Here is a 52,630-nt window from a genome sequence, read left to right on the forward strand (position 1 = left end):
AGGTCGTATGAAATCAATTCACTATGTTGCTACAGTTATTTCAGTGTACCGCAAAGTGATTGACGCTTATTGTGCTGACCCTGAAAATTTTAAAATTAAACGTGAATGGCTAGAAGAACTAGACAAATGTGCTAACCGTGATACTGCTGAAGCATTCTTCCATGATGCCCCTGGCCACGAGGAGCAAATGTTTGGTGTACATGGCCGTAAAACGACTTATGAGTTTGCTGGTTTAATTTTAGAGCATGACCCTGAAACGAAAATTGTGACAATGCAACAACGGAACTATTTTAAACCTGGCGATGAGGTAGAATTCTTTGGACCGGAAATCGAAAATTTCCGTTTTACAATGGGTGAAATTTGGGATGAGGATGGCAATAGCTTAGATGCTGCACGTCACCCATTACAAATTGTTAAATTTAAATGCGATACACCATTAAAACCACATAACATGATGCGAAAGGAGAATAATTAATGGTAGCAAAGCGTCCAGTCGTCATCGGAATTGCTGGTGGTTCATGTTCGGGAAAAACGAGTGTGACCCGTGCTATTTATGATGTTTTCCGCGATCATTCAGTAGTAGTAATTGAACAAGATTTTTATTATAAAGACCAAAGTCATTTAACGTTTGAGGAACGTTTAGGTACAAACTATGACCATCCGTTAGCGTTTGATAACGATTTGTTAATTGAGCATATAAAAAAATTATTGGTCCGTCAATCAATTAAAAAGCCAGTATATGATTATGTACAGCATACAAGGGCAAAAGAAGTTATTCATGTAGAGCCTGTAGATGTTATTATACTAGAAGGTATTTTAGTGTTAGAAGATGCAGATTTACGTGATTTAATGGACATTAAATTATTTGTAGATACGGACTCAGATTTACGTATTATTCGTCGTATAATGCGTGATATAAAAGAGCGCGGACGTACAACAGATTCTGTAATCGACCAATATTTATCGGCAGTGCGTCCAATGCATAATCTATTTATTGAACCGACGAAACGTTATGCTGATATTATTATTCCAGAAGGCGGGGATAATGAGGTTGCGATTGATTTAATGGTAACTAAGATTAAAACTATCCTTGAAACTGACAACGTATTGTAATAAGATAGAGTGGTATTGACAATATTTACATGCATATCTGTACATATTTCAGAAAGGCATGCATACTATTAGGTCAAAGAGTAATTTGAAACCGTTTAAAAATAATAAAATTCGATTAAGTGCATCCACTAGGCCACTTAATCGAGTTTTATGTTTTTATATTGACGAAAACAAGGAGTGAAGAACTTTGGCAAATGAAAAACAGTACCCAATGACAGCTGAAGGTAAAAGAAAATTAGAAGAAGAATTAGTAAAATTAGAAACGGAAACACGTAAGGAAATCGTAGAACGTATAAAAATCGCTCGTGATTTCGGGGATCTTTCTGAAAATGCTGAGTATGATTCTGCAAAAGAAGAACAAGCCTTTTTAGAAGGTCGAATTTCTACATTAAAATCTATGATTCGTAACGCAGTTATTATTTCTGAGGACGAAACAGACAACAGTGTAGTATCACTAGGGAAAACGGTTACATTTGTAGAAGTTATTAATGGGAAACCATCAACAGATGAGGAATCGTATACAATTGTTGGTTCGGCTGAGGCAGATCCAATGGAATTCCGTATTTCAAATGAATCACCAATTGCTAAAGGCTTACTAGGCCGTGCTGAGGGCGAAGAAGTTGTCGTACAAACACCTGGTGGTGAAATGAAAGTTAAAATTATTTCAATAAAATAATTTTGGTACAAGCAGTTAGCTTATCTTTAAGGAGAGCTAGCTGCTTTTATCTTCTGCATTGTCTGTGTGAAAGCGAGAACAATAACAATAACAATAACAATAACAATAACAACAATATACGCCAAGGGGAAATTGATCTTGATTTAAACATCTATGTAAGTATTTAAATCAAGGGAAAAAACTATGGGGAAATAAGTCGAGATATTTATATTTTTCTCTCTGAAAAAATATATGAGCACAATTATTTTGCAAGTACTGTTGAACTTGATAGAATATTGGCTAGAGAGGGGGAGACTTCATGAGTGAACGAAAAACTCGAAGCAGTCGTCATTTGCAGCCATCTCGTAATAAAAAGCTAGATAAACTATTGAATGTTTTAATTGGTATTGTCGTGATATTAATTATTATAACAGCAACATTTGTGTTTAAATGGCAGGATGATGCAGGAAAAGCTGAGAAAGACGAGCCAATACAGGAGCAGAAGAACGATAAAAAAGATGTGAAGGAAGAGCCTTCTAAAGAGCAAAAAAATGATGAATCAGCTCAGGAGGAAAAACCAGCAAAGGAAGAGCCAACAGAAGAATCTCAACCATCTGAACAGGACTCTACTACTGAAACTACTTCAGACAACCCAATTGTTGACAAGGTCATAACAAATAAAAATTGGGAACCTACACCTACAACACAAACAGGTCAGCATGTGTCTTCTTACGATGAAAAATCCGTAGACTGGGCTGAAAAGGTAGCAACAGTTGCGGCCGTTACAGGCATCGAAAAGGACAATATGATTATCTGGCGTATGGGGAACAATGGTAGCGCTAATTCGGCTATTGCAACAGTTTCAACGAATGATAAGACAAAAATGTATCGTGTTAGCATGGAATGGGTTGACAACGAAGGCTGGACACCAGTAAAAATTGAACAACTAAATACATTAAACGGCGCCTATTGACGAAAATAATTCGTTTTATTATTTTTAATAGAGTTGAATATAGAAGGGAAGTAACAGAGAAATGAAAATTGCAGTAATCGGCGCAATGGAAGAGGAAGTAGAGCTTTTACGAGCATCATTAGAGCAAGCAAAAAGCACAACAATCGCAGGCAGTGAGTATACAACAGGAACTTATAAAGGGAAAGAGGTAGTTTTGCTAAAAAGTGGTATTGGTAAAGTGAATGCCGCAATGTCAACTACTATACTATTACATGAATTCAAGCCTGACGTAGTCATTAATACGGGCTCTGCCGGAGGCTATGATGAAACTCTTGAAGTTGGCGCAGTCGTTATTTCAGATGAAGTTCGTCATCATGATGTAGATGTAACGATTTTCGGTTATGAAATGGGTCAGATGGCAGGTATGCCAGCAGCTTATAAATCGGATGAAAAACTTATGAAAGTTGCTGAAGAGGCCGTAAAGGCTGTTGGAGAGCACCAATATGGTATTGGTTTAATTTGCTCAGGTGATGCCTTTATGAATGATCTTGTTCGTGTAGAAGCTGCCCGTCGTCATTTCCCGCAAATGAAGGCAGTGGAGATGGAAGCAGCTGCAGTTGCACAAGTATGTTATCAATTTGGTACTCCATTTGTTGTTATTCGTGCTTTATCAGATATTGCTGGAAAAGAATCGAATCTTAGCTTCGATGAGTTTTTACCAGTAGCTGCAAAGCATTCAACACAAATCGTACTAAAAGCTATCGAATCATTATAGAGTCTAATAATTTAGTGAAATAAACTACACAAAATAGTCAAAATGAGTGGCTTTTAGTGTGAGAAAAATCACAGTTTACAGGTTTCACTAATGCTAAACTGTTGTTAAATAAATCTCTTCATATCTAGATGGGAGGCATTCATAATGCTATTTTTAACAGCAGGTGCAGTTATTATAACAATGTTACTCGGTACACTTATTTCAGTAGAACTATCAGAGTCTGCAGAATAAAAAAATCTCTTGCGATTTTCAATCGCAAGAGATTTTTTTTATTTCATTAGTTACCCAAACTTTCTAAGAATTAGCTTATTACTAAAAGCTAGAGGTGATGTTTGGTAAAAAACGTATGCTTTGTATATAAGTGATTGGAGTGGAAGCTGGGCGACTCTTTAGGGATTAACGTCACAGATAAGGCCTTGGATCGCGCAGGTAGGGGAACAAAGTCTAAAACATCTTGTCTTGTGACAACGCCTCTGTGATTAACCTCCTGTTGTTATTGCTGCCGCTTCGCTTTCGCACAATAACATCCTATTACCCCAAGTGGCTCATCAGACGCCCCCGAGAGAGCATTCAGTTGGAACGGAAATCAACTTTACGTTATGGTGATTTGCCAAAGGGGTACTTTTGTAACAAAAAATACAAGATTAATTGCAGAATAAAGTAATAAGATTGTTGAAATTTTATAAGTATCAATTTACAATATATTACTCAATTATCTTTTGATCTCGTTTATATAATTGATAGAGTTTAATAAGTGCTCGCTTTTCAATGCGAGATACATAACTACGAGAAATATTTAAACGTGCAGCGATTTCTTTTTGTGTAAGTGCATCTTGCTGGTTTAGACCATAGCGGAGTGTAACGATTTCGAGTTCACGTTCGTCAAGCATATGCAAATAATGATATAGTTGTGCAACATGCTCTTTATGTTCAAGTTTTTCTGTTGCACTTTCTTCATCGCATTGTAAGAGATCTCGGATTTGTAGTGCATTACCATCTTTATCTGTACCGATTGGCTCAAATAAGCTAACATCTTTTTGCACTTTTTTCTGTGTACGCAGATGCATTAAAATTTCATTTTCGATACAACGGGCGGCATAAGTGGCAAGACGGGTTTTTTTGTCAGGAGTATAACTTTCAACGGCTTTCATCAGACCAATAGTACCAATGGAAATATAATCATCAAGTTGTTCATGCTTTGGGTGGAATTTTTTCACAACGTGTGCGACGAGCCTCATATTGCGTTCAATTAGATCAAGACGCGCTTGCTCATCACCGCCTAAAAATCGTTCAATACAAGCAGCTTCCTCTTCTTTTGAAAAGGGTTTATGGAATGTTTGCCCCTTTAAATAGCCAAGTAACGCTGGGATCTCAAGCCATAACTGCAACATAGATGTAAAAATTCCGCTCATTGAATGATTTCATCCTTTCCCCATTTTTCGACAGTATATGTTATAAAACTGTGTTAAATGAAAAAAAGTGCAACAGCAAATGCGCTGTTACACTTTTTTTAACGAGATTGTACTAATCATTAGTAATGCTAGTATTGGGAATAGGAAAAGATAAAATGCCGGGTGGAACGTATTAGATGCAAAATACGTTAAAGTTAAGATCGTACCTGCAGCTGTAATTGGTAACCCTGTAAAATAGCCGTTTGCTTCAGTAATATTGAAACGAGCCAATCTCATCGCACCGCAGATGATGTATAGTACTGTCATCGTCATGCCGACGAAACCAAAGTCGTCGACTAAGACAACTTCATACATTAATAATGCAGGCGCCACACCAAATGATATAATATCACTCATAGAATCTAATTGTTTACCTAGATCAGACACTTGTCCGAGTGCTCTAGCTACCTTTCCATCATAACGATCAAGAAGGGCTGCAATAAAGATAAACAAGACACTGTAGCTATAGTATTCGTGTAGTGTAGCCATTATGGCCGCGCCGCCGAAGGACATATTACTGATTGTGATAAAGTTTGCTGCTTGCGATTTCATTTTCTTAACCGTGGTATCCACCAACTTGTGATAAAAAAACAAGGGGGATCACTCCTTTGCACTTAAGATATTGTACCATTATACTTCGAATGCGAAAAAATTGACAGTCTAAATTAATCGATAGGGGTTTTGTTTTATGAAAGAAAAACTATATCAACACTTGATTGAATTAACAAATGGCAAGCAATCCTCCCATCTTTTGCAATCTATTGCAAAAGCAAAGTGGAGTAAACGAATTATTCCTAGTTATATGAAAGTATACGACATTAATCTTGAAGAAGTTTCAAAACAACAACAACAATTTTCAAGTTTACATGATTTTTTTACAAGAGAGCTTTTAAAAGATGCACGTCCAATTGAACAAAATCCCACTACTTATGTAAGTCCAGTGGATGCCAAAGTGGAATCCTTCGGACGTATCGAATGGGATATGACATTTCATGTAAAGGGTAAGCCTTATGCTTTACATGATTTACTCGGCAATGTAGAACGTGCTTCACAATATGCAGATGGACATTTTATCGTGTTTTACTTGAGTCCTGCAGATTATCACCGTATTCATAGCCCGATTGATGGGGAAGTGCTAAGACAATATACACTTGGTCAAAAATCTTTTCCTGTTAACCAGCTCGGTCTTACATACGGTAAAAAACCTATTTCACACAATTATCGTTCAGTAACAGAGCTTAAAGTGGCGAATGATCAGCAAATAGCGTTTATTAAAGTTGGTGCTACCTTTGTAAACTCTATTATGCTCACTAATACAACAACAAAGTGGCATAAGGGTGAAGAAGTCGGATATTTTTCATTCGGCTCAACAGTAGTTATGCTGTTTGAAAAGGATGCTATAGAATTTACGGAAAATGTTGTACAAGGAAGCCCAATTCGAATGGGTGAAGCCTTCGCAAATATGCTATAATGGTCGAATAATACGTTTAGATTAGGGGTCGCTATTTTGTATAATTTTTTATTACCAGATGAATTTGTCACGAGTATTTATGAAATTACACCGGAAAAGCTTCAAGACTTAGGTATTAAAGGGATTATTACGGATTTAGATAATACGCTTGTGGAATGGGACCGTGCAGATGCAACGGAAGAGCTTATTATTTGGCTGCGCATTATGAAAGAATCAGGCATTCGTGTAATTATTGCGTCGAATAACAAAGAGGCGCGTGTTAAGCAATTTGCTGAGCCATTAGGTATTCCTTATATTCATAAGGCGAGAAAGCCACTTCGTAATGCCTTTTATAGTGCAATTGTTCAATTAGGGCTACGACCACAGGAGGTAGTAATGGTAGGAGACCAGCTACTAACAGATGTAATGGGCGCAAATCGCTTAGGTTTGCATACGGTACTAGTAAAACCAGTTGCACAATCAGATGGGCTCGTAACAAAATTCAACCGATTTATTGAACGTCGTGTGTTCAATAATTTAAAACGAAAAGGAATCAGTACTTGGGAGGAAAAAGAATGAACGAAATGCCAAATTGTATTGGCTGTGGTACAACAATTCAAACAGAAGATAAAACAGCAGTTGGGTATGCACCCCCATCATCATTAGAAAAAGACGTGGTCATTTGCCAACGTTGCTTCCGTTTGAAAAATTATAATGAAATTCAACCAGTGTCATTAACAGATGACGACTTTTTACGCATATTAAATGGTCTTGGAACACAGCAAGGCTTAATCGTAAAAATTGTTGATATATTTGACTTCAATGGGAGCTGGCTACCAGGACTTCACCGCTTCGTAGGTAAAAATCCTGTGTTATTAATCGCGAACAAAGCCGATTTATTACCGAAATCTGTGAAACCGAAAAAAGTGATTAATTGGCTAAAACGTGAAGCAAAGGCTCTGGGTCTACAACCTGTAGATGTACTTTTAGTGAGTGCCCATAAAGGTATAGGGATGGCCGAAGCAATGGAAGCCATTGATGAGTACCGTAATGGACAAAATGTGTACGTTGTAGGTTGTACAAATGTTGGGAAATCCACGTTCATTAATCGCATTATCAAGCAGGCTACAGGTGAAGGTGAGATTATTACAACTTCTCATTTCCCAGGTACCACTTTAGATATGATTGAAATTCCATTAGATGATGGTAGTGCATTATATGATACACCGGGAATTATTAATCACCATCAGATGGCACACCATATTGACGCTAGCGAATTAAAATATATTATGCCTAAAAAAGAAATAAAGCCAAAAGTGTATCAACAAAATGCTGGACAAACATTATTTATTGGCGCTCTTGCTCGTTTTGACTTTATTCAAGGAGAACGTTCGGCATTTACGGTACACGTGGCAAATGACTTGCCAATACACCGAACAAAGCTTGAGAAGGCAGATACATTGTATGCAGAGCATAAGGGTGAATTGCTGGCACCTCCAACTGCTGAATTTATAGAACAGCTACCGCCATTAGTGCGTCATGAGTTCTCTATTAAAGAAGCGAAAACAGATGTTGTCTTCTCTGGTCTTGGATGGATTACTGTGCAGCATGCCAATGTAGTTGTTGCAGCTTATGCTCCAAAGGGTGTACAAGTTTCAATTCGCCCATCACTAATTTAGGAGTATAAGTAGAGAAGAGGGATTAGGAAATGAAGAAATGGTTTGCGGTTATGGGTGATCCGATTGAGCATTCAAAATCCCCAGCGATGCATAATGCTTGGTTCGAGGAAATGTCGATAGATGCAACGTATATTCCAGTGCATGTATCTTCTGAAAATTTGGAGTCAGCGGTTGCTGGCCTGAAAACATTAGGTGCTAGTGGCTGGAATATTACAATCCCACATAAAACAGCGATCATTCCTTATTTAGATGAGCTAGATGAGTTGGCAAAAAAAATGGGAGCTGTCAATACGGTTGTCCGAACAAAAGAAGGAAGATTAAAGGGATACAATACAGACGGTGTTGGTTTTGTACGTTCGCTAGAAGAAGCGGTTGGTAAGTCACATAAAGACAAGCCAGTTCTTCTAATTGGTGCGGGCGGTGCTGCTCGTGGTATTGCTTTTGCCATGCAACAGCAAGGTTATACGAATTTAACCATTGCAAACCGTACAGTGGCAAATGCCCAAGCAATTGTCGATGAAATGGGTGTAGGTCATGCCATTTCTTTAGCGGAGGCTGAGGAATTATTAGCTGATTTCGGCATTTTAGTGCAAATGACATCGGCTGGACTTGCTACGGGTAATTTTTTAATGCCATTTTCATTAGAACGACTTGCAAAAGGCGCAATTGTGGCCGATATTGTGTATAATCCATTAATGACGCCTTTTTTAAAAGCGGCTGAGGAAAAAGGAGCAACCGTCGTTACGGGTCTTGGAATGTTCGTTCATCAAGGGGCTATTGCTTTTGAGCATTGGCTTGGTGAATACCCAAATACAAATTCAATGATTGCGCAATTAAAGGCGCAATTAGGAGGAAATTAATTTTTATGTTAACAGGTAAACAAAAACGTTTTTTACGTGCTGAAGCACACCATTTAACACCGATTTTCCAAGTAGGAAAAGGCGGCGTTAATGACGAAATGACAAAGCAAATCCGTGAAGCATTAGAAGTACGAGAGTTGATCAAGGTACGTATTTTAGATAACTGTGAAGACGATAAACATGAAGTTGCAGAAGCACTTGCTAAAGGTGCTCATGCAGAGCTTGTGCAATTAATTGGACTGACAGTTGTTTTATATAAAGAGTCACGCAATCATAAAAAGATTGCATTACCAAAAGCAACGAAATAAGGTGAGACGATGAAAAAGATCGGTTTACTGGGAGGTACATTTAATCCACCACATAATGGACATTTAATGATGGCTAATGAAGTACTGCATGCATTAGATCTAGATGAAGTTCGCTTTATGCCTAATGCGTTGCCACCACATAAGTTCGCACGTCATGATGCTAGCGATAAGGGACGCCTTGAAATGGTAAAGCGTGCAATAAGTCCATATCCGTATTTTTCTGTGGAGTCGTATGAGGTGGAGAAGGGTGGCGTATCCTATTCATATAAGACACTTTCTGCGATGTGTATAAGAGAGCCTAATGTGAAGTTTTACTTTATCATTGGAGGCGACATGATTGATTCGCTTCATACATGGTACTGTATTGATGAATTAGTGAAGCTTGTGCAATTTGTAGGAGTAAAGCGTCCAGGAACAGTGGCCACTACAGAGTATCCTATAATAATGGTGGAAGCTCCCCAAATCGATTTATCGTCCACACTGATTCGTGAACGACTTGCCACTGGAGGAACGGTTACTTTTTTACTGCCTGAAGCGGTAGAGACGTTCATACGAGAGGAAGGTCTATATGGAACGCGAACAGTACTTAGCGGCGATTAAGCCACGCATGCCTGAGAAGCGCTATATTCATACCATTGGTGTAATGGAAACAGCCATCGAGCTAGCAACATTATATGGCGAGGATGAAAAAAAGGCTGAGATCGCTGCCATCCTTCACGATATTGCGAAATATGCAGATATCGAATGGATGGAGAAAATCGTCTGTGATGAAAAATTAGATGCTCGCCTTATTGGCTGGGGTAGTGAATTACTGCATGGTCCAGTAGGTGCATATATTGCAGAAAGCGAATTTGGCATTACGGATGAGGATATGTTAAATGCTATTCGTTTTCATACTACAGGACGCGTGAGCATGAGCCGTCTAGAAAAAATTATTTTTGTTGCAGATATGATAGAACCTAATCGTAAATTTGATGGTGTTGATCGTCTGCGAAAAAAAGCAAAGAAAAATTTGGATAAAGCGATGAGTGCTTGTGTGCGCCATACATTGGCATTTTTAATTGACACAAAACAACCAATTTATCCATTATCAATAGAATGTTACAACGATATGATGAAAAGAGAGGACAGTGAAGGATGACTTCAACTTTATTACAAGCAGCTTACAAAGCAATTGACGACAAACATGGTGAGGATATTGTCGTTTTAAATATGGAAGGTATTTCACTTTTAGCAGATTACTTTATTATTGCTCATGGTAATTCTGACCGCCAAGTGCAAGCAATCGCACGTGAATTACAAGAGGTAGCAGTAAAAGAGGGCTATGAAATTCGTCGTGTAGAAGGCTTCGATGGAGCACGCTGGGTTCTCGTAGATCTTGGAGATGTTGTAGCGCATGTATTCCATAAAGATGAACGTGCTTATTATAATTTAGAACGTCTATGGGGCGATGCACCGCAACTAGACATGCCAGAGGCTTAAGTGTGAGTAGCTACGAACGATTTGCACACGTGTATGACGAGCTGCAAACCGATATCCCGTACAATCTTTATGTGGATTGGGTTTTGCAGCATGCACCGAGCAGTCAATTCCCAAATCTTTTAGATATCGGCTGTGGTACAGGTGTGCTTGGCCTGCTGTTTGCGCAGGCAGGTTACAAAGTGAGTGGAATTGACTTGTCTGAAAATATGCTCTCGATTGCCGCAGAGCGCTTTGCTGATGCAGGATTACATGTTCCTCTCTATTGTCTGTCGATGGATGAATTAGAGGGCTTTGAGGCGCTTGACGTTGTAACGATAGCTATTGATTCGCTGAATTATGTAGTGGAAGAAAAAGCAGTTTATTCAACATTAGAACGTATTTATGGTGCTTTACGAGATGGAGGCCAGCTGTTTTTTGACATACATTCATTATTTAAAATGAATGATATATTTTTAGACGGACCGTTTACGTATGACGATGGTGATATTAGCTATGTATGGCATACGGAACCTGGCGATTTCGAACATTCCGTTGTCCACCAAATGACGTTTTATGTGCGTGATGCTGTGAGTGATCTGTATGAACGTTTCGACGAAGAGCATAACCAACGTACATTCTCAATTGAGCAATATATGGCATGGCTTCTGGAAATTGGCTTTAACCATGTAGAAGTAACAGCAGATTATACAGATGAAAGCCCTGAATATGAAAGTGAACGCATTTTTATCCGTGCGGTAAAATAGTAAAACAGCTCGCTGGTAAACTTACTAGTGAGCTGTTTTTGTTTTTAGTTGTCGAAGAACACTTAGACTCTCAAAAAATATAATGATGATTTTATCCATAATTTTAGCTAATTACCATAAGGAGCAGTTGGAACTGCAATCAAATCTACGTTATGGCGGTGGGCTTTTATTCTTAGCCTTTCTATAAATAATTTATCTTTTCAACACTTGAATGATATTGTAAGATGAAATAGACTCCATATGATTACCTTTTGCAAAGGAAAGGATGTTATTGGATGATCCAATCTTTTTGGCAAAAGTACAAAAAAAGTATGTTGCTCCCCGGCATACTAGTAATCAGTGGACTTTGTTACTTCTTTTTTTCGAGATCTGACTCTTCACCTCCCCAAGAAGAGCTCATCGAAACAATCCAACCTATTGAACAACCTAGTATGAAAGAATCTGTTGATGAAGCGGTCATACAGCAGGTATTTGTTGATATAAAGGGTGCTATTATGTATCCAGGTGTCTATGAGCTACAGACTGACCAGCGAATTATAGATGCAGTACAGCTTGCAGGAGGCTATACGCAGAATGCTGATACGCAACTCATTAATCATGCACAAAAAGTTGAGGATGAGATGGTTATTTACATTCCTATAAAAGGTGAAAAGCCTAACGAAATTACTTCTAATATTTTGACGATGCCTACTAGCGGAGCATCACAAGGTGACAACGGTGTAAAAGATCAAAAAGTTAATTTAAATAAAGCAGATGAAGCTAAGCTTTCGACATTATCAGGTATTGGTCCATCTAAGGCGAAAAGCATTATTTCGTATCGTGAGGAGAATGGTGGCTTTAAAACAATTGAGGACTTAAAAAAAGTGAGTGGTATTGGCGAAAAAACGTTTGAGAGACTGAAGGATTTCATTACCGTTAAGTGATGGCAGGAAATTTTGAGATATTGACGTTTCTTTTCAAAAAGGGCTACACTATAGTATAAAAAGAGCAAAACGAACAGCTTTTAAATTTATGGAGGTAGTCATATGGAGCGAATTACTTGGGATCAATTTTTCATGGCGCAAAGCCATTTACTCGCATTACGTAGTACATGTACAAGGCTTGCAGTAGGAGCAACTGTCGTTAGAGATAAACGAATTATAGCAGGTGGTTATAACGGTTCAATTACAGGTGATGAACATTGTATTGAAAAAGGCTGCTATGTTGTGGAGAACCATTGTGTGCGTACAGTGCATGCCGAGATGAATGCACTGCTACAATGTGCTAAATATGGTACGCCTACAAAAGGTGCAGACTTATATGTTACGCATTTCCCGTGTCTACCATGTACGAAATCTATTATTCAAGCAGGTATTGAACGGATGTATTACGCTACTGATTATAAAAATAACCCTTATGCACAAGAACTATTTGAAAAAGCAGGTGTAGAGGTTGTACACGTTCCGTTTGATGAACGTAAAATCGACTTTTTAAGCGACGAAAAATTAGCCTTGTACATAGACATGCTAAACGAGCTTCGTGAGAGTGGTATGCCTGCAGAAAAATTGCTCCCATATGAACAGAAGGTGAGTACATTATTTGGCAAAAAGCTTTAAAGCATAAATGGATTTACGTAGCACTAGCTGTACTTGTTGCTTCAATAGCGGCACACAAGTCAGCTTGGCTACTCACTATTCTTCTATTTTTCGCGTTATGGCTTAAATGGAAAGGTGAAAGGCGTTTAATTTCAGCGCTTGTTATAGCCTTTGGATTTCTTTCTTATTTCTTCATCGTAACATTTCAACTGACGGAATCTTCCCCTCTACCGTCAACATTCTCAATAACTTGGTCGAGTGAATATAAAATAAATGGTCATAAACTTAGAGGCTTTGTCAAAACTGAAACAGGTGAGAAGCTGTATGTCGTCTATACATTTTCATCAGAAGAAGAGAAAAGCTTGTTTGAAATTACTTCATTGACAGGCAGGGCCTATCTAGTTCAAGGAGAACTTGTAGCACCTCTTCCACCTGCACACGTGTATGCGTTTTCTATGGAAAACTATTTAATCAGTAAAGGTGCCAGAGGAATATTTGAAGTTTCAAGATGGACCTTTATTGAAGAGAAAAAATCCATACGTTCGTTTCTTGCTAAACAGAGACACTCTATGAAAAAACATATTGAAACAACATTCCCTGATTCACTAGTTGCAGAGGGACAAGCACTTCTAATAGGATTACAGGATCAAGTGGATCATGAGCTTCAAAGAGCCTACCAAAAGCTTGGTATCACTCATATATTTGCTATTTCTGGTTTGCATGTGGCACTTGTCTCATGGTTGTTTTTTGAAGGACTTCTACGTATAGGCGTACGGAAGGAAATGGCGACCTTAGTTTTACTCATCATCTTACCTATCTATGGGGTGATTGCGGGTGGTGCTCCTTCCGTATGGCGCGCAGTATCTGTTGTAGAATTAATCATGCTGATGCGTTACGCTAGGTGGCAAATATCGAATGACGATGCCCTAGCAATTAGCTTTCTTTGCTTTGTCCTACTTGAACCAGGTGTCATTTATCAGATTGGCTTTCAATTGTCCTATTTAGCAACGGTTAGTTTAGTCTATTCAGGTGTCATTTTAAGACGATCCATGAACTGGTTGATTCGTTCATTTTTTATAACATTAGTGTGCCAGCTACTTGTTTATCCATTATTACTCCATCATTTTTATGAAATTTCTATTTCTTCATTTTTAGCAAATATTATTTTCGTACCACTGTTTTCCTTTGTTATTTTGCCCTTAAATATTGCCATGTTTATAATAACGATTATATCGATGCCAGTAGCAAAAGCTTTGTTTGCTGGATACGAGCCGGTCCGTGTTTGGCTTACAAAGTTTATTTTATATCTTCAGGAATTGCCGTTTCAGCTGTGGTCGCCTGGGAAGCCTGCTATATGGCTTATTTGCGTAGCATTGATCAGCGTATTAGCGGGATTCTATTTTATAGAGATAAAACATTATGGTAAATTTGCAGTTGTCATTTTTATTCCTGCATTGTGTATTCATTTATCACCGATGTTGTCTAACGAAACGAAGCTGACATTTTTAAATGTTGGTCAAGGTGATTGTACAGTAATAGAATTACCGTTTAGAAGGGCTGTGTATGTTATTGATTCAGGCGGTTTACTACGCTTTGAGCAGGAAGTATGGAAGACTTCAGAAAGCCCATATGAGGTTGGGAGACAAGTTGTTGTACCGTTTTTGAAAGGAAAAGGGATACGAGACATTGCTATTTTTATCGCCACTCATGCGGATGCCGATCACGTAGAGGGAGCTGAAGAGATTTTGCAAGAGATTACTATGCATGAAATTCATCTCACTCCTGGTTCGATGGATAAGCCTGTAATGCGGGATTTACTGATGGAAGCCAAAAAGCAAAAAGTTCCTGTGAAAGAAAAAATGCAGGGAGCTGCGTGGCGCATAGGAAAAACTAGTTTTTATTATTTATGGCCCCGTGACACCTTTTATGAGGGGAATGATGATTCAATTGTATTATATATGCAGCAGGGGTCATTTCGAGCGTTGTTAACGGGTGACTTAGAGGAACATGGGGAACAGGAGCTTATTCATCTTTATAACAATCAATTAGCGAATATGACAGTGTTGAAGGCTGGACACCATGGCAGTAAAACATCGAGTATTGAGCCTTTTGTAGAGCTGTTACAGCCTGAATTAACCATTTTCAGCGCGGGGCTCAATAACCGCTATCGTCATCCACATGCTGAGATAGTGGAGCGTTTTACAAGTCGAAATTTAGCTACTTTAACAACTGGAATAGATGGGACGATTGAAGTAAGAATTCGTGGCAATAGTTGGTCTATGCAAAAGGGAAAAGACCTTGTCCAATGAGCAAGGTCTTTTTTTCTAAGTACATTACATTCAATTATTTAGAGGCTACTTCTACTACTATCGCGATGAGAAAAATAAGTGCGAACATTCCGAATGATACACCGAAGCCAACTCCTGAATCAGTTGCATCGTTACGGCGACATTGTATGTTTTTTCCTTCAAATGGATTCATTGTTATCCCTCCAATTCTGTTATTTATTATAAGACATCGTTTTCATAAAAGCTATATCGAAACGGAGAATTTACCATGTGGCAAAGAATCGACACAATTCGGTCAAAGTCACAAAGGAATTTCAAATCATGTATACTAGTAGTATTGCTAGATGGAGGGAAAATTATGATTTCAACGATTTGGAATAATATTAAAAAAGGAGAGCTCTCACCAGTGTATTTACTCGTTGGTGAGGAAGGCTATTTTATAGATGAAACAGTTAAACGATTGAAAGAAGCGATAGGACCCGAAGAAGAGATAGAGATGTCAACATTTGATTTGGAAGAAACGCCAGTGGATGCCGTTATGGATGAAGCTGATACAATTCCTTTTTTCTCTGAGCGAAAGCTTATCATTGCTAAAAACGCATCCTTTTTAAAGGCAACTGAAAAAGGAAAAGAAAAAATTGACCATGATATGAAACGCTTAGAAACATGGCTTGCTAATCCTTCTGATTTTTCAGTAACAGTTTTTATCGCACCTTATGAAAAATTGGATGAACGTAAAAAAGTGACAAAGATGATGAAGGAGCATGCGTTATTAGTCCAAGCCGAAACGCCAAAAGAGCAGGACTTAGCTGTGTGGATACAGAGTAGAGTTAAAGCAGAGGGCAACAGCATTACACAAAATGCGATTGAGCAGCTTGTCGCAATGGTTGGATCGAATATGCTACAGTTGCAAATGGAAATTGAAAAGCTAACCCTTTATATAGGAGATGGCGGTGAAATAACTGCTACGCTAGTCGAGGATTTAGTGGCAAAAACGTTAGAGCAGGATGCCTTTAAAATGTTAAATGCTTATTTTGCAAACGATTCTGTAGGAGCATTGTCTATTTATCATGATTTACTACGTCAAAAGCAAGAGCCTATTATGCTTGTTGGTTTGCTAGCATCAAATGTACGTACGATGTCCAATGTGTTTTATTTATTAAAAAAGGGCTATCATCCACAGCAAATCGCAAAAAATTTAAAAATACATCCTTATCGTGTTAAGTTGATGGTTGAGCAGCGTAATCGTCCATCAGAGGAAAGCTTATTGAAGGCGTTATATCAGTTAGCAGAGGTCGATTTACAACTGAAATCAACAGGAGGCAATCGTGAGCGTTATTTAGAACTCTTTTTACTGCGTCAGCTTTAAGAATTGTGTAGTAAGATTTATGAGCTGTCCGAAGCACTAGGGGCAGCTTTTTATCAAGATGTAATTAATTTTCTTGTAAATTAAAAAGATCAGCTACTCTTAATAGAGTAAACTGATCTTTTATAACAATTACGCTTTTTTAGCAAGGCGAGACTTTTTACGAGCCGCCGCGTTTTTGTGGATAAGTCCTTTTGAAGCTGCTTTATCTAAAGATTTGTAAGCTGCTTGTAAAAGTTCTTGTGCGTTTTCAGCTTTAGCAGCAACAGCGTTCTCAGCTTTTTTCACTGTAGTACGCATTGCAGATTTAGCTTGAGTGTTAGCAGCGTTAGCTTTTTCGTTAACTTTTACGCGTTTAATCGCAGATTTAATGTTTGGCATATGTTTCACCTCCTAAAATAGGTACGAGATGATATCTTCTCATTGATTTCTTGTGTCAATACAACAAAAATCATTTTAACAAACGCTAGGACAAATTGCAATAGATAAATGCAAAGAATATTTACTTGACAGTTTGAACAAACTACAGTTGAGGTGAACTGTATGCAAAATTTTAATTGGCAACGCACGGATTTAATTGATGAGTCTGAAGAGGTTGTTTTACATCAAACGAAAGAGCAAAAAGATACACTTAAAGAGTCGAGTGGTATTCAAATTGAAGATCAGACTGCTGGTCGGGTAAAAATCACTGATGTGCTCGTTGATGCCGAAGGTGAGAAGCAAATCGGGAAGAAAAAAGGGAAGTACATTACTCTTTCTGTCCCTACTTTGACGTTAGAAGATCAGGATGGCTTTGAGCAGCTTGAGAAAGAATTGCTTGTGAATTTCAAAAAAATGCATAAATCCATGTCATGGAAAGAAGATGACAAAATTTTAATTATTGGTTTAGGGAATCGGACAATTACACCAGATGCTATAGGACCGTATCTTATTGATCATTTGCATAGTTTAGATGTAATAGATGAAAAATTCGTCATGTATGCGCCTGGTGTAACGGGGCAAACAGGATACGAGACTGGTGAATTTGTAGCGGCGTTGGCAGAGCGTCTTAAACCTAAATTAATTATTGTTGTAGACGCACTTGCAACGAGAGCTAGTGATCGCTTATGTAAAACAATTCAATTAACGGATACAGGGATACATCCTGGTTCAGGTGTAGGAAATCACCGTAAGGAAATTTCATATGAGATGCTTGGCATTCCTGTTACTGCAATTGGTATCCCAACAGTAGTTGATGCACCTGTATTAATTGCGGATGCTGTAGAAGTAATGCTACGTTCTATAGCTGCACGGGTGGCAGAGCGGAGTAAACCTTCATCAAAATTGTCATTGTCGTCTTGGCAACCAGATATAAATAAAGAACTAGATATGTCTTTAGTACAGCCGATTTTTGGCGAATGGGCTACATGGTCTAAAGAAGAGCGTCAGCAATTATTTGCTGAGACTTTCGCAGGCTCGCATACACAGCTGATGGTTACGCCAAAGGAAGCTGATTATTGGGTAGACAAGTATGCAAAACTCGTGTCATCTATGCTTATGAAATGGGCTAATAATCTATAATTTTTTTCGTTCTAAAAGACACATCCCCTCCATACGATAAGGGGAGGAGGGTGTGACTTTGCTAAAAAAACTACAGTGGTCATTTGGTTTATTATTGTTCTTCTTCGTATTACCTGTCATTGCTGGGCAACTTCCGTTCAACAAGCAAGCATCGACTCCGATTAAAGAACCAGAGGATAAACAAGTCGTGTATGCCGCTACTAATTTAGCTGAACAAAGTGCACTGGAGCAGACAAAAAAGGAAACAAAAGAAGAAACAAAAGAAGAAACAAAAGAAGAAACAAAAGAAGAAACAAAAGAAGAAACAAAAGATAATCAAACACAAGATCAAACACAAGATCAAACAAAAAACCCATTTAAAGTATTGTTATTATTTACGCATTCACAGGAATCATATCAACCAATAGTGAAAGCTGCTAGCGGGAAAGCCGCCGTTTATGATGAAAAAACGAATATTTATCAATTAAAAGATACTATTTCTAAGCATTTTAGTACGAGTGGTATACAAACCGACGTTTTAGATGTGGATGTTATGAAGGAACTAAAACTTAAGGGGAAAACTTTTCCGTATTCTTACAACTTTGTACGTCCTTATTTAGCAAAACGTTTACAAGAGCAATCGTACGATTTAGTTATTGATTTGCATCGAGATTCTGCCAAGAGAGATGCGACAACTTTAACATATAATAATGAGTCCTATGCACGGATTGCGATTGTTATTGGTGCAGAGCATAAGAATTATAGATGGAATACTGCTTATGCAGAAAGTCTATCTGCTGCTATGAATGGAATTGTGCCAAAAATTTCTAGAGGTGTTATATCAAAAAGTGGTGACAATGTAGATGGACGTTATAATCAAGATTTAACAAAAGAAATGATATTAATCGAACTAGGTGGAATTGACAATACAGAAGTAGAATTGAATCGTACGATTGCTGTAATAGGAAAAGCTATATCAAAATCCTTCATTACAGGAAAACAAGAATAAAAAATAAATAGATTATTAAAATTTATTGGCGAAAAGCAGTCTTCTTTTTGCCAATTTTTTATTGATATATTGCACTTAATTACATTTTGGACAAAGTATGAAAATTGAATGATTGTTAGTAAAAAATACCAGGGATTTATTTAAGAAAAAATAGTAATTAAGCCTTTTAATTATTCATTTCTTGCCTTATAATTTTCGAGTCAGCACATAAAGATTTGACGATGAGTTGTAAAAGTGAAGCGGCATATGCAATAGGCGAAATACGCTTTTAAAGCATCTACCATTTTGGAGATGCTTTTTTGATGGATAAAATATGAATAAGATTAACCTTTATTTTATAAGGATGAAGGACATATACATATGAGAAGTTATTTTAATGTTGTTTATGTGATAAAAAAAGTAAACTTTTATAAATACTCATCCGTCATTTATATAAGTGAATGCACCGAATCAGTAGGTAAAAGGGGACGATATTGACTTAATACTAATTTCACACTATAAGTTTGTAGATTATCGGAAGAAGAGGAAGGAATTTTATGTCAGGCAAGACAGTCAATCATCGTTATATCCCTGGAATAGATGGGATTCGAGCTTTAGCAGTACTAGCTGTGATAGCTTATCATTTTAACTTCAAATGGGCCAGTGGAGGGTTCCTAGGAGTTGATATCTTTTTTGTTTTATCGGGTTACTTAATAACTTCTACTATTTTACCTTTAAAAGGAAACCGATTAAAAGTAGGTCTAGGAGAATTTTGGATTGGGCGATTTCGACGCCTACTGCCTGCTGCGTATTTAATGATTATTACTTCATTCGCTTGGGCTACCTTATTTCATAAGGAACTTCTCCATACATTGCGCGGAGATGCAATATCCTCTATTTTTTATTCAAGTAATTGGTGGTTCATTTTTCATAAGCTCTCGTATTTTGATAGTTTTGGATCCCCTTCACCTATAAAAAATTTATGGTCTTTAGCAATTGAAGAACAATTTTATCTTATTTGGCCAATTCTGTTAATGCTCGGGCTTTATCTTGTAAAAAAACAGAGTAAATTAGCCATTTTTATCTTTATCGGTGCATTATGTTCCGCTGTGTTAATGGGTATACTGTATGAGCCAGGAGCTGATCCTAGTCGTATATATTACGGGACAGATACACGTTCCTTTGAATTACTTATAGGCTGCTGGCTAGCTCTCGTTTGGCCGATGAAAAGACTATCTTCTCAAAAACTATCTACTGACCATGTCAATAAACTAAATGCCATAAGTTTGGTTGCTTTTAGTATTTTCATATTAAGTATTATTTTTGTAAATGAATATCAAACTTTCTTATATAGAGGGGGCATGTTCCTATTTTGTTTGAATGCAGCTATATTAATAGCGTGTGTTTGTCATCCAATTAGCATATTAGGAAAATTACTTTCTTTGAAGCCTCTACGTTGGATCGGTTCAAGATCATATGGAATTTATCTATGGCATTATCCAATCATGGTGTTGGGTACTCCAGTCCACGAAATAGGTAATCCTGCATACTGGCGAGTTGCTTTACAGCTAGTTCTTATATTGATTATTGCAGAATTATCGTATCGTTTTATTGAAATGCCAATAAGGAAAGAAGGATTCCGCTCCTATTATCGACAATATCTTGTAGTTAATAAAGATAAATGGGGCAGCTTTTCGTTTACTAGAAAAATTTCTACTGTGCTTGTTTCACTATTCCTTCTAGTATTTTTTACTGGAATGACAGGCGTTATAGGAAAAGAACAAACGGAATCTAAAGAATCTAAGCCAACAGAAATTAAAATAAATGGTGAAGAGCAACCTTCTAAGCATAATGATTCCGTAGCGGAAAAAGGAACAACGGGAAGTAATTCATCAAATGTTGAGAATGAAAAAACTGAAACTAGCCCTCAATCGGACAAAGAAGAACCTAAGCAAGGAGAAAATGATGCAACTGCTAATCCTAATGAATCCTATAATGGTATATTAGCTATTGGAGATTCTTTAATGATAGATATTGCTACTAGCTTACATAATATCTATCCTAACATTACAATTGATGCAAAAATTGGTCGGCAAGTTTCACAAGCTGTCCAATTGGCACCGAATTATGCTAGTTTTAATGAGCCAAATAAAGCGGTTATTATTCAACTTGGCACAAATGGTTTCTTTACGAATGATCAGATCGATTCACTACTTAAAGCTTTCTCCAATGCCGATATTTATTTAGTGAATACTCGAGTACCTCGATCATGGGAAAGTAATGTAAACTCTTCATTGCAACAAAAAGCTCAAGAGCATGATAATATTACATTGATTGATTGGCATTCGGTTGCTATCAACCATCCAGAATTTTTTGCTCCAGACGGTGTGCATTTAGAACAAAAAGGTGTTAAAACGTTAACAAACCTTATTCAACAAACAATAAATATTTAACTTCTTTCAGCGGGTGTCCAAACATCTGTACCTGTCGCTACGTTTTCGGTACAAAAACATCCGCTGAAATAGAGGAACTCAGTCTAGGACGCCATGTCCTGTGGCAGCGAAGCGTCAGCGGCAATGTTTTCTGCGCGAAAGCGAAGCGTCAGCGGCAATTATGCCGAGGTCAAATTGATTTTAGTAATAGCCAGTGTGCACCATTTCTAGGTGTAGCTGGCTATTTTTTATGAAAGGTATAGGAAATTATTTTTAGCAACTTATTATCTTTTTTGCATTGTTTTGCAGAGGAAACGGCACACTATTTAGAATAACCATTGATTTAACAGCATTTATACTGTTCTGTTGTTGTGGTTTGTATAAGGTTCATAGTATAATTCATTATAGTTTAATTAGGAGTGGAAAAGATGAACCGAGAAGCACGTTTAAAAAGACAAGAGAATATACGAAATTTCTCTATTATTGCACATATTGACCACGGGAAATCAACGCTAGCTGACCGTATTTTAGAGCAAACGAAATCACTAACATCTCGTGAAATGAAAGCACAGCTACTCGACTCAATGGATTTAGAGCGTGAGCGAGGCATTACGATTAAATTAAATGCAGTCCAATTAAAGTATGAAGCTAAAGATGGTGAAGTGTATATATTCCATTTAATCGACACACCAGGACACGTCGATTTCACATATGAAGTATCACGTAGTCTAGCTGCTTGTGAGGGTGCAATTTTAGTTGTCGATGCAGCACAAGGTATTGAAGCACAAACACTAGCAAATGTATACTTAGCGCTTGATAACGACCTAGAAATTTTACCTGTTATCAATAAAATTGATTTACCAGCAGCAGATCCAGAACGTGTACGTCAAGAAGTTGAAGACGTAATCGGGTTAGATGCTTCTGAAGCGGTTTTAGCTTCTGCTAAAGCCGGTATCGGGATTGAAGATATTTTAGAACAAATTGTAGAGAAAGTGCCTGCACCGACTGGTGATCCGGAAGCACCGTTACAAGCCCTTATTTTTGACTCTGTTTACGATGCTTACAAAGGTGTTATTATTTCCATTCGAATCATGAATGGTACAGTAAAACCTGGCGATAAAATTCGTATGATGGCTACTGGAGCAGAATTTGAAGTTATTGAAGTTGGTATACACACACCGAAAGTTGTACCACAAGCTGAATTAACAGTCGGTGATGTAGGTTATTTAACAGCGTCTATTAAAAATGTAGGTGATACTCGTGTGGGGGATACAGTTACATTTGCTAATCGCCCAGCAGATGGGCCATTAGCAGGTTATCGTCGTTTAAATCCAATGGTATACTGCGGATTATATCCAATCGATACAGCGAAATATAATGATTTACGTGAAGCGTTAGAAAAATTAGAACTTAATGACTCTGCACTTCAATATGAGCCAGAGACATCACAAGCATTAGGATTTGGTTTCCGCTGTGGCTTCTTAGGGCTTTTACACATGGAAATCATTCAAGAGCGTATTGAGCGTGAGTTTAACATTGATCTAATCACAACAGCGCCTTCTGTAATTTACAATGTTCAAATGACGGATGGCTCTACAGTGAAGGTTGACAACCCTTCATTTATGCCAGATCCTCAAAAAATTGATTATGTGGAAGAACCATATGTAAAAGCTACAATTATGGTACCAAACGATTATGTAGGAGCTGTTATGGAGCTTTGTCAATTAAAGCGCGGTAATTTTATGACAATGGATTATATTGATACAACACGTGTCAGCATTATTTATGAAATGCCGTTATCAGAAATCGTTTATGACTTCTTTGATTATTTAAAATCAAATACGAAGGGCTATGCTTCATTTGACTATGAACTCATTGGTTATCAGACTTCAAAACTAGTGAAGATGGATATCTTATTAAATGGTGAGCAAGTCGATGCACTAAGCTTCATCGTACACCGTGACTTTGCATACGAGCGCGGTAAAGTCATCGTTGAAAAATTAAAAGAATTAATCCCACGTCAACAATTTGAAGTGCCAATTCAAGCAGCAGTTGGCCAAAAAATTGTGGCACGCTCAACAATTAAAGCTATGCGTAAAAACGTATTAGCGAAATGTTACGGTGGGGATATTTCTCGTAAACGAAAACTTCTTGATAAACAAAAAGAAGGTAAAAAACGTATGAAACAAGTAGGTTCAGTCGAAGTACCACAAGAAGCATTCATGGCTGTTCTGAAGATGGATGATTCGAAGTAACGTTGATATAACAGCGTTTATAAGGATTTGAATTGAGTGTTTTTATATTAATATGGTGGAAGTTGCCACCGATTTGCCACCGCTTTTAAATTGTGCCAGCATTTTATAAATCTTTTGCGATGGAATCAAAAATATCGGCAGCATCTCTTGCCATCTTTTGAGTTAAATGGACATAGCGGTCTTCAGTAGTTGCTGATCTGCTGTGTCCTAATCTTTTTTGTACAGTTTTAATAGGTGTACCATTCTCTATTTATGTTGTTGCATGTGTGTGACGTAAGGAATGATAATTGAAACTAATATTTAATTTTATTCTATTCTAGTATTATATTTGATGACACTTGGCGTACAATGTTCACGATTTTCTTTTTATCATACATAATCATGTTCTGAATCCTTTTTATAAAACTCACTGCACTTTTAACGATTTTCAAGTTGTCTTTTATAGTGCTCTTAAAATTTTGGTTAGAGCATTACCAAAGGGAATAGTTCGATAATCAGCCTTTGATTTTGGAGGTCTAGATTGCCAATTTATTTTTCGTTTTTCATCTTCGATACCGACTAGTTGCTGCTCAATTTCCAACGTCATTTCCTCGAAATTTATATGTTTCCATTCAAGCCCACAAATTTCGCCTACACGCACCCCACAATGTAAGCCAATATGAAATGGTAAATAAAAAGGGTGATCCTCATTTATAACACTATTAATACGTCTTAGGTTTTCTTTTGATTGAATTTTTAATTCTTCACGAGATACTAGTTGTTTTGAATACATTGAACCTATTGAAGAGGAAGAAGCGAATGTGGTGATGCAAAATAATGGCGCGGAAAAAGGTGAAACGGTGCACGACATGTCTAAAATGGTGAACGCACCTGTTAAAAAACAAAAATATGAGCAGATGAGCTTATTTTAAGATAACAGTGATGAGCACATGAAAGATTTTTTGTTCAGTAGAAAAGGTTAGATTTTCCATTTATGTATACTATTTATCTAGCTTGTTGGATATATTTCTTAGAATTTCGTTTTGTTCCTCCAGCAAGCTAATGAACTTAATTAAAAACCAAATTACAAAGGCTAATGGGGCAAGAAAAAACAATAATGACATAATTCTTACAAACCTCCTTTTGGGTAATTGTACCACAAAAGTGAAGTGTTTTAGAAAAAAGGGGGAATCAATCGTGGCAGAAAGAAATTACTCATTTGAAAAGGTGTATTAAGATGACTCAAAAATAAGTGATGGTGCTGAAATTTTAGCTGCTAATAATGCCAAAGAGCGAATATGTATTATTTCACTGGTTATAGGAATGATATACAAACAGATGATATTTGTAGACATAGTGGAATCAACTAAAAGAGTTAGTTGACGCTGACTTTGAAACAAAACATAAAATTTATGATAAGGATAGTAATGAAAGTGTTGAGCAAAGTCGTTAGATATTGCTAACGAATGTTTTGAGAGTAAACCGAGTATTGGTAACATCAAACTACTGAACGCTATGAGGATTATATGAAATATAAGATTTGGAGGACCGTTATGAGATTTATTGGTTTAATACTGGGCTTTTGTATGTCTAAACGTCCTACACTTGATTTCGTAATAGACTCATTGAAACAAGCACTCCCAATTATTCAAGAACATGCCCTATCACGGGTAGGTTTTCTACTTTTATCCTTTATGAGCTCTACATAATGCATAGAATTTTTTTTAATGTATTTGTATGTTTACACTGCGTGATTAAAAAGATAAATTAATAAACCATTGTAAGAAACGAGTAGTTAAAGATTTTACTTTATATTTACCTAGGTGAGCAAGATGTGATTCATTATTACATCTTCATAATTGTACTACTTTTCGGTTCGAGTTTAAGGTCAACATATTCCTCTATCCAAAAACTTAAGTTCTGTAATCTTGTGGTATAAAACACGGTTCCAGCATTTTCGTACACTAAAATCTTTCTTCGTAATTGTTTCTGCTTTTGACTATTATTTTCTTGAAATTCTTCAATCAAAAAAGGTAACTAAACATAAAACTAGATTAACTATGGTGAGTATCTAGCATTTTGATGTACATGCTAAAAAAATCCCTTTTTTAAAATAAGAAGAAACTAGTATACACGTCTATACATAGAATTAATCGCTACATATTCTAGCAATATAGAGAGCGCTCTCTAATACTAAAAAAATGAAAAGAGGGAATTTTTTGAGTGATCAATTAGATTTTCAAGTTAATCAAGTCGAACCTTGTCCAGTAACATCAACAGAACAAATACCATTAACTACTGAGGTTACTCCAGTAGTTGCTACACCGTTAGTGACGCCAACTGTTAAAGTTCCGGTTGTACTTGCAGAACCAACACTTCAAATTGCTGTGGAGGCGGATATTACGCTTACTCCTGCAGCAACTGAAATCAAAAGAGTGAAAAAAAATGTATTCCTAAATCAAGTGAAACTAGTACCTGTTGCTTTTGCACGTATTGGCACAACTGACTTTTTTGCGGTAACAAGAGCTAAATTATTTGTAGCAGGAAATATTCGCAAAAATATAGAATATGCTACAGCAGCATGTAACGCGGCACTCCAAGATAGAATTGCCGATGTTCCGTTTTCAGGTTTTACAGACCTTACTTTCCCACAAACACTTGGAGGCCCTACTCCGATTTTAGGAATTTCCGAGTTTGCCGAAGCGAACTTCCTTAATGAAACTACGCAAATGGATGCTCGATTGGATAAAGCATTCTTCCAAAATCTAGTTAAATACAATGAACAACCATTTGGCGAGTTAGTAGCTGCAAACTTCTTTGAACTTGATTTTTCACCGGTTATGGCAGAACCAGAGGGCACTTTCGACACATTACGTGAAAAAATCGTGCTAGAGCTTACTGTAAAAGTACTGCAAGTTCAACAAATTCGCCTTGGAGCAGGCACTAGTGTTATAACTCCTGTTCTTACAGGGCTTACTCCTCCAGTTAGTCCTTAATAATCTCTAGTTTATAGAGGAGCAGAACAAATAAAAAACGCAGTTCACTGCAACAAAATGCAATCGAAAAAACAACCCTATAAATTTAATGGGTACTAATAAAAATCAAATATTTGAGTTGGCAGTTGAAAATGCGGCTGGATCTGATTTTCAACTGCCTTTTTGTAATTTAATAACGGAGATGTAATAGCTGGTGTGTAATTTAGGGAAGGCTAGAGGGTTGCAAAAGGGCATTTTTCAACAGTTTTCCGAAAAAAACTTACAGAACGCACAATAAAAAGATTTCTTCATCAATTATTAGAACAATTGATTTAAAAAGCCTTACATAGATGTATCGATTTCAACTACCATTTATACGCAACAATGTTGATTGAAAGTGGACAACCTATAAAAACTGTCCAAAAAAAGATTAGGACAAAGCAGATAGCAACTACTGAAGACCGCTATGTCCATTTAACTCACAAGATGGCAAGAGATGCTGCCGATATTTTTGATTCCATTGCAAAAGATTTATAAATTGCTAGCACAATTTTAAAACGGTGGCAATCACCACCATACTAGAAACGAAGTCAAATGAGCTCATTGTCTTATTTTTGACTCCGCAATATATATTTAATATCACTGTAAAGGCTTAAGTAACGGGTGAGTAATAAAAATCTGAAATGATTTATTTGAGTCATTCTACTTGTGAAATTTTTAAACTGTATTCCCTCTTAAAAGTTTCAATAAATTTAACAGCACTTTTTGAAATGTAACGGTCCTTCAACCAGATAACGGCCGAATCTGATTGAATACTAAGTTCTTCAAGCTCCAATATTTTCAGGCCATTCATAGAAAAAGAACGTAAGACAGACCTTGGAAGTAAAGAAGCACCTACACCTTCTCTTACTAGGGACATTATCATATCAGCGTCTGAACATTGACAGACAATATTTGGTTCATAGTGATATTTTCTACAAGCTTCTATAACCAATTCGTATTGACCAACACCCTTAACACGTTGTAGCAACATTAGTGGCATACTTGAAAGTTCTTCTAGTCTTATTGTATTTTCATAATTCCACGTCTCAGGGATAACGGCTACAAAATGATCTGGAGGTAATGGTAGTGAAGATAAGTCATCTAATTCTGATTCAAAAGGTAACCGGACTATAGCAACCTCAATATGCCTATTCCTTAAATCTTGTAATAATCGATAGGTATCCCCTTCGTATAAACGAAATGTAACGTTTGAATACTTTTCTCGGAAAAAACGAATGCGTTCAGGTAGGTAAGAAAAGCATGTTTTTACAGATCCAATTGATAAAGTACCCTTAAGACCTTCTCCCACTTCTTTCACTTCCATAATTGTTTCATCAATCTGACTTAAAAGATTGGTAGCTCTCTTATACAAAACTTTTCCTGCTGCTGTTAGTTCTATATTCTTTCCATTTCGTACGATCAAAAGAGTACTAAGTTCTTCCTCCAGCGCTTTTAGCTGTTGACTAAGGGGGGGTTGGGCCATATGTAATTTCTTTGCTGCTCTAGTGATTTGCCCTTCTTCAACAATAGTGGCAAAGTATCGCAATTGTCTTATATCCATGAAACTCCTCCTTAGAAAGCATATTTATTTTATATACGTTACAAACATTTTAAATATTTTAAATATTTCAAACTTAATGATACATTATTTTTGAAAACGATTCCATGAAAAGGTAGAAAAGGAGAAGATAAAATGTCTAGAATTCGAAAAGCTAAAGAAAGTATAAAAGGTTCGATAGCACCAGTTATTACACCATTCAAGGAAGATGAAAGCTTAGATTTACAGACATTTAAAAGTTTAATTAACTGGCAAATAGAAAGTGGGAGCCATGGTATTTCGGTAACCGGGACTTCTGGGGAACCTAGTTCTCTAACAATCGAAGAAAGAGAGCTTGTGATGGAAACAGCAAGTAAAACGATTAACGGACGAGTTCCATTTATACCAGCAACGGGATCTGTTAATCATAATGAAGCGCTTCGACTAACAAAGGCTGCTCAAGAAATGGGAGCAGATGCTGCGATGGTCATTGTTCCATACTATAACAAGCCTTCCCAGCAGGCATTATATAAACACTATAAAGCTATTGCCGATACCGTGGATATTCCCATTATTATCTATAACATTCCTGGAAGAACAGGGGTCAATATGGAAGTAACAACAATGGCTCGACTCGTTGAAGATTGCCCGAACATTATTGGTGCCAAAGAGTCAAATAAAGATTTTGAACATGTCAATCGAGTGCTGTTGAATTGTGGTAGAGATTTCAGTCTATTCTCGGGAATTGAACTTCTTTGCTACCCAATGTTAACAATCGGTGGAAAAGGTTCTATTAGCGCCACAGCAAACGTTGCGCCAGCGAAAGTAGCAGAAATGCACAATGCTTGGGAGGAAGGCGACGCTGAAAAAGCTTTAAATCTTCATTATGAATTGATGACATTAAATGATGTGTTATTCAAAGAAACTAACCCTGGACCAGTAAAAGCAGCGCTGGGCATGATGGGTAAAATTACGCCAGTTTTACGTAAGCCAATGGATTTACCATCTGAGGCACTTCAAAACGAAATTCGTGAAGTTTTAAATCAATATGGTATTTTATCAAATGCGATTGTCACTAAATAATCATTCAAAATCTAAAAAATTCTCTTACTCCTCGTGACAGGAGTAAGAGAAGAATGGGGAGTGTAATAACATGCAAGTTCAAGTATCTGAGACTCAAAAAAATCACGAACACAAGCAAGTAGCAAATGTAAAACTCTATATTAATGGACAGTTTGTCGACAGTCAATCAGGTGCTACTTTTGAAAATAAAAATCCATTTACCAATGAAATAAACAACTATATCGCTGAGGGGCGTGAAGCGGATATAAATCAAGCTGTTCTTTCAGCAAAAGAAGCGTTTGTGAATGGTCCGTGGGGCAAGATGAAATTGAAAGAAAGAATGAAATATATTAATAGAATTGCAGATATCATCGATGAGGAGATTGAAGAAATTGCTTTCTTAGAATCATTAGACACAGGTTTGCCAATTAGCCAAACAAGAAATCAAACCGCACGTGCTGCAGAGAATTTCCGTTTCTACGCACGAATGGTTGAGACAAAATTGCATGGCGAATCTTATCCAATGGATGATGAATTCATTAATTATACAGTTTATAAACCATTAGGTGTTATAGGGTTAATTACTCCATGGAATGCCCCATTCATGTTAGAGACTTGGAAAGTAGCGCCTGCATTAGCAACTGGAAATACGGTTGTCCTAAAACCAGCTGAACTTTCACCATTGACTGCAAATAAATTAGCTGAAATTATTCAAAAAGCTCAAGTTCCGGATGGCGTCTTTAATATCGTGCATGGCTTTGGAGAAACAGCAGGGGCCGCACTTGTTGCTCACCCAGATGTGAAAGCGGTTTCATTTACAGGTGAAACGACTACAGGCTCCACTATTATTAAAAACGCTGCGGATACTTTAAAGAAAACATCGATGGAGCTTGGTGGGAAATCACCTTTAATTGTCTTTGATGATGCAGATCTTGAACGAGCTCTAGATGCAGCTATATGGGGGATTTTCTCATTTAATGGGGAACGTTGTACATCCAATTCTCGCGTATTCTTGCATAAAAATATTAAAGATCAATTTGTTGGAAAATTAAAAGCACGTGTCGCTAACATTAAAATCGGTGACCCAATGGATTCAGCAACTGAGCTTGGTCCGCTAATTGAAAAAGGTCACTACAACAAAGTAAAAAAATATATAGAAATCGCTAAACAAGAAGGTTGTGAAGTAGTTCAGGGAGTGGTTCCGGAAAAGGTAAAGGCAGGTAATTTTGTACCACCGACACTTTTATTGAATGCAAAAAATGACATGAGAGTATGTCAGGAAGAAATTTTTGGTCCCGTTATGGCCGTAATCGAATTTGAAACAGATGAAGAAGTACTTCATATGGCAAATGACGTATCTTACGGACTAGCTGGTTTTGTATGGACAAAAGATTTAAAACGAGCACATCGTATGGCGGATGCTATTGAAGCAGGTATGCTTTGGATTAACGCTCAAAACGTACGAGATCTTCGAATTCCATTTGGCGGTATGAAAGATAGTGGAATTGGAAGAGAGGGTGGTCATTACGCAATGTTTGAATTCTATACAGAACCAAAGGTAATCCATGTTGCTATAGGTGACCATCATATTCCGCAATTTGGGAAGTAAACAACTATTTTTTTAGGGGGAAACAATAATGCCAGCAAAAACAGGAGAGCAATATATTGAAAGAGTTGATCATGCACAGGCAAATATATGGATTGATGGCAAACGAGTAGAAGGGAAGATTTCTGAACATCCAGCTTTTAAAGGAGTTATGAAAACTCAGGCAGAACTTTACGATTTGCAACATGATCCAGACAAAAAGGATTACATGACATATGAATCTCCGACAACTCGTGAACGGGTAGGTACATCTTTTATTCAGCCAAAAACAAAAGAAGATTTGGTGACACGTCGCAAAATGATGCAAGAATGGGCGAAATATAATGGTGGCATGATGGGGCGTTCCCCTGATTACATTAATGTCGGGATGATGGCGTATGGTTCAGCTGCAGAAATGTTTGGGAAACAGGACTCCATCTATGCCGAAAATATGACCAACTACTACGAGTATTGCCGTGAAAATGATTTATCTTTAACACATACGTTGATTCAGCCTCAAGTCAATAGGGGAGTTAACTCAGCACAGCTTCCAGATCCGTATATTGCAGCAAGGATTAAAGAGAAAACATCTGAAGGGGTCGTTATTAAAGGGGCAAGATTACTTGCTACTCAAGGTGGTATTACCGATGAAATCATGGTATTCCCATCTACTTTGTTAAAACAATCAGCTGAAGAAAATCCATATGCGTTTGCATTTTCTATTCCTAATAACACACCGGGCTTGAAATTTATTTGTCGAGAATCTTTTGATTATGGTAAGTCTCATTTCGACCATCCGTTAGGATCTCGCTTTGAAGAAATGGATACCATTGTTGTGTTTGATGATGTTGTCGTTCCGTGGAATCGAGTCTTTGCCCTTGGTGATGTTAATGTGTGCAACCAGGCCTACAATGAAAGTAATGCAGTTGTTCATATGACACATCAAGTTGTAGCAAAAAATATCGCGAAAACAGAGTTTGTACTTGGTATTCTTCAATTAATGGCAGAGACAATTAATATTGGCCAATACCAACATATACAGGAGAAAATCTCTGAGGTAATTATTGCACTTGAAACGATGAAAGCATATGTCGTTGCTGCCGAAGCAAATGCAAAAGTGGATAGATGGGGAACTATGACACCAGATTTTGCACCGTTAAATGCAGCACGTCATTACTTCCCAAAAATTTACCCTCGCTTTACAGAAATTATGCAATTAATGGGTGCAAGTGGCTTAATGGCGATTCCTTCAGAATCAGACTTCAATTCTGAAATTCGTCCGGATCTTGATAAGTATTTACAATCAGCCACTGGAGATGCCTATGATCGTGTGAAACTTTATCGTTTGGCATGGGATGTGTGTATAAGTTCATTCGGTACACGACAAACACTTTATGAGCGCTTCTTCTTTGGTGATCCAATTAGAATGGCAAGTACGCTTTATAACGGGTATGACAAACAGGAATATGTTGATCGTGTGAAGGAATTTTTGAATCGATCAGAAGCTTTAGTTAAAAATAACTAATTAATCGACTAAGGGAGATGAGGAGTATGGATTTCAATATTATTCGTATTGCCAGAACGGTTATAAACGTGCAGGATTTAGACCGTTCAAAAGATTTTTATGTAAAAGCGCTCGGCATGATTGAAACGGAAACAAAGGATGACTGTGTTTATTTGAGAGGGCTTGAAGAACACACACACCACAGCTTGGTTCTTAAAAAGTCCGAGACGTTAGGGGTACACGCACTCGGTTACAAAGTAGAAAAAGAAGAAGATCTTGACCGTCTAGCTGGATTGTTTCAAGCAAAAGGCTTAAAAACAAAGTGGCTTAAGGAAGGTACTCAGCATGCTCTTGGACGTGCACTGCATGTACATGATATTTCAGGGATGCCCCTTGAATTTTTCTGCAAGATTGAAAAAGTAGAGCGCTTACTTCAGCGCTACGATTTATACAGCGGTGCCCGCATTCAGCGGATTGACCACGTAAACTGTGCTGTACCGGATGTAGAAAAAGCTTACAACTTCTTTATCAACGAGTTAGGTTTTGCATGTTCTGAATATACAACGATAGAAGATGGAAGTATCTGGGCTGCGTGGCTCCACCGCAAACAGACTGTGCATGATCAAGCCTTTATGAACGGAGATGGTCCGCGTCTTCATCACTTTGCTTACTGGCTACCTGATCCACTTGCTCTAATTCACTGCTGCGATGTTTTAGCTTCTCTTGGCTATTCACAGAACATTGAAAGAGGGCCAGCACGCCACGGCTTATCCAATGCGTTCTTCTTGTATTTAAGAGATCCAGATGGATACCGCATTGAGCTGTATAACGGAGATTACTTAACAAGTGACAATGACTTCGAGCCAATTCGATGGGATTTAAACGACCCACGTCGTCAAACATTGTGGGGTGCAAAAGCACCGGACAGTTGGTTTAATGAAACATCTCCGTTTTTAGATATTGAAACCAATGAACAAATTCAATCCAAGGCACCAAACCTTGCACAGCGCAAACCAGAACTTGTTATTTAAATAAAAAGAATGGAGGAATTTTAATGGATGATCGTACATTTCGAGATGCGATGGGTAAATTTGCAACCGGCGTAACAGTTATTACAACGGACATTGATGGAGAGCCTCATGGCATGACAGCAAATGCCTTCATGTCAGTGTCGCTAAACCCAAAACTCGTACTAATATCGATTAAAGAAAATGCAAAAATGCTCGATAAAATTAACCGCTCCGGTAAATTTGCAGTAAATATTTTATCGGAAGACCAGCAAGAAGTTTCTATGTTATTCGCTGGTCAAATCAAAGAAAAGCGTGAACCTGAATTTGACCGCCTAAACGAAATCTCGGTAGTAAAGGATGCGCTAGCAAATATTGTGTGCAATGTATATGGAAAGCAAGTAGCTGGTGACCATACGCTGTTCCTTGGAGAAGTAGAAAATATTGCCCTTCGTGAAGGAAATCCTCTGACATTCTTTGCAGGAAAATATGGCCAGATCATTGCACCGCAACTAACTTAACATAAAAGGGGAGGGCAAACGATGCAGACAATTACTATCAAAAGTTCAATTGATAAATCAACGTTCACTGAAATGGAAGCTTGTGTTTTGGCTCTCGGTTTTTTTTGATGGCGTTCACATCGGTCATCAAAAAATTCTTGAAACAGCAAAACAAATTGCTTTGCAAAAACAATGCGCCTTTGGTGTTATGACGTTTTATCCGCACCCAAAAGATATACTCTTTCCTCATATGGAGCCAATGACTTATTTAACTCCGCTTCCTTTGAAAGAAGATCGATTTGAAAAGCTGGGTGTTGAGAAGTTATTTGTTGTTGAGTTTAGCCCTGAGTTTGCCCGTCTTTCTCCTAACGATTTTGTTGAACAATACATTATTGGACTTGGATGTATACATGTTGTAGCCGGCTTTGATTATCATTATGGCTATAAAGGACTCGGTAATATGAAAACGTTAACAGAGTATAATCCCGGAAGTTTGGACGTAACGACTGTTCCAAAAATCCAACATTCTAATGAAAAAATTAGTTCAACAGCAATCCGAAAATTGCTTGATGAAGGTCATGTGCAAATGATTCCTATGTACCTTGGTGATTTTTATGAAATTAATGGGGAAATGAATCAAAGTTCTCTTTTTCACAAAAAACATCAGTTTCTTAACTTAATAGTAAAAAAGAGATACCGAATGCCTAAACCTGGTATTTACCATATTCAAGTTGAAATAGATGGTAATAATTATGATGGAACTTGCCACCAAATATCTAGTAATGAGCATCACGCTTCATTGTTAATACAATTAAAAGATTGTTCTGTATTCCCATACAAGAAGCGGATGAAGGTAAAGTGGCTAGATTATAAATATGGCAAGCAGAATGAGTCATACGGCATGAATGAATACATGAAAAAAGATGAGCTAGTGATCTAATTAATAGTAGGCTATAACAGAAAGGAGTAGACTATGAATTTAAAAGTACAAGTAAGAAAGAAAAACTTATACATTGATGGTCAATGGCAAGAAGCCACTGAACAGGCAGCTCTAACATCTCCATATTCTGGAGATGTTATTGCATATATTCCTAAGGCTAATGAAAAAGAAGTGAATGAGGCAATTGAAGCTGCAGTTCGTGCAAAAACAGTAATGGCGAAAATGCCAGCTCACGAACGTGCAGCTATTTTGGAACGTTTGGTAGCTTTGTTAGAGAAGCGTTTAGATGAAGCGGCAGAAATTATCGCTTTAGAGGCAGCTAAACCAATTGCTACTGCAATCGAAGAAGTGAAACGGACAATACAAACGTATAAGTTTGCAGCTGAAGAAGCAAAGCGAATTCATGGAGAAACGCTTCCATTGGATGCTGCACCAGGTGGAGAAAAACGAGTAGCATATACGGTGCGTGAACCTATTGGGGTTATTGGAGCGATTACTCCATTTAATTTTCCGATGAATTTAGTTGCCCATAAAGTAGGTCCTGCCATTGCCGCAGGAAATACAATTGTATTAAAGCCAGCAAGTCAAACGCCACTATCTTCTTTCTTTTTAGCAGAGTTGTTACAGGAGGCTGGTTTGCCGAATGGAGCTCTTAATGTTATTACTGGAAGCGGAAGAGTCGTGGGGGATAAAATCGTGACCGATGATAGAATTGCAGCCATTACATTTACGGGAAGCCCAGCTGTTGGGATTGGTATTCGAAACAAAGCAGGACTGAAGCGTGTGACATTAGAACTGGGTTCAAATGCAGCCGTTATTATTGATAAAGGGATCGATATAGATTCAATTATTAATCGTTGTGTGAAGGGAGCCTTTTCTTTCCAAGGTCAAGTATGTATATCATTACAACGAATTTATATTCATGAAAGTTTATACGAAACATTTGTGCAAAAATTCGTTGAAGCAACTCAACAACTCAAAATTGGTGACCCTTTAGATCCACGTACAGATGTTTCAGCGCTTATTTCAAAAGAAGATGTGGAACGTACTTTAGATTGGATTCATGAGGCGACACAACATGGTGCAGAGGTAGCAACTGGGGGAATCGCCAAAGGAAATATTCTATTGCCAACGGTCATATTAAATGCAGCGTCTTCTTTAAAAGTTTCGTGTCAAGAAGTGTTTGCTCCAATTGTTATCATCAATAAAGTTCAAGCAGTAGAGGAAGCAATTGAGCAAGTAAATGATTCGCGATATGGTCTTCAAGCGGGGATTTACACGGATAATGTTCATACAGCGTTAACTGCAGCTGAAAACCTTCATGTTGGAGGCGTAATGATTAATGATATTCCAACGTTTCGTGTAGATAACATGCCTTATGGAGGTGTGAAGGAAAGTGGAATGGGAAGAGAAGGAATAAAATATGCTGTAGAAGAAATGACAGAGCTAAAACTAGTGGTTTTTAATAGAAATTAAAAATCAAAGAATTAGAAGCATTTAAGAACCCTATTGAATTATTAGGAAAGAGGTGCTATCAATTTGGAGCTAGTAAAAGAACAGAATAGTGTAAAAAAAGACATTGAACAACAAGATAACAAACAAATAGATTATGACAAAATTTCCACTTCAGAGGATTTTAAACAACTACTTTTAGATAAGAAAAAGTTTATTATTTCATACACAATTTTTTATTTGGCTTATTCACTAGCTTTACCATTCCTAGCCTTGTTTACAAATATATTAAACGTTCAAGTAATAGGAGACATTACGTTGGCGTGGATTTACGGTATTTCAATTATCTTTATGTCATTTGGGGTATGCAGTGTTTATGTAAAGAAGTCTGCTGAATTTGACGAAAAAGTAAAGCAAATCCTAGTAAAAGAGGGGCTGTAGACATATGGGATGGGATATTATTCTTCTTTTTGTACTCATGTCAATAGGGGTACTTTTCATTACGTACTATGCTTCCAAAAAAACAAAAACGGCAGGTTCTTTTTATACAGCTGGAGGTGGTCTGACTGCTAGGCAAAATGGACTTGCTTTAGCTGGAGACTTTATGTCTGCATCTACCTTTTTAGGGTTAATTGGAGCCTTTTCTTTAACGGGATATGACGGATTTTTCCTCATGTATGGTGCCCTAGTTTCGTTTCTTGTCATTTTATTTTTAGTTGCAGAGCCATTAAGAAATCTTGGGAAATATACGTTAGGTGATATGATTACTGCTCGATTTAGATTTAAACAAGTACGAGGTGTAACTGCCTTCAATACAATAATCATTTCAGTTTTTTATATGCTTGCACAGCTCGTTGCTGCGGGAGCTTTATTCAAATTATTATTAGGTATTCCGTATAATATTTCAGTCCTTATTGTTGGTGTTGCTATGTTAGCTTTTGTTTTATTTGGAGGAATGACCGCAACAAGCTGGGTTCAAATTATTAAAGCAGTTCTTTTAGTAGGTGGAACCTTTATTTTGTTTGTCATGGTTATGTGGAAATTTAATTTTAATTTTATTGGCATTTTTACTGATATGAAAACCGCCACTCCTTTTGGAATTGATTTCTTAAATCCAGGTTTAAAATATAAAAACGGTTGGGATGCAGCTTCTTTAACACTTGGGCTCATTCTTGGGACAGCGGGTCTACCCCATGTATTAGTTCGCTTTTTAACTGTACCTAATGCTCAGGTTGCCAGAAAGTCAGTTGTTTGGCTTATGTGGATTATGGGCATGTTCCATATTATGGTCATTTTCCTTGGGTTTGGCGCAGCGAAGCTAGTTGGAACTTCAAGTATTATAGAGGCTAACCCAGCAGGGAATATGGCAGCGCCATTATTAGCAAAGTATATTGGCGGAGATTTTATGTTTGCTTTCATTTCTGCGGTTTCTTTTGCTACTATTCTCGCAGTGGTTGCTGGAATTGTAGTTACGGGAGCAACAGCATTTTCCCATGACTTTTATAACGAAATTTTAAAAGACGGGAAAGCAACCGAAAAACAGCAAATGTTTATGGTACGTCTTGCATCGATCGTCATCACTGCTATCGCCATTGCCTTATCACTATTTTTGCAAAATTTTAATGTTGCCTTTGTAGCATCAATCGCTCTTACATTAGCAGCGAGTTCGAATTTACCAGTTATTTTATTAACTATTTTTTGGAGAAAGTTCAACAAAACTGGAGCAATCTTTGGGATGCTTATAGGATTAATTAGCACGATTGGTCTGGTAATGTTAAGTCCAAATGTTTGGAACCCAGAACCAGGTGTAGCCCTATTTACTGGTCTTCCTATTTTCCCTCTAGCATCACCAGGAATTCTTTCTATACCATTAGGTTTCTTAGGCTGCTATATTGGTACACTTATAGGGGCCCGTAAGTCAAAAAATGCAGAGGATAATTTTCCAGAAATTATCGTTAAGGCAAATATAGGTAATGATGTTAAAGGTGTAGCTAATCATTAAGAATTTACGAATTTAAGAGAGGAGTGAATCGTTATGAGTAAGGCAATTATTAAATTTAGTGAAACCCTTCATACAAAAGAAGTGGAAGTAGATCCTCAAAGCAATACAATTATTCTCGGTGATAGAAATATACCAGTGGAGCAGTCCTCTTTGGAGGCGCCAATTTCGGGTACAGTATATGGGGCTTTATTAAATTATAGTGGCGAGCTTAAGGCATTAGGTTCATCGTTAACTAAAGAACCTTATAACCAGCCTCCCAAAGCGCCTGTCTTATATATAAAACCGGTGAACACCATTACTGGATTTAAATCTTCAATTCCATTACCCAAGGATACATCACATCTGCAAATAGGTGCCTCATTAGGCATTGTCATTGGGAAAAAGACTACTCGTGTAACAGAAGAAAAAGCTTTAGATCATGTATTAGGATACACCATTGTAAATGATGTGAGTATTCCGCATGAGAATTTTTATCGACCAGCTGTTAAACAAAAAGCGAGAGATAACTTTTGCCCTGTAGGTCCATGGATTATTGAACGCGATGCAATCTCTGACCCTAATAAGTTGACGATTACTGTATTCGTTAACGATGAATTAAAACAAAAAAATACAACGGCCAATTTAATTCGTCCTGTATCGCAATTAATTTCTGAAATTTCGGAATTTATGACGCTATATGAGGGAGATGTTTTACTGGTTGGGGTACCTGAAAATCCCCCGCTTGTGAAAGAGGGAGACCTGGTACGAATTGAAATCGATGGAATCGGTTATTTAGAAAATACAGTTAAATGAGAATCTAATTGTTTGGTAAAGGAGCGCGATTATTATGAAACATGCACGTGTAGTATTTCAGGATGTTATTCATCACGCAATTGAAACAAATGATGGTCATCTGAAACTAGATAATGGACAAATTGTTTCTGAAGAGGAAGTTGTCTGGCTACCACCTGTCCAACCTAGAACCATTTTTGCTTTAGGACTAAATTATGCAGATCATGCAAAGGAACTTGCTTTTCAAGCACCAACAGAACCTTTAGTTTTTCTAAAAGGTCCTAATACTTTTATTGGTCATCGAGGTCAGACTTACCGACCGGCTGAGGCTACCAATATGCATTATGAATGTGAACTTGCAGTTGTCATTGGTCGTTCCGGGACAAACATTAAACAAGAAGATGCTTATGATTATGTAGCAGGATATACCGTTGCAAATGACTATGCCATCCGTGATTATTTAGAAAACTATTATCGTCCGAACTTAAAAGTAAAGAATAGAGATACTTGTACACCAATCGGTCCATGGCTAGTCGATGCAAAAGATATTGAAGATCCTATGAAGCTAACATTGCGTACTTATGTAAATGGAAAAGTTACGCAGGAAGGCACAACGAAAGATATGATTTTTAGTATTCCGCAATTGATTGCGTATTTAAGTAGTTTTATGACATTAAATAAAAACGACATTATCCTTACTGGTACGCCTGAGGGCTTAGTTGATACAAAGGAAGGAGATGAAGTCATTACTGAAATTGAAGGAGTAGGACGATTAGTAAATACCATTATTAGTGAAAAACATTTCTTAAGAACTGAAAGTGATAACGCCATTTTTAGTCAGTGAAAGGGATGAAAACATGCCGCATTTTATTGTTGAGTATACCGATAACATAAAGAAAGAAGCAGACATTCCAAATTTGCTTAAAAAAGTGAATGATGTTTTGATTAGCCGTAGTAATCTTTTTCCGACTGGAGGGATTCGATCAAGAGCAATTGAACTTCAAGATTACCGAGTAGCAGATGGAGCAGAAGATGATGCATTTGTTCATGCTATATTAAAAATTGGGGCGGGAAGATTGGCTGAACATAAGAAAGAAACTTGTGACGAACTTTTCGAAGTAATAAAGGATCACTTTGCTGATCTATTTACTAGTCGATATCTGGCATTATCTATGGAATTGATTGAATTCAGTGAGGAAGGAACTTACAAGTATAACAATATTCATAAGCGTTTTAAAAAGTAAGAAGGCTGTTAGCCCTATCTGTAATTCGTTCCCATTCTTTTGTTTTTTTCTATTAGCAATGTTCATCCTGATAAGGGTAGTTCCGCTTTTTACAATAAAAAACAATTAACACCACCTACAATTTAGGTTACATCGCGTTAAGTATAGATTTTCATTTCTGGAAGGGGACTTTAAATGACAAAGAACCAGGCTTTAGATGTGAACTGCATTGAATGGGCAAGTAAACTAAACAAAAGTTATATTGGAGGTCAATGGGTAGAGGGGGGGAGTAAAAGAACGTATTCAATAAAGGATCCATATGATCAGTCAACTATTACATCTGTAGAATTAGCGAATGTAGAGCAAATAAAAGAAGCTTATCACAAAGCAAAAGCAGCACAAAAGAAATGGGCTAAATTTACTTCAGAACAAAGAAGAGAGGTTTTAACGAAAGCATTAGACTATTTAGAGAAAAATAAAGAATATATTTTGGAATTAATTACACGAGAAACAGGGGGAACACTACTTAAAGCTCATATTGAGTTTGGCTTTGGGGTTAGTGACATTAAAGATTCTATTAAGATGGTTGATGAAATATACACACCCAAAAATTATGCATCTACTACACCTGGAAAGGTTAGCCGTGTATATCGATTACCTTTAGGTGTTATTACGTCCATCACACCTTTTAATTTTCCATTTAACATGGCAACAAGAACAATTTTCCCTGCCATTGCTCTCGGGAACAGTGTTGTTCATAAGCCAGATCTCCAAGTTGGAATAGTTGGTGGGCAAGTTTTTGCAAAGGCTTTCGAAGAAGCCGGACTTCCTGCTGGAGTGTTTAATTCAATTTTAACCGATCTTCAAGAATCAGGAGAGGAATTCCTGTTAAATACGAATTCTTCGTTTATCAGTTTTACAGGATCAACTGCAGTAGGAAAACATATTAATAAGGTAACAGGCGGAACATTAAAACAAATGGCATTAGAACTAGGAGGCAATAATCCTTTAGTAGTTTTAGGAGATGCCGACGTAGAACAAGCAGTGAGAGTCGCCATCTTCGGGAAATTTTTGCATAGTGGCCAAATCTGTGCGATTACAAACCGAATTATTGTTAATCGAAATATTTATGATGAATTTGTTGCTAGATACGTAGAAAAAGTAAAGGGATTAACAGTAGGAGACCCCAAGGACCCTAACACAATTATTGGACCTGTTATAAATGAAAAACAAGCTGGTAAAATTATGGATTTAGTTAATAAAGCAAAGGAAAGTGGATTAAAAGTTGCCGTAGAAGGTGATCGTACAGGGAATGTTATTTCTCCATTTGTATTTGTTGATGTACCTAATGATTCATGTCTTGCATCTTGTGAAATCTTCGGTCCTGTTGCACAAATTATTCCAGCTGAAAATGATGAAGAGGCCATTCGTTTTGCTAATGACACGGAATATGGATTATCCTCTGCCATTATAACTAGTGACATAGAAAGAGGGGAAAGATTAGCCCTTGAGATCGAATCTGGTACAACACATATAAATGATATGCCTGCAGTGTTAGAAGGAAATGTACCATTTGGTGGAGTGAAACAAAGTGGAATTGGGCGTTTTGGATATGAATGGATTGTAGATGAGTTTACTGTTGCGAAATGGGTATCTGTACAGACGAGTAAATTAGATTATCCGTTTTAGGATGGCAGCGAACTTCAAATTACTTACAGCTCGAATTAAAGATTTGAAGATATTTCTCAATAAATTATAGAACCGGTAATAAACCTGTTGTTATAAAAGCCTGTAACCTTGAGTTGATAAGGAATACAGGCTTTTAAATTAGTGATCGATAATGTTTATGAATGGGAAAGCGCTCTTAATGGCTGTTTTAAAATTTTCCTGCTATTTGTTTTTGGATATTCATCTACTTTTTCAAAGAATTAAAGAATTTTATATGGAGTCAAATGTAATTTACAATATCTATTGGATTTTTTATCGAATAAAAGGCCTTTAATTGGAACAGGAACTCCAAAACATTTGCTTCAAATACAGTGGGGTATGAAGAACGAACTTCTTCAATTATTGAGTCTACCTCTAGATTTACAATAAAGAAATAACCATCATCAAATAAAAAATTAGAAACAATGAGGGGGGATGATTAATTATCGAAATTTTCTAAAAGTCCTGTTGATTATTTTCCTTTTTTTATTACACTAATTTTTACGAACGTTCGTAAAGAGGTTTTTTCTTCAAGTTATGAATTAGGTAATCCAAGAAGAAATTTCTTTTCTGAAAGAAATCTTTCAACAACATCAGCAACTTTCATTCAAAGTAAACCGTTGATTTAGCTGTTATTCGATTAACCGAGGAAATTATCACATATTAAGCATCGATTTGTAAGCGTTTACTAATTTGTGTTAAAGGTGGTATAAAGTTGATGAATCCTTTAAATTCGAAAATAATTAGTTACTTGCCGTCTCAGCCTGACTTTGAATTTCAGACAGATTTCTATACTGAACAAAAAGTTAGAATTAAACCAAATCAACCATCTATTCTGTTTTACCAATTTAAAATAGGAGGGGTAAGTAATCAAATTTCTGTTATCCCGGATGGGTGTATCGATATTCTCATTAATTGTGATCAGCATTACGGTAATATTTGTGGAAGCGTTACTAAAAGTAGAGTGATTAACCTTCTCCCAAACAGTACATACTTTGGTATTCGTTTTCTGCCATGCCTAGATATTAAGAAACTAAAATTCGGTATAAAAGACCTTACAGATAAAGAAATTTCCTTAAATGAAATGTTTCCTGTAAATACGAATATTTTAGAACGGGTAGTAACCGGCGAAAGTTTTATGGAGAGAGTCAATATATTCAATGAAATATTGGGAAGTCAAATTTTTGAGATTGATAAATCATCAAAACTAATAAAACAAGCATTATATAATATATACGCGACAAGAGGTAATATTACTATAACTCAACTTGCAGAAGAAGTAGGATATTCAACTAGATATTTAAGAAAACAATTTGAAGACCATATTGGTATTTCCCCAAAATTATTTAGCCAAATAGTAAGATTTCAATCATCCCTAAATATGCTTTTGAGGACAACCCACTTTACGTTAAATGATGTTATTCATGAGAATGGTTATTATGACCAAGCCCATTTAATTCATGAGTTTCGAAACTTTGGATGCATGACACCTTATCAATTAACTGGGCAAAAAAGTTGCCTGAAAACTAGCTAAATAATGTTTGTAAAGCTAAAGCAATTACTTATGTAGTAATTGCTTTTTTTAGTGCACCCGGTATGCGCATAGTTGAAGAATTGGTGGATAAAAATTTGGAATGTTCCGATTTTTACAATATCAAATTATCTTAATCTGATAATCTGTAATTAATATAAAGAGTGCTTATTTTTCCTACTACAGTTCAAAGGAGAAATTGGCAATCAACCAAACAAAAGAGGGGAGTCAGATAAATGACGAAATACGAACTGTTTATTAGTGGTAATTGGGTTGAGGTTGTATTAGGCAGAACGTAAATGCCGTATTACCCGAGTCCTAACCAGAAGTTGTGGACCTTACTGAGCTCCTCGGAAGGCTTTAAGCCGAGATGAAGCGGATGCCCTGGAAAAAGCAAATGACACTTTTTATGGGTGCTAGCATCTGGGGTTTGGATCAATGATTTAAAGCGTGCCATCGAATGGCCCGTGTTATAAAAGTAGAAACAGTTTGGGTAAATATATACAGTTTTTTAAACAATGCAACATCTTTCGAAGGGATAAAACAAAATGGTTTCGGACGTGAATTAGGAGTGCCGGCTATGGGAATGTACAGTTAGACAAAGCAACCTAGGTTGATGTGAATAAAAAAGTTTTGAATTGGTATGGAGGGTAACGCTTTGTATAAATAACAAAATTATAATAATGCCAATGGGGGTAGGGATTATAGAAACACAAAAATCAATAGAGAACATTCAAATTTTATCAGATGGGCAAAGTCTAAAAAGAAGTTTAAAGATGCGAGATTTAGTTATTTTTGGTCTTGGCTTTATGGCACCAGTTGCAGCGATGTCAATGTTTGGAATTATCACATTGGTATCTCAGGGCCATTCTGTCCTCTCATATGTTCTTGGTTTTGTTGCAATGTTATTTACGGCGTACAGTTTCGGTAAAATGGTTGAAGCTTACCCAGTTGCGGGCTCAACCTATACCTACGCCCATCAAGCGTTACACCCTAAAATAGGATTTATAGCTGGATGGGGAATGCTCCTTGATTATTTGTTGATACCCATGCTAACTTTTTTGATCAGTGCAAGTTTTGCAAACGCCCTTGTACCAAGCATCCCGGTTTGGGGTTGGGTTCTTATCTTCGCTATCCCAATCACGATTGTAAATATAATTGGAATTGATATAGCAACTAAGTTGAATTCAGTTTTAGTGCTCTTCATGATTATCGCGGTGATTGCCTTCGTTTTCAGCGCAAGTCACTTTATTATAACGGGTGATTTATCGTTCATAAACTATAAGGCAATTTATGATGGTGATACATTTTCCATAGGAGCAGTTATTGGCGGGGCAGCTATAGTTATTGTCGCTTACTTAGGTTTTGATGCTATTACAACCTTGGCTGAAGAGACGAACGTAGAGGGAAATAAAATTGGTTTGGCCATTATGTTTACCTGTGTCATTCAAACGGTATTTTATGTTTCCGTCACTTATTTAGCAGTGATTCTTGTAGGAAACTATTTAGCTATTGATAATCCCGACACAGCCTTCTTCAACGTTTTAGAGACGATAGGGGGAGGGTTCCTCCAAACTTATATTACACTTACGATTATCGCATCTGGAATTGCAAGCGCTTTAGCTAGCCAATCAGCTTCAAGTCGTCTGCTTTTGGGGATGGGACGTGACAATGTCATCCCTCAAAAATTTTTTAGCTTTATCCATCCAAAGTATAAAACACCGATTAATAATATTTTATTAATGTCAATAATCGGAATTATTGGTGCAGTATCTTTGAATTTGCAAATTGTATCCGACTTAGTTGCATTTGGTGGATTATTAGGATTTGCTTTCGTGAATATTTGTGTAATTAATCATTACTATTTAAAAAATAAGCAAAAAAATATCGTTAAATATTTGATTATTCCGTTAATTGGGATGTCGGTTTGTCTTTATATCTTGTGGGGGCTTTCAACAGCTGGAAAAATGGTCGGATTTATCTGGATGGGAATTGGTGTTTGTTATTTAGCGATACGATCTATGTATTCAAAAGAATCCAAGAAACTCATAACAGATATAGAAGGGCAGAATATTAGTTAAATAAAATAACAATCTTTATACCCATTCAGAAAATATCGTGAGCAAGGAGAGAGACAAATAATTATTGGTGTACCAAAGGAAATAAAAAAATGTGGCTATTTATATATCCCTATTCTTGGAAAGGTTTGTTGATATCGCAACTTAGGAAAGCTTTATTATATTTGTCTATTAAAGGAGGAATAAAATATGCAATACGTTACAAAGCGAAAAAACCTAAGCAAATTGGAATTATCAGAACTTGATAAAAAACATTATTTGCATCCAACTACACCACCGAGAGCTCATTATTTATCAGGGCCTTCAACAATCTTTACAGAAGGTAAAGGAATTTATCTGAAAGACATAGAGGGGAAAGAGCGTATTGATGGGGTTTCTATGCTTTGGAATGTTAACCTTGGCTATGGGAATGAAGAGCTTGCTGAGGCAGCAAAACAGCAAATGTTAAAACTTTCTTACAGCTCTTCATTCAGCGGACAATCCAATGAGCCCGCTATCCTTTTAGCACAAAAAGTGGCCTCATTAGCACCTGGTGATTTGAATGTTTGCTTCTTCACATCGGGAGGCTCGGAATCTAATGATACAGCATTTAAATTGGCCCGTTTTTATTGGAAAGTAAAAGGCCAGCCAGAGAAAACTAAAATTATTTCTCTTGAACAATCATTCCATGGGGTTACAGTAGGTGCCACAAGTGCTACCGGAATCGAGGGATTCAACAAATTTACGACTTCCAATGCTCCGAACTTCCTTACAGCTGCAGCGCATGTTTTGAATGCAGAACTTGGTGACAAAAGTGATCCAAATTACTCGCGTTCTATTCGTGGGATAATTGAATTAGAAGGATCCGACACTATAGCCGCTGTCATTCTGGAGCCAATCCAAGGTGCAGGCGGGGTAAGGTTCCCTCCTGACGGATACCTTCAAGCTGTTCGCAAACTTTGTGACGAACACAACATTTTGCTTATTGCAGATGAGGTGATTTGTGGGTTTGGAAGAACCGGAAAGACCTTTGGTGTTGATAATTGGAACATTGTTCCGGACCTTCTGTGTGTTGCAAAAGGAATCTCAAGTGGCTACGCCCACCTGGGTGCCGTAATTATGAGAGAGCATGTAAGAGAAGCATTTATTCAATCAGATGAAATGATGTTCCATGGATTCACATATAGTGGACATCCGATGGCTTGCTCGGTTGGCTTGAAGACACTTGAGATATTAGAAAGAGATCAAATTGTTGAGAATAGTAGGCTTCGCGGTGAAGAGTTATTAAAAGGACTTAAGTATCTCGAAAGCAATCATAAACATATAACGAATGTAAGAGGTCTTGGTCTACTGGCCGGTATTGAGCTAATTAAAGATCCTGAAAACGGCATCCCATTTGACCCTTCGGTACATGCCGCAGCTCTGTATACTGATATATGCATGGACTTAGGGCTGCAATTACGTTACTTTGATTGGAAGGGAACAAATACGGTTGCTCTTGCTCCACCGCTAATTATTACAAGCCAACAGGTTGAAGAGATTATTAACAGAATGTCTGAGGCTCTTAAAAGGTTCGAAAAACAAATTTAATTCACCCTAGCAAAATCTATTAAGACTATTGATAGTAAAGTACTATATCTAACTTACTGAAGAGTTCAATGCTCATTTCATCAATGTTATTAATTAACAGATAATAGAAGTTGATCATTATTCAATTATAGGACGCTTTCCCTAAGTATAGGAAGTGTCCTTTTTCATGTATTTTAATAATTACATGATTCAGTAATTTATTATTACCCATGATCCGATCCTTGAATATCCGCGTATGAGAAAGACTCTCCTCGAACAGAATAGATTCTAGATTAATAGAATTCCACAGCCGAACGCCAGTAATGGTCATATAAACATCGACTATGTTAATGCATAGATCATAAAAAGTAACTGCACAAGATGAGGAAAGAAACGATTAAAGGGTCACTAGGCAGGAAGCGACCCTTTAAAGAGGTGAGAAAGACTGATAGTTTTGTACGGATATGCTAACAGTTTTCATTATTTATGAAAGTAGCGCCGATAATAATTAGAAGAATGAATAGAACAACAATCAGCGTAAATGATGAACCGTTGCCACGGCTATAGCCACCATAACAGCCACAGGAGTAAGTATTAAAATTACCTACGTTTCCATAGTATCCCATAAAAAATCCTCCTTTCTACAATATATAGTATGTAGGCTGTAGAGAAGGAGTGGGGTATTCATCCAGTCAACAATAGGCATTAAAAATTTATCAAGCCAGTAATGTTTTTGTGGGATAAGACAATAAAAAAGGTCACTTGGGATTGGAGTGACCCTTTATACAAAAGGAGGATAATTGCTTTACATTACTATTACTATGAAGTAAAAGTTATTTTGCATAGTGAATAGCCTGTGAAATATATTAAAAATAAACACTGTAATGAAATAAGATACTGTAGCTTAGCTTCTGCTGAAAGAAGTTAAATTTCTTGTTTATAGTATCTGAAATCGCAGCACCCAAGCTACTAATATAGGAATGGGGATAGCATGTTCATTTGTAAAACTTCCACTTCATCCAATTTGAAGCTTTAAACAATATTAATTCCTGCACTTGCAGTACCAAGAATAAGGTCAACTGTAGTATCTCCTGGTAACGATGAAATATAAAATACCATTAATAATTGGTCACCTGGAGCTACTGGTACTGGTGGAATATTAGCGGATGCAAATACTAAAAGACCTAAAGGTACAGGTTCTGTAATTGTTGGAGCTAAATCAACGCTAGCACTTGTACCTGTAAAACTATTACTTCCTATAGGGGCACGAAAAATTTGAGCACGGATTGTTACAGATCCTGATTCAACCTGTCCCCCTAATGCAGTATATGAAGCTGAAATAGCAGTAATATTTCCTTCACGTGGGACGGTGAAGGCTTCATTTAAAAGTCCAGTTAAATTAATTGTATTATTTGCAATAGGTACAAGGTCTATAGCAGTACCAAACCCTATAAGACTAGCAAGATTATTGCCGAGTATATTTTCAACTACAGTTTGTGTATTTCCGGAGGAAAAGGGAATTATTGAACCGCCGTTGTTTTCTTCGTTGTTCTCTATTTCCGAATTTATACAATTTAAATTTTTAGCCACAAATGGTCCAAAGTTATCACATTCTTTTCTCGTTGATAAACAATTACAATTATCTTTATTAATACACATAAATTTTTCTCCTTTCATCGCTATGATATGTCCGAGAAAGTAAGGGAGGAGGGCTATTAACTTGATAATAATATTCTTGTAATGCATCTCTTGCGGTAGGCGTTTATCGAACTAAATGAACAAGAAGATGCCTCTGTAGTTGTATTAATCGTTTATAGAAATAGTTAAAGCATCTACTTTTTCTACTATAGCTACTTTAATATTAAGAGCTATATTTGTTATTTGTAGGGGCATAAGAATGTTGAGCGATTCTGTGGAGAATAAAGCGCACAGTGAACGTCCAGTACGGTTTTAAACTGGCTGAATGAGCGAAATACACAGACATATAAAACCCCTTATAGGATTTTCATGAGCTAGTTCCAAACACTAAGAGCGTCTTAGCCATTTTCTAATTGCCATATTGAAATTAGTGTGATGGTCTTCCACAATCTAAAAATAAAAGACAGGTACTTTAGATAATTGGCTACTTGGGTAAAGTATCTTTATACTGAGAATTAGTATTTATGTAGAAAGGTTTGGTTTTATGATAAAGATACTTCCTGCTAAAGAAATTTACCTAAAAGGCAATAATCACGCTGTATTACTTTTACATTCGTTTACAAGCCATACTAGAGATATGAAAAAGGTTGCTATTGAAATTCATAAAAAAGGTTACACATGCTATGCACCACTTTACCGAGGACATGGGTGTGCTCCAGAACAGTTACTACAATATAATGTAAATGACTGGTGGCAAGATGTTGTGAATGCATATCAATTTTTAATTAGCGAGGGATGCCAAAAAATTTCTGTTATAGGTTTGTCTATTGGCGGGATATTTACATTGAAACTTGCAGAGATAGAAAAAATAGAGCGAGCAATTGTATTATCAGTACCGATCGATAGAGAGCCAGAACGACTAAAAAAAAGAATTATAAATTACGCATACAATTACAAAAAAGTAGAGGGGAAGTCTACATTTCAAATTTCTCAAGAAATTGATATGTTTAATCAAATGCCCTTAGATACATTAATTGTATTTCAACAATTCATTAAGTCTACCATTCAAAATCTTGATAAAATATCAGTTCCAATTGCAATTTTTTATGGTGAACAAGACGATGAATTGTACTCACATAGCGCTAATGTTATTTATAATAATGTCAATTCAAATGTAAAAAAGATAAAAGGTTATAAAGAATCCAAGCATTTAATGACATTAGGTAAAGATCAAGAAGAACTAGTAAAGGATATTTTGGAATTTTTTAATTGTTGAAGTGTAATCTCTATAAAAAGACCACTTCAAATGATGTCATATCCCAAGCTATATATAGAAAATACAGCTCGATGTTATTACTGAAGAGGGGCTGTAGCGTCTTTGAACGGTATTTCCACTAAAAAAGATCCCTTCGTGGCGCAGTTTTTCGTAAATAAAATGAAGACCCCCTTTTTCCATTTTTTAATAATTATTTGCACCGAATTTTACTTGCACATTGGCATCCTCGCATTCTTTTTTTACCAGATAAATAATTCCATTTGCTCGAGATTTTGATAATTTATTTGCCACCACAGTTACGGAAATGTTTTCTCCTTCTATTCGTACTAAAGCATCGGGAAAGCCTAATGATTTGATTTGCATCTCAAGTATTGCCTCTGTAGATTCTTCCTTATGGAGAGTATCGATTTCCATAGACGCAGTATTTTGTTCGTCAACAAAATACTCACCTGACGTTATTTTTTGCGTTAACTTTTGGCGAAGTTGATTTCTTTCGTTACTAACTTGTAGGCGAGTTTCTTCAAATAAAGGGCTAGAAGAAGATACTTCCTTCGAAACAGTCTGTATTGCAGCTTTTTGATCAGCTTCTTCTGTCAAGGTAATAGCCTCTTTTGATTGTTTTGGTGAATCCAACAAAGAAAACACTGAAATAACCGCTACTAGAGTTAATAATGCAAGAAACCAAGACGATTTTTTTTGTAAGTGCATTCACTGTCACTCCCTCAATAATCTAGTTAAACACCACTATGCAACTTTTCAATGTCTGTTTTATGAGAAATTTATTTATAAATATGCTGACAGTTAAATGAAAACAACTCATTTTGTCTATCCAATTTGTCGAAGCAGTTTAAATTATCGAAATGAAGCTTGGTCTTCGCATTAAAATAGGTGTTATGTACGAAAGTATTGTTACATGTCCTATTTATGGCTACAGGAGGAAAACATCTACTGTCAACGACAAATAAAAGGGTACTAGAAATTACAATTCAGTACCCTTTATTGATCATTTTTTTATTTAACTATAAGAATAATAAGCCAAATAAAGAAAGGAGTAGAGAAATTCCAAGAATTGTCCCAACAATTTTCATATGTCTTTTCCGCCCCATTACAATAATTGCAACATATTCACGAACCATTGCGTTGGGCCAATAATAAAATGCTGTTTTTGAGCCGATACCTTGGCTATTCAAGCCAGCTTGTCTAGCGTATAGACCAGAACGGAAAAGGTGGAAATTATTCGTTGTAAAGATGCTGTTGTATTTACCATCTGGTTTTAACGTATCCATAATCCGTTTCGAAAATAACATATTTTGATAGGTGTTTACAGAACGATTTTCTTGCACAGTATGCTCAAGAGGAATGCCTTTTTCAACAGCGTATTTTTGCATCGCTTCCGCTTCAGGCAGATTTTCATCGGGACCTTGTCCTCCAGAGAAAATAATTGTTGGTGGTGCGTTAACCGCTGATTGTTTCTGATAAAAATCAATAGCTTTATTAATTCTACTTGCAAGAAGTGGTGGTACTTTATCGTTAATTAAACCACTGCCTAGCACGATGATAAAATCTTGGTTATACTTTGGTTTATTAAACTGATAGAGAAAATATGCAGATAGAAAGTTGGATAAATGAATCAAGAAATAACAAGCAATAAGCGATATTCCTCCAAAAACAGGCTGAAATATATTAGATAACAAACTGGATGGACTAATAATAGGCATGACAATAAATAATAAAATAATAATAGCTACAATTAATGTTAAGGAATTTGCTAAGCGTCTTCCTTCTCTTTTCATTAAAATTCTTGCATTAAGAAATAGGCCGAACATTAAAGCTACAATTCCAAAAGGTATCATAAAGAAAAGTGCTATTAAAGGAATAATAACTAAAAGCTTTATAGTATTGTTTTCAGATGCTAAAGAAACAATCGTACAAAATAAAAGAAATGAACAGAAAAAAATATTAAATAAAAAGCCATTTACTATCTTTCTGGGATCTTTCAAGTAAGAATACAAAAAAATAAAAAATAGGATAAGCGGAATAATCCCAAAATACATAAAAAACCTACACCTCGCCTATATAGTATTGATCGTTTTATTTTTAAACTCCTATATATTAGCATAGATTTTTGAAATTACATTCTTTTTACGTAATCCTTACATAAATCTTAAAAAATATTGTTAATTGACAGATTAGAATAAATGTATATTTTTGTAAAAGTGGAATGATTATCATAAACTAGAATAGGGATGGTTCATCACCAAAAGTTGAGGATGACTTTTGTTAAAACGTCTACTATGTAAATAGTTGATTGGAGTGGAGACTGGGCGACTCCTCGGGGATCAGCGATAGAGGAACGAAGGCTA

The 52,630-nt window shown here is 36.7% G+C and carries 52 protein-coding genes (1 of these 52 only partly in view); 42 read left to right on the forward strand and 10 right to left on the reverse strand.

Going from position 1 to position 52,630, the window contains the following annotated elements:
* From ACIPKN_RS02550 to mtnN, 5 genes are all read left to right on the forward strand, one after another.
* Positions 1 to 475, forward strand: partial view of a peptidase U32 family protein gene (locus ACIPKN_RS02550; protein WP_134018575.1) — the 3' end only. 806 nt of this gene lie to the left of the window's left edge; 475 of the gene's 1,281 nt are visible here — the last part of the coding sequence; the start codon falls outside the window, past its left edge; the stop codon is at positions 473 to 475.
* Positions 475 to 1,113: a uridine kinase gene (gene udk / locus ACIPKN_RS02555; protein ID WP_400933072.1), complete on the forward strand. Its 639-nt coding sequence runs from the start codon at positions 475 to 477 to the stop codon at positions 1,111 to 1,113. Before ACIPKN_RS02550 ends, udk begins: the two co-directional genes overlap by 1 nt.
* A gap of 187 nt (positions 1,114 to 1,300) precedes the next feature.
* A complete protein-coding gene (greA, locus tag ACIPKN_RS02560) occupies positions 1,301 to 1,789 on the forward strand; it encodes a transcription elongation factor GreA (protein WP_049667741.1) in 489 nt (162 codons plus the stop codon).
* A 298-nt stretch (positions 1,790 to 2,087) separates the two neighbouring features.
* A complete protein-coding gene (locus ACIPKN_RS02565) occupies positions 2,088 to 2,741 on the forward strand; it encodes a YrrS family protein (RefSeq protein ID WP_400933074.1) in 654 nt (217 codons plus the stop codon).
* A 61-nt stretch (positions 2,742 to 2,802) separates the two neighbouring features.
* Positions 2,803 to 3,495 (forward strand): 5'-methylthioadenosine/S-adenosylhomocysteine nucleosidase, encoded by a 693-nt coding sequence (mtnN, locus tag ACIPKN_RS02570; protein WP_400933076.1) that lies wholly within the window; start codon positions 2,803 to 2,805, stop codon positions 3,493 to 3,495.
* Between the two features lie 704 nt (positions 3,496 to 4,199).
* Here the strand turns inward: mtnN and sigK are convergent.
* Both sigK and pssA read right to left on the reverse strand, forming a co-directional pair.
* Positions 4,200 to 4,907: an RNA polymerase sporulation sigma factor SigK gene (sigK, locus tag ACIPKN_RS02575; RefSeq protein ID WP_053484741.1), complete on the reverse strand. Its 708-nt coding sequence runs from the start codon at positions 4,905 to 4,907 to the stop codon at positions 4,200 to 4,202.
* An 87-nt stretch (positions 4,908 to 4,994) separates the two neighbouring features.
* Positions 4,995 to 5,498 (reverse strand): CDP-diacylglycerol--serine O-phosphatidyltransferase, encoded by a 504-nt coding sequence (gene pssA, locus ACIPKN_RS02580; protein ID WP_400933185.1) that lies wholly within the window; start codon positions 5,496 to 5,498, stop codon positions 4,995 to 4,997.
* A 136-nt stretch (positions 5,499 to 5,634) separates the two neighbouring features.
* Here pssA and ACIPKN_RS02585 point away from each other — a divergent pair, with 136 nt between their 5' ends.
* The 12 genes from ACIPKN_RS02585 to ACIPKN_RS02640 all read left to right on the forward strand — a co-directional run bounded on the left by ACIPKN_RS02585 (position 5,635) and on the right by ACIPKN_RS02640 (position 15,351).
* Complete coding sequence (locus ACIPKN_RS02585) at positions 5,635 to 6,417, forward strand: phosphatidylserine decarboxylase (protein ID WP_142508935.1); 783 nt, start codon at positions 5,635 to 5,637, stop codon at positions 6,415 to 6,417.
* A gap of 36 nt (positions 6,418 to 6,453) precedes the next feature.
* On the forward strand, positions 6,454 to 6,975 hold the full coding sequence (locus ACIPKN_RS02590) for a YqeG family HAD IIIA-type phosphatase (protein ID WP_049667747.1): 522 nt from the start codon (positions 6,454 to 6,456) through the stop codon (positions 6,973 to 6,975).
* Complete coding sequence (gene yqeH, locus ACIPKN_RS02595; protein ID WP_400933079.1) at positions 6,972 to 8,075, forward strand: ribosome biogenesis GTPase YqeH; 1,104 nt, start codon at positions 6,972 to 6,974, stop codon at positions 8,073 to 8,075. Before ACIPKN_RS02590 ends, yqeH begins: the two co-directional genes overlap by 4 nt.
* A gap of 29 nt (positions 8,076 to 8,104) precedes the next feature.
* Positions 8,105 to 8,935 (forward strand): shikimate dehydrogenase, encoded by an 831-nt coding sequence (gene aroE / locus ACIPKN_RS02600; RefSeq protein WP_400933081.1) that lies wholly within the window; start codon positions 8,105 to 8,107, stop codon positions 8,933 to 8,935.
* 5 nt (positions 8,936 to 8,940) lie between these two features.
* Entirely contained in the window at positions 8,941 to 9,243 is a 303-nt protein-coding gene (gene yhbY / locus ACIPKN_RS02605; RefSeq protein WP_132356910.1) for a ribosome assembly RNA-binding protein YhbY, read from the forward strand.
* A 9-nt stretch (positions 9,244 to 9,252) separates the two neighbouring features.
* A complete protein-coding gene (locus ACIPKN_RS02610) occupies positions 9,253 to 9,843 on the forward strand; it encodes a nicotinate-nucleotide adenylyltransferase (RefSeq protein ID WP_400933083.1) in 591 nt (196 codons plus the stop codon).
* Positions 9,812 to 10,384: a bis(5'-nucleosyl)-tetraphosphatase (symmetrical) YqeK gene (gene yqeK / locus ACIPKN_RS02615; protein ID WP_400933085.1), complete on the forward strand. Its 573-nt coding sequence runs from the start codon at positions 9,812 to 9,814 to the stop codon at positions 10,382 to 10,384. Before ACIPKN_RS02610 ends, yqeK begins: the two co-directional genes overlap by 32 nt.
* Positions 10,381 to 10,725, forward strand: coding sequence for a ribosome silencing factor (gene rsfS / locus ACIPKN_RS02620; protein WP_142508930.1), 345 nt, complete (start codon positions 10,381 to 10,383; stop codon positions 10,723 to 10,725). The genes yqeK and rsfS overlap by 4 nt, the downstream gene beginning before the upstream one ends.
* Positions 10,726 to 10,727: 2 nt before the next feature.
* Positions 10,728 to 11,468, forward strand: coding sequence for a class I SAM-dependent DNA methyltransferase (locus ACIPKN_RS02625; RefSeq protein WP_400933088.1), 741 nt, complete (start codon positions 10,728 to 10,730; stop codon positions 11,466 to 11,468).
* 275 nt (positions 11,469 to 11,743) lie between these two features.
* Positions 11,744 to 12,391 carry a helix-hairpin-helix domain-containing protein gene (locus ACIPKN_RS02630; protein WP_400933090.1) on the forward strand — a complete coding sequence of 216 codons (648 nt, stop codon included), beginning with the start codon at positions 11,744 to 11,746 and terminating at the stop codon, positions 12,389 to 12,391.
* Positions 12,392 to 12,493: 102 nt separating this feature from the next.
* Positions 12,494 to 13,063 carry a ComE operon protein 2 gene (locus ACIPKN_RS02635; protein ID WP_400933094.1) on the forward strand — a complete coding sequence of 190 codons (570 nt, stop codon included), beginning with the start codon at positions 12,494 to 12,496 and terminating at the stop codon, positions 13,061 to 13,063.
* Positions 13,064 to 13,404: 341 nt separating this feature from the next.
* A complete protein-coding gene (locus ACIPKN_RS02640) occupies positions 13,405 to 15,351 on the forward strand; it encodes a DNA internalization-related competence protein ComEC/Rec2 (protein WP_400933096.1) in 1,947 nt (648 codons plus the stop codon).
* Between the two features lie 34 nt (positions 15,352 to 15,385).
* Here the strand turns inward: ACIPKN_RS02640 and ACIPKN_RS02645 are convergent, their stop codons facing one another.
* Entirely contained in the window at positions 15,386 to 15,523 is a 138-nt protein-coding gene (locus ACIPKN_RS02645; protein ID WP_400933098.1) for a YqzM family protein, read from the reverse strand.
* Between the two features lie 165 nt (positions 15,524 to 15,688).
* Between ACIPKN_RS02645 and holA the strand changes: the two genes are divergently transcribed.
* Entirely contained in the window at positions 15,689 to 16,699 is a 1,011-nt protein-coding gene (holA, locus tag ACIPKN_RS02650) for a DNA polymerase III subunit delta (RefSeq protein ID WP_248716617.1), read from the forward strand.
* A gap of 129 nt (positions 16,700 to 16,828) precedes the next feature.
* Here the strand turns inward: holA and rpsT are convergent, their stop codons facing one another.
* Positions 16,829 to 17,077 carry a 30S ribosomal protein S20 gene (gene rpsT, locus ACIPKN_RS02655; RefSeq protein WP_142508923.1) on the reverse strand — a complete coding sequence of 83 codons (249 nt, stop codon included), beginning with the start codon at positions 17,075 to 17,077 and terminating at the stop codon, positions 16,829 to 16,831.
* 162 nt (positions 17,078 to 17,239) lie between these two features.
* Between rpsT and gpr the strand changes: the two genes are divergently transcribed.
* The 4 genes from gpr (at position 17,240) to lepA (ending at position 23,910) form a co-directional block, all read left to right on the forward strand.
* A complete protein-coding gene (gene gpr, locus ACIPKN_RS02660) occupies positions 17,240 to 18,256 on the forward strand; it encodes a GPR endopeptidase (RefSeq protein WP_400933101.1) in 1,017 nt (338 codons plus the stop codon).
* Positions 18,257 to 18,308: 52 nt separating this feature from the next.
* Positions 18,309 to 19,244 (forward strand): stage II sporulation protein P, encoded by a 936-nt coding sequence (gene spoIIP, locus ACIPKN_RS02665; protein WP_400933103.1) that lies wholly within the window; start codon positions 18,309 to 18,311, stop codon positions 19,242 to 19,244.
* Positions 19,245 to 19,780: 536 nt separating this feature from the next.
* Positions 19,781 to 21,676 (forward strand): acyltransferase family protein, encoded by a 1,896-nt coding sequence (locus ACIPKN_RS02670; protein WP_400933105.1) that lies wholly within the window; start codon positions 19,781 to 19,783, stop codon positions 21,674 to 21,676.
* A gap of 407 nt (positions 21,677 to 22,083) precedes the next feature.
* A complete protein-coding gene (lepA, locus tag ACIPKN_RS02675; RefSeq protein ID WP_142508919.1) occupies positions 22,084 to 23,910 on the forward strand; it encodes a translation elongation factor 4 in 1,827 nt (608 codons plus the stop codon).
* Between the two features lie 439 nt (positions 23,911 to 24,349).
* On the opposite strand, the gene ACIPKN_RS02680 is transcribed toward lepA, so the two are convergent.
* Positions 24,350 to 24,682, reverse strand: coding sequence for a tyrosine-type recombinase/integrase (locus tag ACIPKN_RS02680; RefSeq protein WP_400933108.1), 333 nt, complete (start codon positions 24,680 to 24,682; stop codon positions 24,350 to 24,352).
* Positions 24,683 to 25,442: 760 nt separating this feature from the next.
* On the opposite strand from ACIPKN_RS02680, the gene ACIPKN_RS02685 reads away from it, so the two are divergent.
* Positions 25,443 to 25,598: a hypothetical protein gene (locus ACIPKN_RS02685; protein WP_400933110.1), complete on the forward strand. Its 156-nt coding sequence runs from the start codon at positions 25,443 to 25,445 to the stop codon at positions 25,596 to 25,598.
* A 510-nt stretch (positions 25,599 to 26,108) separates the two neighbouring features.
* Entirely contained in the window at positions 26,109 to 26,885 is a 777-nt protein-coding gene (locus tag ACIPKN_RS02690; protein ID WP_400933112.1) for a CsxC family protein, read from the forward strand.
* A 676-nt stretch (positions 26,886 to 27,561) separates the two neighbouring features.
* Here the strand turns inward: ACIPKN_RS02690 and ACIPKN_RS02695 are convergent.
* Positions 27,562 to 28,467 (reverse strand): LysR family transcriptional regulator, encoded by a 906-nt coding sequence (locus ACIPKN_RS02695; RefSeq protein WP_400933114.1) that lies wholly within the window; start codon positions 28,465 to 28,467, stop codon positions 27,562 to 27,564.
* Between the two features lie 132 nt (positions 28,468 to 28,599).
* On the opposite strand from ACIPKN_RS02695, the gene hpaI reads away from it, so the two are divergent.
* From hpaI to ACIPKN_RS02780, 17 genes are all read left to right on the forward strand, one after another.
* Entirely contained in the window at positions 28,600 to 29,526 is a 927-nt protein-coding gene (gene hpaI / locus ACIPKN_RS02700; protein WP_400933116.1) for a 2,4-dihydroxyhept-2-ene-1,7-dioic acid aldolase, read from the forward strand.
* 70 nt (positions 29,527 to 29,596) lie between these two features.
* Positions 29,597 to 31,114, forward strand: a complete 1,518-nt coding sequence (gene hpaE, locus ACIPKN_RS02705; protein WP_400933118.1) for a 5-carboxymethyl-2-hydroxymuconate semialdehyde dehydrogenase — start codon at positions 29,597 to 29,599, stop codon at positions 31,112 to 31,114.
* Positions 31,115 to 31,142: 28 nt separating this feature from the next.
* Entirely contained in the window at positions 31,143 to 32,615 is a 1,473-nt protein-coding gene (gene hpaB, locus ACIPKN_RS02710; protein WP_400933120.1) for a 4-hydroxyphenylacetate 3-monooxygenase, oxygenase component, read from the forward strand.
* Positions 32,616 to 32,641: 26 nt separating this feature from the next.
* The gene (hpaD, locus tag ACIPKN_RS02715) at positions 32,642 to 33,625 is read left to right on the forward strand and encodes a 3,4-dihydroxyphenylacetate 2,3-dioxygenase (RefSeq protein ID WP_400933122.1); all 984 of its coding nucleotides are present in this window, start codon (positions 32,642 to 32,644) and stop codon (positions 33,623 to 33,625) included.
* A gap of 23 nt (positions 33,626 to 33,648) precedes the next feature.
* Positions 33,649 to 34,122: a flavin reductase family protein gene (locus tag ACIPKN_RS02720; protein ID WP_400933124.1), complete on the forward strand. Its 474-nt coding sequence runs from the start codon at positions 33,649 to 33,651 to the stop codon at positions 34,120 to 34,122.
* A 49-nt stretch (positions 34,123 to 34,171) separates the two neighbouring features.
* Complete coding sequence (locus ACIPKN_RS02725; RefSeq protein ID WP_400933126.1) at positions 34,172 to 35,041, forward strand: cytidyltransferase; 870 nt, start codon at positions 34,172 to 34,174, stop codon at positions 35,039 to 35,041.
* Positions 35,042 to 35,074: 33 nt separating this feature from the next.
* Positions 35,075 to 36,517: an aldehyde dehydrogenase family protein gene (locus ACIPKN_RS02730; RefSeq protein ID WP_400933128.1), complete on the forward strand. Its 1,443-nt coding sequence runs from the start codon at positions 35,075 to 35,077 to the stop codon at positions 36,515 to 36,517.
* 63 nt (positions 36,518 to 36,580) lie between these two features.
* Positions 36,581 to 36,934, forward strand: coding sequence for a DUF485 domain-containing protein (locus ACIPKN_RS02735; protein ID WP_185903548.1), 354 nt, complete (start codon positions 36,581 to 36,583; stop codon positions 36,932 to 36,934).
* Between the two features lie 4 nt (positions 36,935 to 36,938).
* Positions 36,939 to 38,495, forward strand: a complete 1,557-nt coding sequence (locus ACIPKN_RS02740; protein ID WP_400933131.1) for a solute symporter family protein — start codon at positions 36,939 to 36,941, stop codon at positions 38,493 to 38,495.
* 33 nt (positions 38,496 to 38,528) lie between these two features.
* A complete protein-coding gene (locus ACIPKN_RS02745; RefSeq protein WP_400933133.1) occupies positions 38,529 to 39,287 on the forward strand; it encodes a fumarylacetoacetate hydrolase family protein in 759 nt (252 codons plus the stop codon).
* Positions 39,288 to 39,321: 34 nt separating this feature from the next.
* Positions 39,322 to 40,110, forward strand: coding sequence for a fumarylacetoacetate hydrolase family protein (locus ACIPKN_RS02750; protein ID WP_142510387.1), 789 nt, complete (start codon positions 39,322 to 39,324; stop codon positions 40,108 to 40,110).
* Between the two features lie 13 nt (positions 40,111 to 40,123).
* Positions 40,124 to 40,510, forward strand: coding sequence for a 5-carboxymethyl-2-hydroxymuconate Delta-isomerase (locus tag ACIPKN_RS02755; RefSeq protein ID WP_400933136.1), 387 nt, complete (start codon positions 40,124 to 40,126; stop codon positions 40,508 to 40,510).
* Between the two features lie 174 nt (positions 40,511 to 40,684).
* Positions 40,685 to 42,178: an aldehyde dehydrogenase family protein gene (locus ACIPKN_RS02760; protein WP_400933138.1), complete on the forward strand. Its 1,494-nt coding sequence runs from the start codon at positions 40,685 to 40,687 to the stop codon at positions 42,176 to 42,178.
* A gap of 736 nt (positions 42,179 to 42,914) precedes the next feature.
* The gene (locus tag ACIPKN_RS02765; RefSeq protein WP_400933187.1) at positions 42,915 to 43,730 is read left to right on the forward strand and encodes a helix-turn-helix domain-containing protein; all 816 of its coding nucleotides are present in this window, start codon (positions 42,915 to 42,917) and stop codon (positions 43,728 to 43,730) included.
* A 457-nt stretch (positions 43,731 to 44,187) separates the two neighbouring features.
* On the forward strand, positions 44,188 to 44,325 hold the full coding sequence (locus tag ACIPKN_RS02770; RefSeq protein ID WP_400933140.1) for a hypothetical protein: 138 nt from the start codon (positions 44,188 to 44,190) through the stop codon (positions 44,323 to 44,325).
* An 85-nt stretch (positions 44,326 to 44,410) separates the two neighbouring features.
* Entirely contained in the window at positions 44,411 to 45,808 is a 1,398-nt protein-coding gene (locus ACIPKN_RS02775; RefSeq protein ID WP_400933142.1) for an APC family permease, read from the forward strand.
* Positions 45,809 to 45,994: 186 nt separating this feature from the next.
* The gene (locus tag ACIPKN_RS02780; protein WP_400933144.1) at positions 45,995 to 47,374 is read left to right on the forward strand and encodes an aminotransferase family protein; all 1,380 of its coding nucleotides are present in this window, start codon (positions 45,995 to 45,997) and stop codon (positions 47,372 to 47,374) included.
* A 446-nt stretch (positions 47,375 to 47,820) separates the two neighbouring features.
* Here ACIPKN_RS02780 and ACIPKN_RS02785 read toward each other — a convergent pair whose 3' ends face one another.
* Positions 47,821 to 47,979, reverse strand: coding sequence for a YjcZ family sporulation protein (locus tag ACIPKN_RS02785; RefSeq protein WP_400933146.1), 159 nt, complete (start codon positions 47,977 to 47,979; stop codon positions 47,821 to 47,823).
* Positions 47,980 to 48,385: 406 nt separating this feature from the next.
* The gene (locus ACIPKN_RS02790; RefSeq protein WP_400933149.1) at positions 48,386 to 49,012 is read right to left on the reverse strand and encodes an exosporium glycoprotein BclB-related protein; all 627 of its coding nucleotides are present in this window, start codon (positions 49,010 to 49,012) and stop codon (positions 48,386 to 48,388) included.
* Positions 49,013 to 49,535: 523 nt separating this feature from the next.
* Here ACIPKN_RS02790 and ACIPKN_RS02795 point away from each other — a divergent pair.
* Positions 49,536 to 50,267: an alpha/beta hydrolase gene (locus tag ACIPKN_RS02795; RefSeq protein ID WP_400933151.1), complete on the forward strand. Its 732-nt coding sequence runs from the start codon at positions 49,536 to 49,538 to the stop codon at positions 50,265 to 50,267.
* A 183-nt stretch (positions 50,268 to 50,450) separates the two neighbouring features.
* On the opposite strand, the gene ACIPKN_RS02800 is transcribed toward ACIPKN_RS02795, so the two are convergent.
* Together ACIPKN_RS02800 and ACIPKN_RS02805 are read right to left on the reverse strand one after the other, a co-directional pair.
* Positions 50,451 to 50,975, reverse strand: a complete 525-nt coding sequence (locus ACIPKN_RS02800; RefSeq protein ID WP_400933153.1) for a SpoIIIAH-like family protein — start codon at positions 50,973 to 50,975, stop codon at positions 50,451 to 50,453.
* Between the two features lie 311 nt (positions 50,976 to 51,286).
* Positions 51,287 to 52,321, reverse strand: coding sequence for a YdcF family protein (locus ACIPKN_RS02805; protein ID WP_400933156.1), 1,035 nt, complete (start codon positions 52,319 to 52,321; stop codon positions 51,287 to 51,289).
* Positions 52,322 to 52,630: the final 309 nt, after the last annotated feature.

This window comes from Lysinibacillus sp. NPDC086135 (assembly GCF_044746345.1).
Lineage (GTDB): Bacteria > Bacillota > Bacilli > Bacillales_A > Planococcaceae > Lysinibacillus.

Bases quoted from the DNA above. Each gene is read 5' to 3' on its own strand.
- yqeK (WP_400933085.1), top strand. From the start codon at position 9,812: ATGGAACGCGAACAGTACTTAGCGGCGATTAAGCCACGCATGCCTGAG.
- ACIPKN_RS02785 (WP_400933146.1), bottom strand. From the start codon at position 47,979: ATGGGATACTATGGAAACGTAGGTAATTTTAATACTTACTCCTGTGGC.
- ACIPKN_RS02755 (WP_400933136.1), top strand. From the start codon at position 40,124: ATGCCGCATTTTATTGTTGAGTATACCGATAACATAAAGAAAGAAGCA.
- ACIPKN_RS02795 (WP_400933151.1), top strand. From the start codon at position 49,536: ATGATAAAGATACTTCCTGCTAAAGAAATTTACCTAAAAGGCAATAAT.
- ACIPKN_RS02760 (WP_400933138.1), top strand. From the start codon at position 40,685: ATGACAAAGAACCAGGCTTTAGATGTGAACTGCATTGAATGGGCAAGT.
- ACIPKN_RS02805 (WP_400933156.1), bottom strand. From the start codon at position 52,321: ATGTATTTTGGGATTATTCCGCTTATCCTATTTTTTATTTTTTTGTAT.
- hpaD (WP_400933122.1), top strand. From the start codon at position 32,642: ATGGATTTCAATATTATTCGTATTGCCAGAACGGTTATAAACGTGCAG.
- ACIPKN_RS02790 (WP_400933149.1), bottom strand. From the start codon at position 49,012: ATGTGTATTAATAAAGATAATTGTAATTGTTTATCAACGAGAAAAGAA.
- ACIPKN_RS02720 (WP_400933124.1), top strand. From the start codon at position 33,649: ATGGATGATCGTACATTTCGAGATGCGATGGGTAAATTTGCAACCGGC.
- ACIPKN_RS02685 (WP_400933110.1), top strand. From the start codon at position 25,443: ATGAGATTTATTGGTTTAATACTGGGCTTTTGTATGTCTAAACGTCCT.
- hpaI (WP_400933116.1), top strand. From the start codon at position 28,600: ATGTCTAGAATTCGAAAAGCTAAAGAAAGTATAAAAGGTTCGATAGCA.
- aroE (WP_400933081.1), top strand. From the start codon at position 8,105: ATGAAGAAATGGTTTGCGGTTATGGGTGATCCGATTGAGCATTCAAAA.
- yhbY (WP_132356910.1), top strand. From the start codon at position 8,941: ATGTTAACAGGTAAACAAAAACGTTTTTTACGTGCTGAAGCACACCAT.
- pssA (WP_400933185.1), bottom strand. From the start codon at position 5,498: ATGAAATCGCAAGCAGCAAACTTTATCACAATCAGTAATATGTCCTTC.
- ACIPKN_RS02765 (WP_400933187.1), top strand. From the start codon at position 42,915: ATGAATCCTTTAAATTCGAAAATAATTAGTTACTTGCCGTCTCAGCCT.
- ACIPKN_RS02630 (WP_400933090.1), top strand. From the start codon at position 11,744: ATGATCCAATCTTTTTGGCAAAAGTACAAAAAAAGTATGTTGCTCCCC.
- ACIPKN_RS02745 (WP_400933133.1), top strand. From the start codon at position 38,529: ATGAGTAAGGCAATTATTAAATTTAGTGAAACCCTTCATACAAAAGAA.
- hpaE (WP_400933118.1), top strand. From the start codon at position 29,597: ATGCAAGTTCAAGTATCTGAGACTCAAAAAAATCACGAACACAAGCAA.
- rpsT (WP_142508923.1), bottom strand. From the start codon at position 17,077: ATGCCAAACATTAAATCTGCGATTAAACGCGTAAAAGTTAACGAAAAA.
- gpr (WP_400933101.1), top strand. From the start codon at position 17,240: ATGCAAAATTTTAATTGGCAACGCACGGATTTAATTGATGAGTCTGAA.
- ACIPKN_RS02645 (WP_400933098.1), bottom strand. From the start codon at position 15,523: ATGAATCCATTTGAAGGAAAAAACATACAATGTCGCCGTAACGATGCA.
- ACIPKN_RS02670 (WP_400933105.1), top strand. From the start codon at position 19,781: ATGTCAGGCAAGACAGTCAATCATCGTTATATCCCTGGAATAGATGGG.
- ACIPKN_RS02695 (WP_400933114.1), bottom strand. From the start codon at position 28,467: ATGGATATAAGACAATTGCGATACTTTGCCACTATTGTTGAAGAAGGG.
- yqeH (WP_400933079.1), top strand. From the start codon at position 6,972: ATGAACGAAATGCCAAATTGTATTGGCTGTGGTACAACAATTCAAACA.
- ACIPKN_RS02730 (WP_400933128.1), top strand. From the start codon at position 35,075: ATGAATTTAAAAGTACAAGTAAGAAAGAAAAACTTATACATTGATGGT.
- ACIPKN_RS02585 (WP_142508935.1), top strand. From the start codon at position 5,635: ATGAAAGAAAAACTATATCAACACTTGATTGAATTAACAAATGGCAAG.
- ACIPKN_RS02565 (WP_400933074.1), top strand. From the start codon at position 2,088: ATGAGTGAACGAAAAACTCGAAGCAGTCGTCATTTGCAGCCATCTCGT.
- sigK (WP_053484741.1), bottom strand. From the start codon at position 4,907: ATGAGCGGAATTTTTACATCTATGTTGCAGTTATGGCTTGAGATCCCA.
- ACIPKN_RS02750 (WP_142510387.1), top strand. From the start codon at position 39,322: ATGAAACATGCACGTGTAGTATTTCAGGATGTTATTCATCACGCAATT.
- ACIPKN_RS02635 (WP_400933094.1), top strand. From the start codon at position 12,494: ATGGAGCGAATTACTTGGGATCAATTTTTCATGGCGCAAAGCCATTTA.
- ACIPKN_RS02740 (WP_400933131.1), top strand. From the start codon at position 36,939: ATGGGATGGGATATTATTCTTCTTTTTGTACTCATGTCAATAGGGGTA.
- rsfS (WP_142508930.1), top strand. From the start codon at position 10,381: ATGACTTCAACTTTATTACAAGCAGCTTACAAAGCAATTGACGACAAA.
- udk (WP_400933072.1), top strand. From the start codon at position 475: ATGGTAGCAAAGCGTCCAGTCGTCATCGGAATTGCTGGTGGTTCATGT.
- ACIPKN_RS02770 (WP_400933140.1), top strand. From the start codon at position 44,188: ATGGCCCGTGTTATAAAAGTAGAAACAGTTTGGGTAAATATATACAGT.
- holA (WP_248716617.1), top strand. From the start codon at position 15,689: ATGATTTCAACGATTTGGAATAATATTAAAAAAGGAGAGCTCTCACCA.
- ACIPKN_RS02800 (WP_400933153.1), bottom strand. From the start codon at position 50,975: ATGCACTTACAAAAAAAATCGTCTTGGTTTCTTGCATTATTAACTCTA.
- ACIPKN_RS02775 (WP_400933142.1), top strand. From the start codon at position 44,411: ATGCCAATGGGGGTAGGGATTATAGAAACACAAAAATCAATAGAGAAC.
- ACIPKN_RS02610 (WP_400933083.1), top strand. From the start codon at position 9,253: ATGAAAAAGATCGGTTTACTGGGAGGTACATTTAATCCACCACATAAT.
- mtnN (WP_400933076.1), top strand. From the start codon at position 2,803: ATGAAAATTGCAGTAATCGGCGCAATGGAAGAGGAAGTAGAGCTTTTA.
- hpaB (WP_400933120.1), top strand. From the start codon at position 31,143: ATGCCAGCAAAAACAGGAGAGCAATATATTGAAAGAGTTGATCATGCA.
- ACIPKN_RS02780 (WP_400933144.1), top strand. From the start codon at position 45,995: ATGCAATACGTTACAAAGCGAAAAAACCTAAGCAAATTGGAATTATCA.
- lepA (WP_142508919.1), top strand. From the start codon at position 22,084: ATGAACCGAGAAGCACGTTTAAAAAGACAAGAGAATATACGAAATTTC.
- ACIPKN_RS02680 (WP_400933108.1), bottom strand. From the start codon at position 24,682: ATGTATTCAAAACAACTAGTATCTCGTGAAGAATTAAAAATTCAATCA.